Source organism: Agrobacterium bohemicum (assembly GCF_001562555.1).
Classification (GTDB): Bacteria; Pseudomonadota; Alphaproteobacteria; order Rhizobiales; family Rhizobiaceae; genus Agrobacterium; species Agrobacterium bohemicum.
This window is the reverse complement of record NZ_KQ961023.1, coordinates 1-56322: the sequence shown is the minus strand read 5'-3', so window position 1 is coordinate 56322 and position 56322 is coordinate 1. Positions and strand designations below refer to the sequence as shown.

Below are 56322 nucleotides of genomic sequence, written 5' to 3'. Positions count from 1 at the left end.
TCCGCTTCCGATTTCTCGGGAAAAGCGCGATCGAGATTATAGAGCATCAGCTTGTGGCGCGGCGTTTTAGGGCCGATCTTGCGGGCAAGCTTGTCCGCGTACCGGATGGCCGGGTCGGCAGGAAAAAGCTTCAAGAGGTTCAGAACACTGAACGCAATCGTCGCATTCAGCCACTGGCGGAAGTTTTCGAACGCCAGGACAATGCGCGTTATAAACATTTTCAAAAGTATCAATCCATCCGTAGGACGATTTTGCCGAAGACCTGACGGCTTTCCATCCGCTCCAGCGCCATCTCGATCGTGTCGAAGGTTACTTCGGTATCGATGACCGGATGCACAAGGCCTCGCGCCATTTTCTGCATGGCATTTGCCATGTTTTCCATACGGCAACCGAAGGAGCCCAGCAGCTTCAACTGCTGCTGGAACAGCATCATCAGGTTGATTTCCGCAGAAACGCCTGATGTGGAACCGCAGGTCACAAGGCGTCCACCGCGCTTCAGGCAGAACATCGACCCCGCCCATGTGTCCTTGCCGACATGCTCAAAAACGACATCGACGCCCTTCTTCTTCGTCAACTTGCGAACGACGCCTTCGAAGCGGTCGACGCGGTAGTTGATAACGTGATCGGCGCCCAGCGCCTTGGCTCGCTCGATCTTGTCATCGGAACCAACTGTGGTGATGACCGTGCAGCCCATTTTCTTGGCGAGCTGGATGGCGGCAGAACCAATGCCCGAACCGCCCGCATGAATGAGGATCGTTTCGCCGGGCTGAAGCTTGGCATTGTCGAACAGCATATGCTCCACGGTACCGAAGGTTACAGGGGCAAGAGCTGCCGCAACCGCGTCGATACCCGGCGGTGCGAGAACGAGCTGGCGAGCGGGAATATTGATCTTTTCCTGCGCAAAACCATCCAGATGGAAGCCGTGAACACCGCCCACATTTTCGCACAGGTTATCCCGGCCCGCCACGCAGTGGTGGCAACGGCCGCAGGTGCGCGCGCCGTAGATAGAAACGAGTTGACCCGGCAAGACGTTCGAGACACCGGGGCCGATGGCCTCGACCACGCCGGATGCTTCCGCACCGATGGTGAGCGGCATCTTGCGTTTGGCAAATGCCATGCCGCGCCAGCCCCAGACATCGATGTGGTTCAACGCCACGGCCTTGACCCGAAGTGTCACTTCACCGGGCGCTGGCGCCTCTGGTTCAGGCAGTTCCACTCTTTCAAGCTTACGGTCATCTACGAGTTGCAAGGCGCGCATAATGAAGTCCTTCGCCCGGAGGCGTTATTTTTGTTTTCGATTTCGAGAACCGATTAAGCCGGTTCCCGCGTCATGACAAGGCTTGCGTTCTGTCCGCCAAAGCCGAAGGAGTTGGAAAGCACGGCGGTGACATCCGCATCGCGTTTCACATTCGGCACCACGTCCAGCGCAATCGTCGGGTCGGGATTGGTGTAGTTGATGGTCGGCGGAACGGTGCCGGTCAGCATGGTCTGTAGCGAAAACACCGCTTCCACCGCACCGGCTGCCGTCAATGTGTGACCGATCATCGACTTGTTGGATGATACAGGAATGGACTTCAACCCTTCGCCAAACACGGCAAGCATCGAGCCATATTCCATTTTGTCGTTCTCAGGCGTCGATGTGCCGTGAGCATTGATGTAGTTGATATCGCCTTCCGCAACACCCGCATCGGCAAGGGCTGCACGAATGGTCGCAATCGCTGGACCGCCGTCCGGCGATGAGCGCGTGCGGTGAAAGCTGTCTGCCTTCTCGCCAGCGCCCTTGATGATGCCAAGGATTTTCGCGCCACGAGCAACCGCACTTTCAAGAGATTCCAGCACCAGCGTTGCAGCACCTTCGGCAATCACGAAACCATCGCGATCCTTGCTGAACGGCTTGGATGCCTTTTCCGGTGGTTCATTCTGCGTCGAAAGCGCCGATAGCAGCGAGAAGCGAATAAGCGCCTCGGCACTGACGGAGCCATCCGTCGCAACCGTCAGAGCACGGTCTGTGCGCCCCTGACGAATGGCCTCGACACCAAGCTGGATAGCCGTTGCACCTGAAGCACAGGCCGTGGACAGCGTAACAGGCAGACCCCGCGTACCGAAACGGTCAGCAAGACGCTCCGAAATCGCACCGAATAGTGCAGCCTCCTGAAACTCAGGATCTGGCCGCTCACGCAGCGCCGCCATGAAGCGGTCATAGGCATCGCCCGGCTTTGCGGCAGGGGGAGACCGGTCGCCCAGCTCGAAACGGGCGCTCCATTCCGGCTCTATCGGCGGTGCGGCCAAAAACAGCGGGCCGTTGAAATCACCCGAAATACCGGCCTGCGCCAATGCCTCAATGGTGGTTTCGCGGGCAAAGGCAAAGGAACGCTCGACAGAGTTGGGCTTGGGAATGTCGATGAAATCCACCGTGCCGCAAATCCTGGTGGAAAGATTGTCGGTGGGGAAACGGGTGATCTTGTGAATGCCCGACTTGCCGGATGTCAGCGCCGCCCAATTGTCTTCAAGCCCCTGACCAAGCGAGGTGAGAATGCCCATGCCGGTAACGGCAACAATGGGGCGACCGAGGTGATCCCTGAAACTGCTGGATGCCATGGTGTCTACTCCTCAAACGTCATTGGAAAGCACGGCGACACCTTCGCCACGCACATGGCCAACCGTCGTCACAACCGCTTGAACGGCGGCAGACGTCATTGGCGTTTCAGCAGAACTGTCGAATGCCGGAACCTTTGCATTGCCATTCAGCGCAAGTGCTGCCAAGGCGAGGCCCAGCGGAAACTGCGCCTCCAGCCCATGGCCGGTTACACCGCCAAAGCCGCGAAGAGCGGCCTTGGGCAGCGCCTTTTGAAGCACGTCTTTTTCACGACCGGTCACGGCATCATAACCGCTGGCACCAGAGAAGATGACGGTTTCAGCAGAATCATTGGCCGGGGCCAGAAGTCGCTCCAGTCTCTGCTCGAACTTGCCGTCTTCGCGTGCGCCGCGATCACCCTCGATGGCGTCGATACGCGCATAAATCTTTGCGCCACGCGTTTCAGCGCGCTTACGGGATTCAAGCACGAGGAATGCGCCGACCGATCCGGTGATCATGCCACCGCCCTCACCGTCTGCGCGTGACCATAGCGGCTGCCACTCGCCCTGCGCATGTGCGCCAATGGCTTCGAACAGCAACGTCATATCAGGCCGTTCAGCAGCAAACGCACCGCCGACCAGCGCGTGGCTCGATTCCCCGGAGCGGATGCGGTAAAACGCCGTCTCGACCGCAGAAATACCTGCCGCTTCTTCACCCATGAAGGTGCGCGAAGAACCCGTCACCTTGTGAACGATGGAAATATTGCCGGCCATCAGGTTGGAAAGCTGGGCAAGAAACAGCGTGGGGCGAAGCTCCGTGGTCAGCTTTTCATTGAGCATGACTTCGCGGTCGTTGCGTTTCAGCCCTTCATCCACGATCAGCGTGTCGACATTGATGTCGCGCTCGCCACCACCTGCAGCCACGATCATGTCCATGGTGCCGCAGGCGTCCGCGTCTTCCTTCAGACCGGCGTCATCCAGCGCGAGACCGGCGGCGAAAACACCGAGACGCTGCCAGTTTTCCATCTGGCGCTGATCCTTGCGGCCAATCTGGTTCGACCAGTCGATCTCCGGCAGCGGATGGATGGGATAGGGTGCGAACTTCTCCGTCTCGACAATGGCGTCAGGCGCAGCGCTTGCGGAAAGCAGGGCAATATGGGCGTCGATACCGACACCATGACAGGTCACGATACCGACCCCGGTAATCACCACATCATTGTCAGACTTCATAATCCGTCATCCTTCGTCGCTTGCCCATGATAAAGCAGGCCAGCTTTCAAAAAGCGGTCCAATGACCGTATGTGCCATGCGGAATAATGCTCACGATGCGGCTTTGCAATGGCGAAGGGCCAAACAGCCTGCGGAATGCATGGATTTTCAGAGGTCCATGGGGAAAAACGGGGCTTTTTGTATAGGGAGCCGACGGTGGGTGTGGCTTACCCCCCTCTGTCCTGCCGGACATCTCCCCCACAAGGAGGGAGATTGGCTGGGCGCTTACCCCCCCTTCCACACGCAACCTTAGAGATGCGCGAGAGGTCTCAACGAGTCGATCTCCCCACCTGTGGGGGAGATGTCCGGCAGGACAGAGGGGGGTAAACCACACCCACCGTCGCGCCCTTATGACTCTCTCAACTTTTTAAACCGATGTATCCGCAGCAATGGCCGCCATAAGGCCAACTTCTTCCGCACGCTTCTTGACGATAGGCCCAAGCGGGATTTCGCTAAACGGCATGGTCCGCAGCTTCAGTTGCGCATCGCACACCTTCTTGCCGTCACAGGTGATCTTCGCCTTGGTCACGGCAAAGCCCGAACCGTCATGCTCCAGATAGGCTTCGATATCCAGAACCGCATTCGGCTCCACGAAAGTGCGCATCTTCGCGCCATCGACGGTCATCAGGAACGGCATGGCCGCGAAATCGGTCATCGCCAGAACAAGCATACCCGACGCCTGTGCCATCGTCTCGATCAAGAGAACACCGGGAACAAGCGGCATACCGGGAAAATGCCCTTCGAACACCGGGCTTTTGTCAGGCACGACGGAGCGAGCCTTCAAAATGCGAGCGGACCTGTCGATGGACTCGATACGGTCCACCATCTGGAAATATTCTAGAAGCATGTTCCGTCCGTGAGAAGTTCGAGGATGCGGATGTGTTCGGTTGGGTTGCTTCACAGCAGCGCCAAAAAGCAGAAACCCGCCTCATCGGCGGGGGCAGATTGGTGAGAACGCCGTCTCCGTCATCCTCGGGCTTGTCCCGAGGATCCAATCACGTCGCAACAATCGGTCAGTTGCAGATGCCCGGGACAAGCCCGAGCATGACGGAGGGTTTGGTGCACCTCATAAGCTGATCGGTCCGCGTGTGAGCGGGCCATCGAAATCAGCCCTTGGCGGCCTTAAGTTCGTCAATCTTGGCGCAAAGGTTCTTCAGAACGAAATATTCCTCGGTAGAAACCTTGCCTTCGTTGACTTCCTGGGTCCACTGTTCCAGCGGAATCTTGATACCGAATTCCTTGTCGATCGCGAAAACGATGTCGAGGAAGTCGAGGCTGTCGATGCCCAGATCGTCAATCGTGTGGCTTTCCGGCGTAATGGTTTCGCGGTCGATTTCGCTAGTATCAGCGATAATGTCTGCAACCTTGTCGAATGTAGCTGTCACGCCCATAATCCTTCGTGTGTCCTGTGTATAACGCACCACATAGGCAACTTGGGCAAAAAAGCCAATGGTTTCGTGAAGTATCAGGGAATTTTCAGCGCAAAGTGTTGCCTAAACAGCAACCGAATGTCTGCCCCGCCCGGTCGAGAGATACGTATCGAAGGTCGCAGCAATGCTTCTTGCCAAGGGTTTTCCACGCTCCGTCAATGAAAATCGCCCGCCTCTGAGAGTGACGAGACCATCACGATCATCACTCGCAAACTGACGCGCCTGCGCAACAGCGCCTTTTGCCTTGCTGCCGAAAAGACTGTCGACTTCGGCCATATCAAGCACGAAATCGCACATGATCCGCTCGATTATGAAACCCCGCACGCGGTCCTCGTCCGTGAGTTCCAAACCGCGAGTGACGCAAAGCCCGCGACCCTCGGCCATTTTCTGATATTCACCCGTCGCAGGCATGTTCTGCACGTAGCCCTGCGGCAATTTTCCGATTGCCGATGCACCAAGCCCGATCAGCGCATCGGCGGTGTCATCGGTATAACCCTGGAAATTCCGCCTCAACGTCCCGTCTTTCAGCGCACGTGACAGCGTATCGGCAGGCTTGGCAAAATGGTCGATGCCGATTGCTTCATATCCGGCTGCTGCAAGCATCTCGGCTGCCATGGTCATCTGCCGGTAGCGCGCTGAAATATCGGGCAAATCACGTTCAGGGATGAGTGTCTGGTGTTTCTTCATCCACGGCACGTGGGCGTAACCGAACAGTGCGATCCTGTCGGGGTCGAGCGAGATGATCTGTTGCACGGTATTGCGCAACGTCTCCAGTGTCTGGTGCGGCAGGCCGTAGAGAATATCGCAGTTGACCGAGTGCACGCCCCTCGCCCGGACAGCGTCCACGACCGATTTCGTCTGCTCGAAACTCTGGATGCGATTGATCGACGCCTGCACTTTCGGGTCAAAATCCTGCACGCCGAGGCTTGCTCGCGTCATACCGATGGCAGCAAGGGCATCATAGCGTCCATCGTCAAGATCGTTCGGGTCCATCTCGACACTGATCTCCACAGACGAAAACGAGAAGACGGACCGCAGCCTAGCCATCAAAGCAATCATATCCTCTGGCTTGAGCATGGTCGGGGAACCGCCGCCAAAATGCACTGCCGTAACCCGGGCATTCCCGGAGACATGCCTGCCGACCTCTTCGATCTCAAGGTGCAGGGAGTGCAGGTAAGCCTTAACAGGCTCGTATTTCAGAGTGTGCTTGGTGTGGCAGGCGCAAAACCAGCACAGCCGGTCGCAATAGGGAATGTGCAGGTAGAGCGAAAGCCTGTTCTCCGCTCCCAGCTTTTGCAGCCACGACAGATAAACATCCGAATCGATACCCCCGTGAAAATGCGGCGCGGTCGGATAGCTGGTGTAACGCGGCACGGCGGCGGCGTATTTGCGGATGAGATGCTCGGTCACAACCTATTCCCTCTTAGCATGTATCAATTCTGCGACTAGGAGATACAGGCTGCGACAGTTTGCAACTTTGACTTTGATCAAATCGGGGCGTAAACATTTGATATCAAAAGCCGTGGGGGATTACGGCTTATCGGGGCTGCCCATACATATCGACATGGTGAGCGTTCGCCCTGATTTTGCGATCGGACAGACATCATGGATACGTTGCAGCGAAACATCCACAATTCGGATATTCCTGTGGTCTGTCGCGCCTGCGAGGCCCGGCATGGCGGCATTTGCGGCGTCCTGCAGCCAGACCAGCTTGCAGAGCTCAGCCGTCACTCGACCCGCAGGAAACTCGGCTCCGGCCACGAAATTCTCGGTCAGGGCGAGCAGGTGCCGTATTATGCCAACATCCTCAAAGGCGTGGTCAAACTGTCGAAGATGATGTCGGATGGACGCCAGCAAATCGTCGGTCTGCAATTTGCGCCGGACTTTCTCGGTCGCCCCTTCGTGTCGGAAAGCAGCATGACGGCTGAAGCCGCGACCGATGTGGAAATCTGTCTTTTCCCGCGCCGCATCGTGGACCGCATGGCGGGAGATCTGCCCGGCATGGAACGCAAGCTGCACAGCCAGTCACTGAAAGAGCTGGACGAGGCAAGGGACTGGATGCTGACGCTTGGGCGCAAGTCCGCTCAGGAAAAGGTCGCCAGCTTCCTCTACCTCATCGCCACGCATATCGACCCTGAAAACGATGACAAGTCCTGTTTCGATCTGCCGCTCTCGCGCGCCGATATCGCCGATTTCCTAGGCCTGACCATCGAAACCGTCAGCCGCCAGATGACCAAGCTGCGCAAGGACGGCATCATTCAGATCGAAAACAACCGCCACATCACCGTGGGTGATCTGCGTGCGCTGAACGACGCTGCGGGAAACGACTGATCAGCGCGTGTGGCTGGTATAGTTGCCAAGCACCGATGGTGCCTTGGCCTGCACGGGTTGGAAAAGCGATGCTGCAACGATCAAACAGATAAAGAGACACTTCATTTTACGCCCCCTGGCCTGCGACGTCTTCGGCGTCGCTTGGCTGAGACTATAGCGCTGAAACTGCCTATACGGGCTTAAGGAACGCGGTAATCGACCGATTTCGGGAATGCGTAAAAACGCAGTCCTGTAGCTCACACTATGTTAACCAGAAAGATTACTGCGAAGCCGCAGGTGTCGCGACGGGCTTCTGCTGATCGTAAAGGGCGCGCATCTCGGCGACCTTGCGCTTGTATTCGGTTTCGGAAATCTGGCCCCTGCGCCGGGCATTGCCAAGTCGCGTCATGCTCTCTTCCATGGTCCCGGCCTCGTCCTTCTCCATCTGCGGCAAGGCAGCCGTCATGGGTTTGGCGAAGGTAGGGTACGTCCCCGTGTCACGCTTTTGCGAGATCGGAGAATCATCGACCGGCTGCGGGCCAACGACCTGTGCTTTCGGGCGCTGCATGTAAGCTGGCGCGACAATCGGCTCGAGAGACTTGCATGCGGCAAGCAGCGGTAAAAGCATGCCGCAAACCGCCACGACAGTTGCAGCTCTTACGCTTTGCATATGCTCGCCCATTTCAATGTCCCGTCCATAAGGTATTATCAAATATCATACGCCACATCTGCGGCGTTCGCCCTGCTGGAACTTGTATTCGTTTTCATGCAGGATGTGCAAACCAAAAATGCGCTGGAGAATAATGGATGGCAGGCAGGCAAGGCGGAGTGAAAGACGAGGAGGAAAAGCCTGATGGTTTCGATCCCAAATCAACCGACGCCTACATTCTGCGTGATCCGCAAGCCTTTGCCATGAATGTTGCGAAGGCGCTGGAAAACCTCGGCAAGGCTGCGTCAGAATGGATCGCCCCACGGGAACGAGGCGAAGTCCCGCACAATAGCGCAAGCCCCATGAGCGACCTGTTCCAGACCTTGTCCGATGTCGCGGAATACTGGATGGCGGAGCCGAAACGCTCCGTGGAGGCCCAGACCCATCTTCTGTCCAGCTATTTCGACATCTGGCAGAAATCGATGGCACAATATTCCAGCGAGGCTGAAAAGACAGCGGAACAACCCGACACAGGGCGCAAGGACAAGCGCTTTGCCGATGCCGACTGGCAGGAGAACCCGTTCTTCGATTTTCTGCAAAAGGTCTATTTCGCCACCGCCGGCTGGGCCGACCGCATGGTCACGGAAGCGGACGGGCTGGACGAAAAGACGCGCCAGAAAGCCCGGTTCTATATGCGCCAGGTTACAGAGGCCATTTCGCCCGCGAATTTCGCCTTCACCAACCCGCAGGTCTTTCGCGAGACGGTCGCCACCAGCGGTGCCAATCTGGTGAAAGGCATGGCGCAGCTGGCCGAGGACATGGCGGCGGGCAACGGCAATATCAAACTGCGACAAACCGATTACAGCTCATTCGTGATCGGCCAGAATATTGCAGTCACCCCCGGCAAGGTCATTGCCCGCAGCGATCTGTGCGAGATCATTCAATATGCCCCCTCAACGGAAAAGGTGCTGAAGCGACCGCTTTTGATCATCCCGCCCTGGATCAACAGATTTTACATTCTCGATCTCAATGCCCGTAAATCCTTCGTCAAATGGTGTGTCGATCAGGGCCACAGCGTCTTCATGATCTCGTGGATCAACCCTGATACGCGCCATGCCGACACAAGCTGGGAAAATTATACGCGAGAGGGAATCGATTTCGCACTCGACGCCATCGAACAGGCAACTGGCGAAGCCAATGTAAACGCCATCGGTTATTGCATCGGCGGGACCTTGCTGGCCTCCACGCTCGCATTGCACGCGCAGGAAAAAAACCGCCGCATTCGTTCCGCCACGCTTCTTGCCGCACAGACGGATTTCACCCATGCGGGCGAGTTGAAAGTCTTCATAGACGCACAGCAGCTAGATGCGCTGGACAGGCATATGAAGGCGGTCGGGTATCTGGATGGCGCGGTCATGGCCAGCGTCTTCAACATGCTGCGCGCATCCGATCTTATCTGGCCTTACGTGGTGGATAATTATCTGCGCGGCGCCCAACCGCCGCCCTTCGACCTGCTCTACTGGAACTCCGATTCGACACGGGTCGCTGCCGCCAACCACTCGTTTTATCTGCGCAATTGTTATCTGGAGAACAATCTGTCAGAGGGTCGCATGAAGGTTGCGGGAAAAGTGCTGAACCTGAAGGACATTCAAATCCCGGTCTACGACCTCGCTGCCCGTGAAGACCACATCGCCCCTGCAAAATCGGTTTTCACCGGCGCGTCCTGTTTCGGCGGCCCGGTGGAATTCGTGCTCAGCGCTTCCGGCCATATCGCTGGCGTCGTCAACCCGCCAGACATGGAGAAATACCAGTACTGGACGGGCGCGTCACCGGAAGGTGACTTCGAGGAATGGCAAAAGGCGGCGACGGACCACAAGGGTTCCTGGTGGCCGCACTGGCAAAAATGGATCAAGGGCATCGACAAGCGCAAGGTCGCGGCCCGCATCCCCGGTGATGGCGCGCTCACTCCGCTTTGCGATGCGCCCGGAACCTACGTGCTTGAATAACATCACAGCGAACAGGACACTGCGCCATGCAGTTTGATTCGCCCCTCATCCCCGCCACGCTGATATCCCGCTACAAGCGTTTCCTGTTCGATGGCACGCTGGAAGACGGCACTGAAATCACCGGCTCCTGCCCCAACACCGGCTCCATGCGAGGATTGACCACGCCGGGTTCCCGCATCTGGCTTTCGCAGCACGACACCCCTACCCGCAAATATCGCCACATGCTGGAACTGGTAGAGGCGGATGGAACCGTCGTCGGCATCAATACAGGCATGCCGAACAAGCTGGCGGAAGAAGCGATACGCGCTGGCCGCATTCCATCCTTAGTCGGCTACACGACTATCACGCGTGAGCAGAAATACGGGATTAATTCCCGCATCGATTTTCTGCTCTCGGCCCCCGGCAGGCCCAATGCCTATGTCGAGGTCAAGAACGTCCACTTCATGCGGCAAAAGGGTCTTGCGGAATTTCCCGATACCGCCACCAAACGCGGTACCAAACATCTCGAAGAACTGGGCGATGCGGCCCAATCCGGGTACCGCGCCGTGATGCTTTACCTCATTCAGCGGGACGATTGTGACCGCTTTCGCATCTGCGCCGATCTCGATCCGGTCTATTTTGCCGCGTTTCAACGCGCCATGACGCGTGGAGTGGAGGCATATGCGATAAAATGCACTGTCTCTTCCCGGGAAATCGTCGCAAACGAGATGGTTGCAATAGACGACTGGCACCCTGCTGCTTTATGAACGAAAGCGTAAAAGGACAGAAAGCGATACTATGGTTACTTACGTCGACGCGGCAACGGCACCCACGAGAAATACCGGCGTCATTCGCCTCTATAATGCGCAGGACTTCGAAGGCATGCGCAAGGCCAGCCAGTTGACGGCGCGGTGCCTGGATGAGCTCGCAGACATCGTCAAGCCGGGCGTCACGACCAATACGATAGACCGCTTCGTCTTCGAGTTCGGCATGGACAACAACGCCCTGCCCGCCACTCTCAATTATCGTGGCTATACCAAGTCCGTCTGCACCTCCATCAACCACGTTGTCTGCCACGGCATTCCCGATGACAAGCCGTTGCGCGAAGGTGATATCGTCAACATCGACGTCACCTATCTGCTGGACGGCTGGTACGGTGATTCCAGCCGCATGTATCCCGTGGGTCAGATCAAGCGCGCCTCAGAGCGCCTGCTTGAAGTGACCTATGAATGCCTGATGCGCGGCATTGCCGCCGTCAGGCCCGGTGCCCGCACGGGTGCCATTGGTGCTGCCATTCAAGCCTACGCAGAAGCGGAGCGCTGCTCTGTCGTCACGGATTTCTGCGGCCACGGCGTCGGTCGGCTGTTTCACGATACGCCGAACATTCTTCACTATGGCAAGGTTTCGGACGGCCCGGAAATCCGCGAAGGCATGATCTTCACCATCGAGCCGATGATCAATCTCGGCAAGGCGAATGTGAAGGTTCTCTCGGATGGCTGGACAGCCGTGACGCGTGACCGCTCGCTGTCGGCTCAGTACGAACACGCCGTGGGCGTGACGGCAACAGGGTGCGAAGTCTTCACCCTATCACCCGGTGGCCTCCACCGCCCCGGCCTGCCACCGCTCTAATCGAGAGACGACGCCCGATGGCCAAACGCCCTGCCGACCAAACGACGATGTTCAGCACGAAGGACGGTGCTGACGACAAGATGGACGGCATGGCGGAAACCATGGACGAGCGTGGCTTCTTTGCCGAGCCGATGCAGGCCTCGAAAAAACTGAAGGCACAGCCGACGCCGTCACCGGATGGTGATGCAGCGCATTACCACGGTCACCGTGAGCGTCTGCGCGCCAAATATCGCGACAATGGCGATGCTGCTCTGGCCGACTATGAATTGCTGGAGCTTTTGATGTTCCGGCTCATTCCGCGCCGCGACACCAAGCCGATTGCCAAGGCGCTGATCGCCCGGTTCGGCACGTTGGGCGGCGTGCTGGGCGCTCCTGTCGGTCTGCTTCAGGAGGTCAAAGGCGTCGGCGAAGCCGTCGCGCTGGACCTCAAACTCATTGCATCCGTATCCCAGCGCATGCTGAAAAGCGAAATCCGCAACAAGCAGGTGCTCGGCTCCTGGTCATCGGTCATCGATTATTGCCACGCTGTCATGGCCCATGAAGCCCGCGAACAGTTCCGCATCCTGTTTCTCGACAAGCGCAATGTGCTGATTGCCGATGAGGTTCAGGGGCAAGGCACCGTTGATCATACGCCTGTCTACCCGCGTGAGGTGATACGCCGCGCGCTGGAACTGTCTTCCACGGCCATCATCCTCGTCCACAACCACCCCAGCGGCGACCCAACCCCTTCCCGCGCTGACATCGACATGACCAAGACGATCATCGATACCGCCAAGCCACTCGGCATCGCAGTGCATGATCACATCATCATCGGCAAGGATGGACATGTCAGCTTCAAGGGTTTGAGACTGATCTGACGTATTAAAGCCGTGTATTTTTACAATAAATACGCGCGTTAAATGCCGAATCCAAAAACGGCACAACCATAAATTCCCCCCTTAATAAAAAATCAATATCTCTAAATTAGAGTTTCCGAAAATAATAAGTTTCGGATCAGGGGGCGCCATGATGAATATGGCAGGTATAGTCCGCAATCGTTCAGGCTCAGCCGCTGTTGAGTTTGCCATCGTCGCACCGATTTTCATCCTCGTTCTTTTGACCATGATCGCCTACGGCATTTACCTGACCGCGGCTTACGCCGTGCAGCAGGTCGCAGCCGATGCTGCACGCACCGCAGTTGCAGGTATCAACAAAACCGAGCGAGAAACACTTGCAAAGAATTTCGTTGATAAAAGCGCGCTCAATTACGCCTTTCTGGACAAGAATCGCGTGAATGTCAGCGTCGGCAGCGACCCACTCAACATCAACCAGTTCACCGTCACTGTGGAATATGACGCAACCGAACTGCCGATCTGGAGTCTCTACAGCTTCGCGCTTCCAGACAAGACCATTCGTCGCTTTTCGACAATCCGGATCGGGGGTATCTGACATGCGCAAAATCACTTCGGTTTTCAACCGCCTTCACCGTGACCGCGCAGGCAATGTTGCCATCATGGCTGGCATCACCGCGCCGCTGATGATGGGCGTTCTGGCACTCGGCGTCGATTATGGCTCGCTGACATTGCAGAAGCGACAGTTGCAGCAGACAGCGGATCTCGCGGCCATCTCCGCCGCCTCGGCGACGGATACGGAACGCGCCGTTTTTGAGTATTTTCGGCTCAACAACAAGAACCTCGGCGTCAAAACAGCCTCCGGCATCTTGACCGAAACAGGCACGACCCCTTTTGATCCCAACACTGCCTTTTCCAGCCGTGATGGATATGCCGAGGTCGTCAAGGGGCGTTATGTTCCAGACGCAACCGTGGCGATTGGCGAGCGTTTCGTTGCAAACGCCACCCCGACCAACGCAGTGAAGGTCAACATCTTCGAAAAAGGCCACATCTATTTCGCCGGAAGCTTCACGACAGCACCCACCATTTCCGCAGTCGGCACGGCAGCCGGACAACGCATCGCCGCCTTCTCCGTGGGATCTCGTTTAGCTAGCCTCAATGGCGGCCTTCTGAACAGTTTGCTGGGTGGCCTACTCGGCACCACCGTCACCCTAAACCTGTCTGATTACCAGGCGCTGGTCGCAGCCGACGTAAACGCCTTGCAGATTATCGATGCACTCGCCACGGACCTCAACCTGACTGCTGGCACCTATCGCGACGTGTTGAAAACCGAAATCACCTACGGCAAGTTCATTTCCGCACTGACCGAAGCCACCGGCACCAAACCTACGGTTACGGCAGCGCTGAAAAACCTCGAAAAAACGCTCGCCAAAACCACCCTCAAGCTGCGTCTGGAAGAAATTCTCGCACTCGAACCTGTCCTCGACAAACCCATCGGCGCCACTGAAAATCTCAGCCTGACCGCCGGTGTGTTCGAACTCATCACTTCAGCCGCCACCGTCGCCAACTCCGGCAGACAGGTTTCGGTGAATGCGGGCCTAGCCGTCCCCGGCCTAGCCTCCACCACCATCACGCTTGCCATCGGCGAGCCTCCTGTAGGAACGCCTTCGCTCGCTGTCGGTGCACCCGGAACCATCGTCAGGACCGCGCAGACACGCCTCATGATCGAGACCAAAGTCGATGGATTGAAAGCGCTACTCGGTCTGTCGGTCCGCGTTCCCCTCTACGTCGAGGTGGCCAATGCCGAGGCCAAACTCGCGGATATCAGATGCACGGCCGGTGGAACCGGAACCGTCGATGTCGATGTCGTGCCCGGCATTGCCGAGATATCGCTGGGTAACGTGGACACCAGTGGTTTCAACAATTTCGGTCGCGACCCGCGTGTCACCAAGGCCGCGATCGTCGACTCCCTGCTGCTGAAAATCAGCGCCATGTCCCACATCGACAGCGCCAATATCAAGAAATCGACCCTGACATTCGTACCGTCGGATATCACTCAGGGTACGGTCAAGAACGTCTCGACCAAGGACGTGACGACATCGCTGATCAAATCTCTGCTCGGGCAACTCCAGGTCGATATCAATATCCTCGGCCTCACCATCGGTTCACCGACACTGGTTCAGGCGGCGCTGGCCGAAACGCTCTCGGTCGCAACTGTTCCCATCGATGGACTGCTCTATAACACGCTGATGTTGCTCGGCATCAAGATCGGCGAGGCCGACGTCAGGGTCACCGACGCACGCTGCGCCCACCCTGCCCTGGTGCAGTAACAAGCGCATATACAACAAAGCCGCCTGATCGCTCTGGCGGCTTTGTTGTGTCGTTCGAACGCCGTCATCAGCGATGATCCGCATATCTCAGATTTGATGACAGTCTAAAAAGACAGTCTATGCAAACCATCCAGAAACGAAAAACCCGCTGATGTCCTCAGCGGGTTTTCTATTAAAACGTCAAATCCTGTCAAATGCGTACGCATCCGCATACAGATGACTGCAAATTAATGCAGAATCTGGCTGAGGAACAGCTTGGTACGCTCGTGCTGCGGATTGTCGAAGAACTCGGCTGGAGAATTCTGCTCAACGATCTGGCCCTGGTCCATGAAGATCACGCGGTTGGCGACCTGGCGCGCAAAGCCCATTTCGTGGGTTACGCAGATCATGGTCATGCCGTCTTCGGCAAGGCCCACCATCGTATCGAGAACTTCCTTGACCATTTCAGGGTCGAGCGCCGAAGTCGGCTCATCGAACAGCATGATCTTCGGCTTCATGCACAGCGAGCGGGCAATCGCCACGCGCTGCTGCTGGCCACCAGAAAGCTGGCCCGGATATTTGTGAGCCTGCTCGGGAATCTTGACGCGCTTCAGATAGTGCATCGCGATCTCTTCAGCTTCCTTCTTGGGTGTCTTGCGAACCCAGATCGGAGCCAGCGTGCAGTTTTCCAGAATCGTCAGATGCGGGAAGAGGTTGAAGTGCTGGAACACCATGCCAACTTCGCGGCGCACTTCATCGATTTTCTTCAGGTCGTTGGTCAATTCGATGCCATCGACCTGAATGCTGCCCGACTGGTGCTCTTCCAGACGGTTGATGCAGCGGATCATTGTCGACTTGCCCGATCCCGAAGGACCGGCAACGACGATGCGCTCGCCCTTCATGACCTTGAGGTTGATGTCACGCAGCACGTGAAAATCGCCGTACCACTTGTTCATGCCGGTGATTTCAATCGCAACGTCGGTCGCGGAGACATCCAGCTTTTTGACTTGGGTTTCTGCCATTGTTTTCCCCTTATTTCTTATGTCCGGTGTCGAGATGCCGTTCCATGAACAGCGAATAACGCGACATGCCGAAGCAGAATATCCAGAATATGAAACCGGCGAAGATGTAACCGGTCATAGGTGTGACGGGTGTCGACCAGTTCGCATCCGACTGGTTGAGATTGACGATACCGAGGAGATCGAACATGCCAATGATATAAACCAGCGAGGTATCCTTGAACAGGCCGATGAAGGTGTTGACGATACCGGGAATGACGAGCTTCAGCGCCTGCGGCAGAACGATCAGACGTGTCTTCTGCCAGTAGTTGAGACCAAGCGAATCTGCGCCCTCATATTGCCCCTTCGGAATGGCCTGCAGCCCGCCGCGAATGACTTCTGCCATATAGGCAGAGGCAAACAGGGCGACGCCGACGAGCGCGCGCAGGAACTTGTCGAAGGTCCAGCCGTCAGGCAGGAACAACGGCAACATGATGCTGGCGAAGAACAGGATGGTGATCAGAGGAATGCCTCTGATAACCTCGATGAAGGTCGTGCACAGCATCTTGATGACAGGCATGTTCGAGCGACGGCCTAGCGCCAGCAGAATGCCGAACGGCAAGGAGACGACGATGCCGCAAAACGACAGGATCAGCGTCACCATCAATCCGCCCCACAGTGGCGTTTCGACATGTGACAGACCGAAATTGCCGCCAAGCAGCAGGAAGAAAGCCACCACAGGCAGGACGATGAACAGCAGAAGCGCGTTCAGACCCTTGAACGGAGCCTTCGGAATCAGCATCGGGATGAGCAGCGCGGTGAAGGCTGCCAGAACCAGAAGCGGACGCCAGTATTCCGATGACGGATAGCGGCCGAACATGAACTGCGCGAACTTCGCATTGACGAAGGCCCAACATGCGCCGGACTGTCCGTTCGGCAATGCGCCCCCCTGCTCCACGGTCAGGCAGGCCGTCCGGTCCGTGCCCGTCCATGTCGCATGGATGAACAGCCACTGCACGAGCGGCGGGATGATGTAGGCCAGGAATGCGATTGCCAGCACGGTAAAGACGATGTCTTTCGGCGTGGCAAACAGCTTGGTTCTCAGCCAGTGGGTCAGACCCACCTGGCTGGAAGGAGCGGGCTCCGGCTGAACCAGATTGGCGCGAACATAGGAGATTTGATTGGTTGTCATTGTTTATCTCTCCACCAGCGCCATTTTCGCGTTGAACCAGTTCATGACCAGCGCGGTTGTCAGCGACAATGAAAGGTAGACCACAAGCCAGATGGCGACGACCTCGACGGCCTGCCCTGTCTGGTTGAGGATGGTACCGCCGACCGCCACAAGATCCGAGAAGCCGACGGCGACCGCCAGCGAGGAGTTCTTGGTGAGGTTGAGATACTGGCTCGTCAGCGGCGGGATGATGATGCGCATGGCCTGCGGCACGACGATGAGACGCGTGATGTTGTTGCCACGCAGACCGAGTGCGCTTGCGGCTTCCGTCTGCCCCTTCGCAACGGCCTTGATACCACCGCGAACGATTTCGGCGATGAAGGATGCGGTGTAAAAGGACAGCGACAGATAGAGCGACAGGAACTCGGGCGCGATGACCGATCCGCCGCTGAGGTTGAAGCGTCCGGCAACCGGATAGTCGAAGGTCAGCGGAGAGCCAAGCACGAGGAACGCTAATAGCGGCAGGCCGATGATGATGGCGGTGCCGACGAGGCCGGTCCGGAACGGTTGACCCGTTTTCATCTGACGGGCTTTAGCCCAGCGGTAAACGAAATAGGTGATGACGATGCCGACGAGGAACGCCACCGGAATGAGCCACGACCCTTCGCCCCACACCTGCTTCGGATAGAAGAAGCCACGGTTGTTGAGAACGGTGCCGAGTGGCAGCTGAAGCGAATCGCGCGCCTGCGGCAGAATGGTGATGACGCCCTTGTACCAGAAGAAAATAACCAGCAGTGGCGGGATGTTACGGAAGATTTCGACATAGGCCTGAGCCAGCTTGGAGACGAGCCAATTGTTGGACAGTCGCGCGATGCCGACGATGAAGCCGATGATGGACGCCGTGATGATGCCAAGAAACGCCACCTGAAGCGTGTTCAGAATACCGACAACCAATGCCCGACCGAAGGTGCTGTCGTTGCTGTAGGCAATCAGTGACTGACCGATATCGAAGCCTGCTCTGCCATTGAGAAAGCCGAAGCCGGAAGAGATGTTGGACCGCTGAAGATTTTGAACTGTGTTGGATGCGATCATCCAGACAAACAGCACGAGAAGAACGACTGTAATGACTTGATAAAAAATTGCCCGCATTTGCGGATCATTGATAATGGACGTCGCGCTTTTTGCGCTCGACGGTTGCGATTGGAGCGCGTTGCCTGCCATCGGCACCCTTTCCCTCTAAATGCTCTTTGCGAGCTTATTTATAATTCCGGGAGGCAGAGCGTTGGCCCTGCCTCCCGCAAAAGCTGTCGTCAACGGCTATTAGCGAACTGGAGGAGCGTACTGAAGGCCGCCCTTGTTCCACAATGCGTTAATGCCGCGCTCGATCTTCAGCGGAGAACCAGCGCCAACGTTACGATCAAAGACTTCGCCGTAGTTACCGACGTTCTTGATGATGTTGTAAGCCCATTCGTTGGTCAGGCCGAGGTCGGTGCCGATCTTCGTGCCTTCTTCGCTGCCGAGAAGACGCTTGATGTCAGGGTTTGCAGCAGACTTCTGCTCATCAACGTTCTTCGACGTAATACCGAGTTCTTCGGCATTGATCATGGCATAGTGCGCCCAGCTTACAACGTCGAACCACTGGTCGTCGCCCTGACGAACGGCAGGTCCAAGCGGCTCCTTGGAGATGATTTCAGGCAGAACGATATTTTCGTCAGGAACCTTCATCTTCAAACGGATGGCATAGAGGCCGGACTGGTCGGTGGTGTAAACGTCGCAACGGCCGCTATCGTAAGCGGAAGTCGCGTCGGATTCCTTTTCGAACACAACAGGGTTGTACTGAAGGTTGTTGGTCTTGAAATAGTCAGCAAGGTTGAGTTCGGTGGTCGTACCCTGCTGAACGCAGACGGCAGCGCCCGAAAGCTCCAGAGCCGACTTGACGTTGAGAGCCTTCTTCACGACGAAGCCCTGGCCGTCATAGTAGTTTACGGTGCGGAAGTTGAAGCCGAGCGACGAGTCGCGGCTGACTGTCCATGTGGTGTTACGTGTGAGAACATCGACTTCACCGGACTGAAGCGCAGGAAAACGGTCCTTGGATGTGAGCGGAACGAACTTTGCCTTCGTTGCATCACCGAAAACGGCGGACGCGATAGCGCGGCAATAGTCAACGTCGATACCAGACCATTCACCCTTGTCGTCCGGGTTCGAGAAGCCTGGAATACCAGAGCTTACACCGCAGGTTACAAAACCCTTGGACTTCACGTCAGCGAGCGTGGCGGCAGATGCAGCCGATGCAGCTCCGAGAATTGCTGCGCCAATGGCGGCCGACAGAATTGCCTTTTTCATTTTTTTCCCAACCTTTGTTTCTTATTCGTCATCAGAAGAAAGCCGTATATCTTGTCGTATACGAGCAGGTCCCCGCTTCACCTCCCGGTGCGCTCATCTATCACAATCGCAATTGCGGTCACGGTCAAGTCTCGCCCTCAAGAATTGTGTCCAAAAAACGGAATTTTTCAAAAAACGTCCTTTTTATGGGCAATTGTCTAATAAATACGCGAAAAAAGATTAAAAACTGCTCAGGCTGTCAGGCAGGTAGACTGAATTTGCGTGCGCAAGCAACTCAACCGGGTGTTAAAACGTCCAGCGCGTTGTTTTTTCGATGATGCAATGCGACATCATGCACGAATCCAAGGCGTTTCACCGCCGACAAAGGTTGCGATAACGAAGTCTTGACCGCGACAGGCTTTCAGGACCATTTTCCATCCATCGATCAGTGAGAGACATTTCAGCATGAAATCCAAAGACGGCATCCTCAACGCCGCCGGCATCAACACGCGGCTGGCCCATCTCGGCAACGATCCGGCTGCCTATCACGGCTTCGTCAATCCACCCATTGCCCGCGGTTCGACCGTCCTGTTCCCAGATGCGCAGACGCTGGTTTCGGAGGATCAGAAATACACCTACGGCACCCACGGCACGCCGACGACCGATGCACTCCGCGACATGATCAATACGCTGGAAGGCTCGGCTGGCACCATTCTTCTGCCATCGGGTCTTGCCGCCGTGACCGTGCCGTTTCTTGCCTATCTATCAGCAGGCGACCACGCACTGATCGTCGATTCGGTTTATTTTCCAACCCGCCGGTTCTGCAACAGAATGCTGAAACAATACGGCATCGAGGTCGAATATTACGACCCGGCCATCGGCGCTGGCATCGAAGCGCTCATGCGTCCCAACACGCGCCTTCTTCATCTGGAAGCTCCCGGTTCCAACACCTTCGACATGCAGGATGTGGCGCTGGTGTCGTCCATCGCCCACGAGCATGACTGCGTCGTCACCATGGATAATACATGGTCCACCCCGCTCTATTTCAAGCCGCTGGACCATGGCGTCGATGTCTCCATTCACGCAGCGACGAAATATCCCGCAGGCCATTCGGACGTGCTGATGGGCTTCGTTTCTGCCAATGAAAAGCACTGGAAGAAACTCGATGAAGCCAACCGCGATATCGGCCTGTGCGTGACGTCAGACGATGCCTATCAGGTGTTGCGCGGCATGCGCACCATGGGTGTGCGGCTGGAGCACCATCGCAAAAGCGCGCTTGACATCGCGCAGTGGCTGGAAGGCCATGACGATGTCGCGCAGGTTCTGCACCCTGCTCTACCCAGCTTTCCAGGTCACGATATCTGGAAGCGGGATTTCAAAGGCTCCAGCGGCGTTTTCTCCTTTGTCTTGAAAGCAGAAGAAAACCGCTTCACGGAAAGGTCGCATGCCTTCCTCGACGCCCTGTCGATCTTCGGCCTCGGCTTTTCGTGGGGCGGCTACGAATCGTTGGCTGTTCCCGTGTCGCTACGTGACCGCACGATCGCCGAAGGCCCCACCGAAGGCCCGCTCATCCGCTTGCAAATCGGCCTTGAAGACGTGGCCGATCTCAAACGCGATCTGGAAGCTGGGTTTGCGGCGGCAGGCGCAGCGTAAAGACGAACAAAACATACTCCGTCATCCCCGGGCTTGACCCGAGGATCTAACGAACCCTGACGTCAAACGTGGGTAGATCCTCGGGTCAAGCCCGAGGATGACGTCGAGGGGAGGAAGAACCCTCTCCGGCGAAAAGCATCAAAGCCCCTCGGCACGATACCCATACAGCCAGTCGAAGTCCGCCAGAAACGCCTCTGGCGGCCTCAGCGACAACAGCATGTCCCGCCCCAGTCGCAACGGACCACGGGCATGATAGGCAAATTTGTTCAGCGCTGCCCGCTTGCGCGCCTTTTCTATGCGCGGGGTACGATGCGCTTCAAACGAAGCCAGCGCATCACCCAATAAAAGGTCGCGAGTAACAAAAGTGGCAAGCTCGAATGCATCCTCGATTGCCATCGCCGCACCTTGCGCTGCAAACGGCATCATCGCATGCGCGGCATCACCAATCAGAACCGTATCGCGCCCATTGTGCCACCTGCCCTCACCGGCCTGAAACAGCGGCCAGAATGTCGGCTTGGCAACATTTTCCAGCATCTTTGAAATGCCCGGGTTCCAGCGGCCGAACTGGCTCAGCAACAGCGCATGCTGCCTGCCCTGCGCTTGCGCCTCCCAGCTATCGCCGGGGTTCGTACCCGCCGCGATCGCCACGATGTTGAAACCACCGGTTTCCGCCAACGGATAAGCCACCAGATGCGCTGACGGCCCGAGAAAAGCAGTGACACTTTGCTGTTTCAGAAAGTCGGGAACAGTGCTCTGGGGAATGGTGAAACGCCAGGCAATATTGCCTGAAAACGTTGCGGATGGGCTTCCGGGTACCGCGTAACGCGCACTCGACCAGACCCCATCGGCACCGACAATCAGATCATGGTCCTGCGACGTCATGGCTGTGATGGTAGCCTTATCGACAACATCCAGCCTTTTACCAAGATACAGATGGCAAAGCGGGTTTTGCTTCACCGCCGCCATGAGCGCACCCTGCAGCGTTGCGCGATGCAGAACGCCATAAGGCGCACCCCAGCGCTGCCTTGCAACATCCCGCATGGGTAGCGAAACCAGCCTCTTCAACGAAAGGCCGGATGCCAGATCCACGGTCGCAGGCTCCAGCCATTGCGCTTCGATCTGCTTAAGCACATCCAGCGCACCAAGGATACGCGCGGCATTGGGCGAGATTTGCAGGCCTGCGCCGACCTCTTCCAACTGTTGCGCCTGCTCGATGATGTCGCTGCGGATGCCATGTCTGGAAAAAGAAAGAGCGGCGGTCAGACCGGCAATGCCGGCACCGATAATGGCTACGGATTTTACGGGCATGGAAAGCCCCGGTCTTGAGATAAGGTCAGGCGGCCTTCACATGGAAGACGCAGCCGGGAGGGTTGGTCTGCGTGGCCTTTATCGACGGATTGTAGCGATACAGCGTCGAGCAGTAGGAGCAGACCTTCTCGTTGTCGTCACCCATATCGATGAAGATATGCGGGTGGTCGAACGGCACGGATGCACCCGTGCACATGAATTCCTTGACGCCGATTTCGATCACGGCGTGTCCGCCATCGTTCTGGAAGTGGGGAATTGTATGCCCGGCCATAATCGTCTCCAAATGCAATTTCGTGGATGAGCGCGCGCTCAGCTTTTGCGGATATGTAACCTCAAATGCGTGTCACCTCCACAGAAAACATCGCGCAATATGTTCAACGCTTCGATTTCCTGACATATGGTGCGCCAAAAAGGATGTCCGTGATGAATCTCAATGTCCCGCAGTTTCTGTCTTACTCCCGCGATGGCCTGCAACTGGCTTATTTCGACGAGGGTGACCCGTCTGGCTTTCCGGTTCTTCTGATTCACGGCTTCGCCTCCAGTGCCTCGGTCAACTGGGTCCATCCCGGCTGGGTAAAGACGCTGGGCGATGCCGGCTACCGCGTGATTGCGCTGGACAATCGCGGCCATGGCGCAAGTGACAAGCCGCACGATGCGGACGCCTATTACCCCGCAACCATGGCAGAAGATTCAGTTGGACTGCTGAACCATCTAGGAATCGCTGAAGCCCACGTCATGGGTTACTCCATGGGCGCGCGCATTTCCGCCTTTGTCGCCATGGCCCACCCCGAGCGGGTGCGCTCGCTGGTGTTCGGCGGCCTTGGCATCGGCATGGTGGATGGAGTGGGTGATTGGGACCCGATTGCAGACGCCCTGCGCGCCCCGTCGCTCGATGTCGTCACCCATGAGCGTGGCCGCATGTTCCGTGCCTTCGCCGACCAGACGAAAAGCGACCGCATCGCTCTTGCCGCCTGTATCGAAACCTCCCGCGTTCTCGTGACCCGTGAAGAAGCAGCGAAAATCGATATTCCGACGCTGATCGCTGTCGGCACAAAGGATGATATTGCCGGTTCCGGCAAGGAGTTGGCGCAGCTCATGCCCCATGCCAAAGCCATCGATATTCCCGGCCGCGACCACATGCTGGCCGTCGGCGACCGCGTCTTCAAAGCCGCGGTGCTGGAGTTTTATCGAGAGATAGACGCCAGCGCCTGACCTGGAAGAACTATTTTCCAAAAAGCTGTCAGAAAAACTGATCCTTTCGCGTCTTTAACCGCGTTGGTAAATCACCATTTCTAGGCGAGACTTTTTTCTGTATAAATGAACGGCACCAATTTGAGGGAGACCAGTCATGGTCGCACGCACAGATGCTCGCCAGCAGGATCAGCTTTCCGTTGTTGATCCTATCTGGGGAAGTCTTCAGAACGAGGCACGCGCAGCGGCGGCGAAGGACCCGCTGCTTTCGGCCTTTTTCTACACCACGATTTTAAACCACCATTCGCTGGAAGCGTGCGTCGCCTATCGAATCTGCGAACTTCTCGACCACCCGGATATGCAGGCCGTTCTGCTGCGCCAGACCTTCGAGGAAATGCTTGAGGACTGGCCGGAATGGGGCTCCATTCTGCGCGTCGATATTCAGGCCGTCTACGACCGTGATCCGGCCTGCACTCGTTTCATGGAGCCCGTGCTGTATTTCAAGGGTTTCCAGGCCATTCAGACCCACCGTCTCGCCCACTGGCTGTGGCACAAGGGTCGTCGCGATTTCGCGCTCTACCTGCAAAGCCGCGCATCGAGTATTTTCCAGACGGACATCAATCCGGCCGCAAGCCTCGGCAAGGGCCTGTTCCTCGACCATGCAACCGGTCTCGTCGTTGGCGAAACCGCCGTTGTCGGTGACAACGTCTCCATTCTGCACGGCGTCACCCTCGGCGGCACCGGCAAGGAAGGCGCAGATCGCCACCCGAAAATTCGCAGCGGTGTGTTGATCGGCGCGGGCGCAAAAATCCTCGGCAATATCGAGATCGGCAGCTGCTCGCGCATAGCCGCAGGTTCCGTCGTTCTGAAGCCTGTACCACCGAACGCGACAGTCGCAGGTGTGCCAGCGCGTGTGGTGGGAGATGGCGGCTGCAACGAACCTTCGCGCATCATGGATCAGATCATCGGTGCCGATATCTGAGGCACCTAATTTGGGCGACGTCCGTGTGGATCACGCGGACGATTTACCTCTTTGACTTTACTTTCGCCTTTAAGCCATGCCAAAAGCGGCGCAACGTGAACCGCACAGGAGAAGACTGGTGAAAGCCGAGGAAATCAAAAAGCTCGACGCCTATTTCAAGCGCACCTTCAACGAAACGCTGGCCGTCAAGGCTCGCCCCCGCAAGGATGATTCGGCGGAAGTCTACGCTGGCGAAGAATTTCTTGGCGTCGTTTACATCGATGACGAAGACGGCGACCGCTCCTACAATTTCTCCATGGCGATCCTGGACGTCGACCTGTAATCACCGATCGGTGACATCGTGATTTCGAAACCGCCCGCGACACATGTCTGCGGGCGGTTTTGTTTTGGAGAGCGCATTTCGTAATTTTTCTAAAAGCCTCGGGAACCAGTTTAAAGGTGATCCGTTTATTCAGCGTCCCCCGATGAAGCGTGGGGTTTAAGACCAACGGGACGCCCCCTGATCCCGTCTTAAACTCCACGCTTCCCCCTCTCCCTACTACCGTTATGCCCCATGAATTTTTTAGTCTTTCGGCTTAAGCGGTCACGCTTTTCCACAGCACTCATGTGTGCTTGAATAAAAATGTCATGGAAATGAAAAAAAGTGGAAATAGGCGCTTGCGGAGAATCCGGTGCCTGACTATAAGGGCGCCACACAAGGTATGCGCCCTTCGTCTATCGGTTAGGACGACAGATTTTCATTCTGTAAAGAGGGGTTCGACTCCCCTAGGGCGTACCACTCTCCCAAATATATCATGGTGATGCGAGCGTTGGTTAAACCAGCTTGTAAGCACGCCTGCGCGTAACTTTTGTGATCTGACGAGTGCGTTACGGCGCTATGGCAGCGTCCAGAACGCGAAGCTGTACTCTTTTTTGACCTTGCCACTGATCAGCCCCCAGCGTGCCGGCGACGTGGATCTGGCGGCCCCGCGCATTCATCAGCATCTGGCCCAGAGGCGCGTCCGCGGCGCGAAATGCTATGCCATCCAGTCGGGAACCGTCCATTGCCTCCAGCGTGATCTTCACATGCGAGGTTCCGACAACGCGGACATCGCGCAGGCGGTGGGCTGGCACCGCGAAGATAGGCTGCGAGTGGCCAGAGCCATAGGGTCCCGCCTGTTCCATCTGCTCCACCAGCGCAAGCGTGGCACCGGATGCACCAATTGCGCCATCGATTTTCAACACGCTGTTTTCGACCAGTTGAAAAACAGTTTTATGGGCGGCCTCCTCAAAGAAGGTCCGCAAGCGCCCAAGATTGGCGCGCTCCACCGTCAGGCCAGCGGCCATGGCGTGTCCCCCGCCCTTGACCAGCAGACCGGCGTCGACTGCGTTTCGCACCATGCGGCCCATATCGAAACCATTGATCGAGCGCCCGGAGCCGGTTCCCTTGCCTTGCGAGTCGAAAGCGATGGCGAAGGCAGGGCGACGGAAGCGATCCTTCAGGCGCGAGGCGAGAAGACCGACAATGCCGGGGTGCCAGTTTTCCCGCGCCGTCACGATGACGCCCGCACCCGTGCCGTCACCATATTCAAACAGCGCCTCGGCTTCGGCTTCCGCCAGCATGGCGGCTTCCATCGCCTGGCGCTCTCGGTTCAATTCATCCAGTTTCTCGGCAATGACTTCAGCCTGGGACGCATCATCAAGCGTCAGCAGGCGACTGCCGAGAGCCGCATCGCCGATGCGACCGCCTGCATTGATGCGCGGCCCAACCAAAAATCCGAAATGGTAAGGCGTCACAGGGCCGCCAAGACCGGCCTTCTTGAACAGCGCGGCAAGCCCGACATTGTTCATATGGCGTGCGGCGATGAGACCCTTTACCACGTAGGCGCGGTTCAGCCCTTTGAGCGGTACGACATCGCATACCGTCGCAAGGGCGACGATATCGAGCAGCGACAGGAGGTCGAGCGTGTAGGCGCGGCTGTCACGCCGGTCCTTCAGGACACGCAGCGTGGCGACCAGCACGAGAAACACGACACCTGCCGCGCAAAGATGCCCCTGCCCCGACAGATCGTCCTCACGGTTGGGATTGACCAGCGCCACCGTTGGCGGCAGTTCTGTGCCGACCTGGTGGTGGTCGATGACGACGACATCCGTTTTGGCATCGCGGGCAGCGGCGAGCGATTCGTGGCTGGTCGAGCCGCAATCGACGGTAATGATCAGCGTCGCGCCATTGGCCGCAAGCTGTTGCATCGCGGCCGGATTGGGGCCGTAGCCTTCAAAGATACGGTCCGGAATATAGATTTCAGGCTCCAGCCCGAAGTGGTGCAGAAACCGATACATCAGCGCCGAAGACGACGCGCCATCCACATCATAGTCGCCAAAAATCGCGACCTTCTCGTTGCGCTTGATGGCGTCAGCAATGCGCTCTGCTGCCTTTTCGCAATCGGTGAGCGTCAACGGGTCCGGCATCAGGGAGCGGATGGTGGGGTCGAGGAAGGCCAGAGCATCATCGACGCCAACGCCACGGCCCGCCAGCACACGGGCGACCAGTTCAGGAATGCCATGGACCTGCGACATGGCCAGAGCACGGTTCTGCCCGGCCTGATCCAGCCGCGACATCCACTTCTGCTCCGTTGCAGACCGATCTACGCCGAGAAACGCTCTCGCCACAGTATCGACCGCCTCAATCATCGCCATACGTCAGCTTACCCATCCAGCCGGTTGTTTCGTAACGGGCTAAAGGCCGAGCCCGGCTTTTTCAAGGTAAATATGCACGGATGTCCGGCTTACCACAGCGGCATGAATATGAAGACGGCAAAACCACAGAAAGCGGCAGCGAAGAGACAAGGCACCAGCCAGTCGCGCTCCTCATCCTGCATCTCGAATTCAAGGCTGCGGAGATTATCGTTTGCACCCAACCGGCGCGGCTTTCGAATGGTCTCCGGCGGGACGAAATGGTCGTCTTTGAACAATATGGTCGCTTTCACGTCTGCGCCTCCCTTCGCTTTGGTGAACTCATATCAGGATACCATCATATTCCCGGCTTTTGCAAAGCTTTCGATTGTCAAATAGCCCGGCGACACCAAGGACAAGCTTTGCCGTTCACGCGGCGCGCTCACGCCCGTGCTATGTTCACTCGATCCGGAGAGCACACGCAAATGCGGTGATGTCTCTGGTATGGTTCGTTCTTTGGCTCCGCATTTGCGTGGCCTCTGGCATTTCAGTGTCATCATAAATCTCTCCACCGGCAGGCAGGCGTACCCGCTGGTGAAAAGTGAGGTTCAGCCGAGCCTTGAACGGCCCCGGCTTCGCCCCGTATGGTTCGTCTCCAAGTCCTGCCGCTGCTGTACCGAACCTTGAAGGGAATCGGACAGCAACGTAGGCCTGCCGTTTGGCAGCATTGACCGCTACCCGCACGTTCCGGGTGGATGCCAACGCTACCTGCGCCTTGCCTGCACTGTCTCGCGATACAGTGCGGTTAGGAGGCGGGTGAATTTTAGGCATGGGTTTAGGGAGCGTGGAGAAAAAAGTTTTTGCTTTTTTTGGGTTTTGTTTCTGGTGGAGTGAAGGTCTGCGGGTGGGGTTTCCCCCCTCTGCCCTGCCGGGCATCTCCCCCACAGGTGGGGAGATCGGCTAGACGCCTGCTCACTGGTCCATCCACAGCCGTCAAAATTGGCGAGAGCTCTCAGCGAACGACCTCCCCCCTTTGAGGGGGAGATAAAGCGCGGTGCCGTTACGGATTACCTCTCCCCTTGTGGGAGAGGTAACACACCGAACCGTCGCAGCTGAATACAGCTTACCACCACTTCGCAGGCGTAAACTTGCCCGCTGCCTGTTCAATCGCATAGACCGTCTTGAACAACGTCTCTTCATCGAACGGCTTGCCGATAAGCTGGAGGCCCAAAGGCAGGCCTTTGCCGTCTAGACCGGCGGGAACGGACATGGCTGGCAGGCCTGCCATGTTGACCGTGATGGTGAAGACGTCCTGGAGGTACATTTTGACTGGATCGGCTGCCAGTTCCTTGTCGCCGATTTCAAACGCCGACGATGGCGTGATCGGAGCGAGAACCGCGTCAACGCCGTCGTGGAAGACAGTCTCAAAATCGCGCTTGATCAGCGTGCGGACCTTCTGGGCCTTCAGGTAATAGGCGTCGTAATAACCGGCTGATAGCACGTAGGTGCCAACCATGATGCGTCGTTTGACTTCCGAGCCGAAACCGGCTGCGCGGGACTTCTCGTACATGTCGGCAATGTCCTTGCCGTCAACGCGCAGGCCGTAGCGAACGCCATCGTAACGGGCAAGGTTGGACGACGCTTCGGCTGGAGCGACGATGTAATAGGCTGGAAGCGCATATTTGGTGTGCGGCAGCGAGATATCAACAATCTCCGCACCAGCATCCTTCAACCATGCAATGCCCTGCGCCCAGAGCTTTTCGATCTCTTCCGGCATGCCTTCGACGCGGTATTCCTTGGGAATACCGATCTTGAGGCCCTTCAGCGACTGGCCGATGGCCTTTTCATAATCCGGCACCGGCAGATCGACGGATGTGGTGTCCTTGGCATCGACGCTGGCCATGGACTTCAGGAGAATGGCGGCATCGCGCACGTCGCGGGCGATAGGGCCAGCCTGATCCAGCGAGGAGGCATAAGCAGCGATACCCCAGCGCGAGCAGCGGCCATAGGTTGGCTTGATGCCGACGGTGCCAGTGAAGGCTGCGGGCTGGCGGATGGAGCCGCCTGTATCTGTTGCAGTGGCACCGGCGCACAGATGCGCGGCGACGGCGGCAGCGGAACCACCCGAGGAGCCGCCGGGTACGAGGTTCTTGTCGGAACCATTGGCGCGCCACGGGTTGATGACCGGGCCGTAATAGGAGCTTTCATTGGACGAGCCCATGGCGAACTCATCCATGTTGAGCTTGCCAAGCATGACGGCACCGGCATCCCACAGGTTCTGGGTGACTGTGGATTCGTATTCCGGCTTGAAACCATCCAGAACGTGAGAGCAGGCCTGCGTGTGAATGCCACGCGTGGCGAACAGGTCCTTCACGCCGAGAGGAATGCCTTCCAGCACACCGGCATTGCCAGAGGCAAGCTTCTCGTCGGAAGCCTTGGCCATCTCACGCGCCTTTTCAGGGGTAACGGCAACGTAGGTGTTCAGCTTTTCATTGGCGGCATTAACAGCCGAAAGATAGGCATCCGTCAGTTCGACGGCGGTGAATTCCTTTGCCTTCAGCTTCTCGCGCGCTTCGGCAATGGTCAGGCTTGTCAGGTCGGTCATATCGGCAACGGCTTTCAAAAACTTTTAGATCGGGCAAATGGGAACGGGCTGGTGCGGCCTATTCAACCACCTTCGGAACGAGGAAGAAATTGCGGTCGGTGGCGGGTGCATTGGCGACGATATCGTCAGCCTTGTTGCCATCCGTCACGGTGTCGCTGCGCTTCTTCATGGCAACCGGCGTCACTGACGTCATGGGCTCGACACCATCGACATTTACTTCCGAAAGCTGCTCCACGAAACCAAGAATGCCATTCAACTCGCCAAGCATTTTCTCGGCTTCGTCTTCGCTAACGGCAATACGGGCTAGGCGCGCAACGCGCTTCACGGTGGCAAGATCGACGGACATGGTTCTACTCCAGTCAAGAATTTTCCTATTCGCTATAATGACCGCGCCCGCAGTTCGCAACCGTCATCGGGCCATGAAACAATGCAGGAAATAATATTCTCTTTATGCGGGAACTTATTATTTAGACGCGAGTTTTCACGCGGGGCATATCGCCTCATTTTTTCTGAATAAGTCATTTGCAGCAGGAAGCGGGTGGGGCCTCTTCTTTTTAAGCCTTAACGCTTCTCGATCATGCTGTTTAACGGGGGTTAAATATGAATTTCGACATATCCAAAGTGCGCCATTCGAAAGAAAAGACGTACGGTTTTCTAACGCTGCTCATCGGCACGCTGGTTTGGCTGGGGATTGCGGCTGGCATCCTCTACATTGCGACAACGGAGAGCATCGGAATCCTCTTTGTTTTCCTGTTCTACATTCTCATCATCTGGTTTTTCTCGTACGTCGCGAGATCATTGGTCCGCGCCTATATGATGGGCCACTATGTTCTGGTGAGCGAACAACAGTTTCCCCACCTTCACAAGATGGTGGCAGAGGGCGCGCAGAAGCTAGGGTTGAGAGAAGCACCGCGGGCGTTCGTCTACAATTCCAGCGGCGTGATCAATGCAATGGCGCTGACGCTGGTTGGTCGCACACGCTACATCTGGCTGACATCGGCCCTGATCGATTCCGACGATGAAGAGCAGGTGAGATTCGTGATCGGCCACGAGTTGGGTCACCACGTTGCGGGCCATCTGGACGAGCCATGGAGCTTCCTGCGCCTGCCCGGCCTCATCATTCCGTTTCTGGGCCAGGCCTATTCCCGCGCACGCGAACTGACCTGCGACCGTGTTGGCCTCGTCGTTTCCGGCAACCTGAAGTCCTCTCGCACCGCCCTTCAGATGCTGGCCTGCGGCAGCGCCAAGCTGAACGCACAGATGAACCCGAATGCTTTTGAAGAGCAGGACAAGATGGTTCCGTCCATTGCCGGCTTCTTCCTCAACATCTTCTCGCTCTACCCGCGCCACACGCGGCGTGTGGCAGCGTTGAGCGAGTGGAGAAACGCACTGAGCGGCATTCCTTCCGCGCCATCCCGGCCGGTGCAGACGGGTCGCGCCGAACCACAGATCGCTTGAGACCATCAAAACCAAAAAAAGCCCGACAGGTGATGCCTGTCGGGCTTTTTGTTAAAACGTCAGGGTCTGACCAACGCTTGGCGCATCGACGCGCGTCTGTGAGCCGTCCATGCCGGTCTGGAATTTTTCCGGTGTCTGATCGATGATGCCGAAGGTGCCGTAGTGGCAGGGTATGACGTTGCGGAACTTGAAGAAGCGCTGGCAGGCAAGTGCCGCCACCGCGCCGCCCATGGTGAAGCGATCACCAATCGGGACAAGGCCGATCTCGGGTTCGTGCAACTCGTTGATCAGGGCCATATCCGAGAAAATATCGGTATCGCCCATATGATAGACCGTTGGGCCATCCTCGAAATGCAGCATCAGGCCGTTGGCGCTACCGAGGGAATGGGACACGCCATCTTCGGTGATTTGCGCGGAGGAGTGCAACGCATTGGTCAGGGTGGCAGAGAAGCCATCGAAGGTGACAGTGCCGCCGGTACCGGCCATCTCGATTTTCTGGACACCCCGGAAGCTCAACCATGCGGCAAGGTCGGCGTTGGCCAGCACGGTCGCGCCGGTGTCTTTCGCCAGCTGAATGGCATCGCCGACGTGGTCACCGTGGCCGTGGGTCAGCAGAATATGAGTAATGCCGCTTGCGACATCCTTGGCATCCTGATCAGCAAAGCTGGGATTTCCAGTGAAAAACGGGTCGATGAGGATTTTTGCTTTGCCGGTTTCAAGGCGAAATGCGGAATGGCCGAGCCAGTTGAGTTTCATGAAGTTCTCCTTTGTATTGCCGGTAGAGTGTGACATAGGACGGGCCATATCATGAGACGACCCACCTTTTTCGGATTGCGAAGATGACGACAGATAGTGACGAATATGTGTATGACGAGGCGACCGGTGAATGGCGCCCAGCCTCCGAAATCGCAGCACAGGCGGCGAAGGCCAACGAAGTGCGCGACGCTGCAGGCAACATTCTCGTTGATGGCGATTCCGTTTCTTTGATCAAGGATTTGAAGGTCAAGGGTGCCGGCACCACGTTGAAGCAGGGCACTGTCATCAAGTCTATCCGTCTCACAGATAATCCTGAAGAAATAGATTGCAGGCACGACGCGATCAAGGGTCTCGTGCTGCGCACTGAATTCGTCCGCAAACGCTGAGACATCATCATGGCGACGCTGACGATTGAGGAACTTGCAGGCTTTTTGCAGACAGGACAGGCCATTGCAGGTCTTGACCTCGGCACCAAGACAATCGGCCTTGCCATGTCGGATTTGTCACGCCGGTTCGCGACCCCTCGCCCTGTTCTAAAACGCGTAAAATTCACCGCCGACGCACAGGTGCTGCTCGATTTTGCCGCCAAGGAAAGAGTGGCCGCCTTCATCATCGGTCTACCCACGAATATGGATGGTTCCGCGGGACCGCGCGTTCAGGCAACGCGCGCCTTCGTACGGGCCATGAGCGACAAGACCGACCTGCCCTTCGTCTATTGGGATGAGCGCCTGTCCACTGTGGCTGCCGAGCGCGCGCTTCTGGAAATGGACGTATCCCGCGCCAAGCGGGCGCAACGTATCGATTCGGCTGCTGCCAGCTTTATCCTTCAAGGAGCACTAGACAGGCTGTCGGCTCTTGGCAGGGACGCTGCGGCTTTCGATGCCTGACGATTGCGCCACCACGCAGCAATGGCCTTGCGCTTGCGAAAACCGATAATGCTAAAAACAATTAGGCTATCGAACGCGATGGCACGTGCGACAAGCGGCGGTATGGTTTCCGGCGCAATGCCCAGCACGTTACCGTAAATCTGGAAGACCAGATCGTGGCTTTGCCGCGTGAGCATGAAGAAGCCGAAGCTCATGTCGTAATAGGATAGAAAGTACCACGCGCCTAGAAACGCCACAGGACCGGCCCACAGAATCAAAAACCACTTCATGCCGTTTGCCCTCGCAGAAAAAAGGTATCCGGTAGGGCCGCGATGACCGCCCAACGCAGGCACGCCATCAGGCACAGATTGACAGTCGGCGCATCGATGTCCAACGGCAGCATTGCAAAGAACGTCATCATGACGGTCAAGGATATCCAGCGGGGCACGGCGGTTCCTTTCACACGCCCACAGGCGCATGGTTAATAATTCCTTAATATAATGATCTTCACCTCTTGAGCGGGCAAATAAAAGTTTTGTTTATGGTTAACGGAAGACGAAGGGCTGTGGATAAAGTCGCCGCCTCACAGTAACAACGCGCGAGCGAGCGTTAAGGTCCAACCGGACGCTTTGGAACGGGTCGTTGGCTCTATCAACCGTAAACGCCGCGAACGATCCGCTTCACGGCTGTGCCGATCTTGTCCCAATCCCGAGCGGTTTTGAGCGCGACACCGGCGAACTGGCCGTTTGTGGCACCACTGATGACCAGATGCTGGATGGCGGCAAAAAGCACGGCGTTGACGGCAGCGGTATCGACACCCTTGGGTGCTGCAAGGGAACCACGCATTTTATCCAGCCATTTGGACAGCGCTTTTGCCCGCGCGTCCGCCAGTTGCTTGACCTGCGGCGTGTGTTCCGACACTTCCCAGGCAATGATCTTGCAAACCAGTGGATCGCAGCGCAACGCATCCAGATAGGATAGCGCAAGCCGCTCCATCAGGTCGCCATAGGTCAGCATAAACATGCCGCCTGTATCTTCGGGAATACGATCCTTCACCCAAGAACCAAGGTCCTCGCCGATCGCCGCGATCAGCCCCTCAAGGCCACCGAAATAACGATAGATAAGCTGCTTGTCGCACCCTGCCCGCCGCGCCACGGCATTGATGCCGAAGCCCTGAAACCCCTCCTGGGCCAACAGGGCCTTGGCAGCATTGAAGATAGCCTTCTCCGTCGCGGCGCGATCCTTGATGCGCTTTTCCGGGGCAGCCTCAGCAGCAGTATCGTCAATTGTCAGCATATTCCCGCAACTCTCCGCGTGGTGACTTTGTCAACGCAGTTAGCTAAGGGTTAATTGGAGGACAATGCGAGGGAGGTTGGGGAGGTGAAGGTTCTTGTTGATGAAGGGGGGCGAGACACAAAAGAAAGCCAATTTACAGAAACCTGTATTTTCTGTATTATACAGAAAAATTTCTGAGGAGAGCGATCATGTCCCCTAAATCGATATCGACAGCTGAATTCATGCGGCATTTCGGACGTTATCACGACGAAGCCCAGAAAGAACCAATCACTCTGACAAAACACGGCCGCCCTTCGGTGGTGGTTATCCCCATCGATCTTTTTGAAAAACTGGCGGGAAACCAAGATCTACGCAAGGCATATGCTGCCGACGAAATGCCTGAAGATTTAGTCTCGCTTTTTCGAGAGCAGCTAGAAAGTGACTCGAAAGAGTATCAGGCGGCGCGCGATGAGTGACAAGTTCCAACGCGGTGACATTGTACTTTATCCTTATCTGTGGCGATGGCAAAATAACATCCATCCACATCGCGATCACGGCGAAAAGGACCGCCCGGTCTGCATGATCCTTGCGATCAAGGATAAGGAAGGCCTAACGCACATCCTCCTGCTTCCCATATCTTCCAAGCCACCCAGTCATGACCAGAAAGCTATTGAGATCCCGGGACTTGAATTACGTCGGGCAAATCTAACGCGCTACAAGCGCGGCTGGATCACCGTCAGTGAATGCAATTACGATGTGATCGAAAAGTCTTACCATTTCGATGCGCGACGTGAAACGATCGGGCGTTTTAGCGAAGCCTTTCTCGAGGAAATACGTTTGGCCTTTGCACCATTTCTGGCGACCGGTTCCGCCAAGGTCAGCAGAACATAGTAAAGCGCTATCGTTTTTAAGCAGCAGGCGGATACAACAGATCAATAATATACGTCGGATCAAACCGGCTGTCCAGCATGCCGTAGGTGTGGCGCCAGCCGCCAGCCAGGCGTGTCTCGAGGAAGGCATCGGCGATACGACCGGCCCCTATGCGGCAGAGTTCTGCGGCGGCGGCGGCGAGAGCGAATTGTTCTACCAGCAGGCGGGCAGCACCTTCGTCACGTTCGCACAGAGCGATCGCGGCACGCAGGACCTCGGTGGTTTTCTTACCGGACGGGCCGAGATCGCGTTCAAGCGTCTCAAAGACGAGATCGAACAGATCCCTGCCGCGCTGGAGAACGCGCAAGACATCCAGCGCCATGACGTTGCCGGAACCTTCCCAGATGGCATTGACCGGGGCTTCACGGTAATGGCGGGCAATGGGGCGGTCCTCGACGTAACCGTTACCACCAAGGCTTTCCATGGCCTCATAGATCAAGGCAGGCGCGATCTTGCAGCACCAGTATTTGACAATCGGCGTCATGACGCGGGCATAGGCCGCTTCTGCTGGATTGTTTCTCGCTGCGTCGAACGCGGATGCCAACCTGAACGAAAGCGCCGTTGCCGCCGCCACATCCAGCGCCATGTCGCCAAGCACCCGCGTCATCACCGGCTGGCTGACCAGCGGCTTGCCGAAGACATTGCGGCCACGGGCGAAATGCACAGCTTCCGCCAGAGAGGCGCGCATCATGCCCGCAGAGCCAAGCGCGCAATCCAGCCGCGTCAATGTCACCATATCGAGAATGGTGCGGATACCGGCACCGGGTTCGCCCAGCAGGTAGCCGAAGGCATCGGTGAATTCGACTTCGGCAGAGGCATTGGAGCGATTGCCGAGCTTGTCCTTCAGTCGCTGGAAATGCAGGCCGTTGGCCGAACCGTCTTCCAGAAAACGCGGCACGAGGAAGCAGCCCATGCCATCGCCCATCTGCGCCAGCATGACGAAACCGTCGCTCATGGGTGCAGACAGGAACCATTTGTGGCCGGACAGGCGATAGATGCCCTCACCCACGCGCTCTGCCGTCGTGCGGTTGGCGCGCACATCCGTGCCGCCCTGCTTTTCCGTCATGCCCATGCCGATGGTGACGGCCGTCTTCTGCATGGCAGGCTTCTGCGACGAATCATATTTGCGCGACAGGATTTTCGGCGCCCACTCCTTCTGCACACGCGGCGAGCCCATAAAGGCGGCAACGGAGGCATGGGTCATGGTCAGCGGGCAGAGATGGCCTGCCTCGAGCTGCGCGGTGAGATAAAATTTCGTGGCGCGGGCCTTGTGCTCGTTGCCGCGTGTCTCGGGTGTATTTTCCCAAGCGCTGCTGTGCAGGCCCGAAGACATGGAACGGCGCATCAGCGCGTGCCATGCCGGATGAAACTCCACCTGGTCCAGCCGCTCGCCGCGAGGGCCGTGAGTGTGCAGCTTCGGCGCGCTGACATTGGCCATGCGGGCCAGTTCCTGCGCTTCCGCAGAGGTCACATAGCGTCCGATCTGGTCGAATTCGTCGCGCAGGGTGCGCGAAAGACCCGAGGTCAAATCCACGATCAACGGGTCTGAGCGATAGGCATTGATGCCGGACCAGAGGTTGGGCTGGTTCAAATCGGCAAGCTGTTCTTCGGTCCGGTTCATATTCGTCATCGCGTGGCTATATCGGGATTCGCATTTTATTGCATGTATTAGGTGGCCCCGGCTTATCGCATGCTTGCCGACAAAGCCACCTGTCTTTATAGACCCGTGGACTAAAGCGCGTAGCGCGGCGACAGGCCCTATTGCGACCCGGAGGACAGTTCCCATGGTCTATTTTCCCCACCGCCACCTTCTGGGCATAAAGGGGCTATCCCACGAGGATATCACCACTCTTCTCGACAAGGCCGATGAGGCGGTGCAGATCAGCCGCCAGCGCGAGAAGAAAACCTCGACCCTTCGCGGGCTGACACAGATCAATCTCTTTTTCGAGGCCTCTACCCGCACGCAATCGTCGTTCGAACTGGCCGGTAAACGCCTCGGTGCCGACGTGATGAATATGTCGGTCGGCAATTCATCCGTCAAAAAAGGCGAGACGCTGATCGACACGGCCATGACGTTGAACGCCATGCGCCCCGATGTGCTGGTGGTGCGCCACTCGTCGGCAGGGGCCGCTGCCCTTCTGGCACAAAAGGTCGCCTGCTCGGTGGTCAATGCCGGTGATGGACAACACGAGCACCCGACACAGGCGCTGCTCGACGCACTGACGATCCGCCGCACGATCGGCAGGCTTTCGGGCATTACCGTCGCGATCTGCGGTGACGTGCTGCATTCGCGTGTTGCGCGTTCCAACATCATTCTGTTGAACCAGATGGGTGCGCGGGTGCGCGTCGTTGCCCCACCGACACTGCTGCCAGCGGGCATCGCTGATATGAGCGTGGAAGTGTACCACGACATGAAAGAGGGTCTGAAAGGTGCCGATGTGGTGATGATGCTGCGTTTGCAGCGCGAGCGCATGTCCGGCTCCTTCGTGCCGTCGGTGCGTGAATATTTCCATTATTACGGTCTCGACGCTGAAAAGCTGAAGGCCGCCAAGGAAAATGCCATGGTCATGCACCCCGGCCCGATGAACCGCGGCGTCGAAATTGCCTCCGAAGTGGCAGACGGTCCGCAGAGCGTGATCGAAAGCCAGGTGGAAATGGGGGTTGCCGTGCGTATGGCCGTTATGGAAACCCTTCTTCTTTCGCAGAACCAGGGAGAGCGCGTATGAGCACCGCAACCGTTCTCAAAAATGTCCGCATCATCGATCCATCCCGCAACCTGGATGAGATCGGCACTGTTATCATCGATACCGATGGTAAAATCCTGGCTGCTGGCAAGGATGCGCAGAATCAGGGCGCGCCTGAAGGTGCTGTCGTGCGTGATGCCAAGGGGCTGATCGCAACGCCTGGTCTGGTCGACGCCCGCGTTTTCGTCGGCGAACCCGGTGCCGAACACCGCGAAACAATTGAATCCGCATCACGCGCGGCTGCCGCCGGCGGGGTCACCAGCATGATCGTGATGCCGGATACCGACCCCGTCATCGATGATATCGCGCTAGTAGAATTCGTGAAGAAGACCGCGCGCGACAAGGCGCTGGTCAATGTCTACCCGGCAGCGGCGCTGACCAAAGGTCTGCGCGGCGACGAGATGACCGAATTCGGCATGCTGAAAGAAGCAGGCGCCGTCGCCTTCACCAATGGTCGCAAAGCCTTGTCCGACACAGCCGTGCTGCGCCGCGCCATGACCTATGCCCGCGAGCTGGGAGCGGTGATTTCGCTGGAAACCCGCGACCAGTATATCGGCCATGGCGATATGAATGAAGGGCTGCTTGCCAGCTGGCTCGGCCTGTCGGGCATTCCAAAAGAAGCCGAAATCATTCCGCTGGAGCGCGACCTTCGCATCGCTGCCCTGACCCGTGCCAGCTACCACGCCGCCAAGATTTCCGTTAGGGAATCAGCCGACGCGATCAAGGCAGCCAAGGACAGAGGCGTGAAAGCAACCTGCGGCGTTTCCATCAACCATCTGACGCTGAACGAAAACGATATCGGCGAGTACCGCACCTTCTTCAAGCTTTCGCCCCCGCTGCGATCTGAAGACGACCGCATGTCGATGGTAGAAGCGCTGAAGGACGGCACGATCGATATCATCGTATCCTCGCATGACCCGCAGGATGTGGACACCAAGCGTCTGCCGTTCTCGGACGCGGCAAGCGGTGCCGTCGGGCTTGAGACCATGCTGTCGGCAGCGCTGCGTCTTTATCACAGCGACCATGTGCCGCTGATGCGCCTGATCGACGCCCTCTCCACCCGCCCCGCCCAAATCTTCGGACTGGATGCCGGGACGCTGAAACCGGGTGCAAAGGCCGATATCACGCTGATCGACCTCGACGAGCCATGGCTGGTGTCCGAGAAAAATCTGGTATCGAGATCCAAGAATACGCCATTCGAAGACGCCCGCTTTACCGGCCGCACGGTTGCGACCTATGTTGCGGGCAAGCTGGTTCATTCCATACAATAAGAACGACAGGATAGATCGAGGGGACATCGGAATGAACGCATTGACTGACTGGCAGACTGCGCCTGCGCTTCTCGCCCTTGCTGCCGTGATTGGCTATTTGCTGGGATCGATCCCGTTCGGGTTGATCCTGACCCGGGCAGCTGGGCTGGGGGATGTTCGCAATATCGGCTCCGGCAACATCGGCGCAACCAATGTTTTGCGCACCGGCAACAAGAAGCTGGCGGCTGCGACGTTGTTGCTGGATGCGCTGAAGGGTACGGCAGCAGTGCTGATTGCCAATGCGCTGTGGGGTTATGAGGCGTCGTTGGTTGCCGGTTTCTTTGCGTTTCTCGGGCACCTTTTCCCTGTCTGGCTGGGCTTCAAGGGTGGCAAGGGTGTTGCGGTCTACATTGGCGTGTTGCTGGGTGTCGCGCCAATCATGATGCTGGCGTTTGTCGTGATCTGGATCGCAACTGCCTTCATCACGAAATATTCCTCATTGTCCGCCTTGGTTGCAATGCTTGTCATTCCGGTTGCATTGTGGATATTAGGACCGGAGAAGACGGCTCTGCTGGTGACGCTGCTCAGCGTTATCTCCTGGTACATGCACCGGGAAAACATCAAGCGGTTGCTGGCGGGGACTGAAAGCAAGATCGGTAAAAAGGGCTGAGGCAATACGTCTCGCCCTGATGGGGGTGAGAGATGCCGCACGATGGCGATACAAAACGCGGCATTGCGCTGACCGACCGGCAACGCATTGCATGGTTGCGGCTGATCCGCAGCGACAATATCGGCCCCGTCACCTTTCGCGAACTCATCAATCATTTTGGCAGCGCTGAAAAAGCGCTGGACGCCCTGCCCGACCTGTCCCGCCGGGGCGGTTCGGCACGCAGTCCGCGCATTGCGACTATATCCGAAGCCGAACGGGAAATCGAAGCTGCGGAAAAATTCGGCGCCCGTTTCGTCGGTATTGGAGAGCCTGACTATCCACCGGCACTACGTGAAATAGACGGCGCACCGCCGATTATTTCCATGAAGGGTTCGGGCCGCACCGCCATTAGGCCATCCATAGGCATCGTCGGCTCCCGCAATTCCTCCATCAATGGTTCGAAGTTTGCGGCCATGCTGGCGCGCCAATGCGGACAGGCCGGATATACCATAGCGTCCGGTCTTGCGCGGGGTATCGACGCCGCCGCTCACGCCGCGAGCCTTTCCACGGGTACGGTGGCGATGCTGGCAGGGGGGTTGGATAAGCCCTACCCTCCGGAAAACCTGCGGCTGCTGGATGAAATCTATGGCAATGACGGCACCAGTATCAGTGAAATGCCATTTGGCTGGGAGCCGCGTGCGCGGGATTTTCCCCGTCGCAACCGGCTGATTGCGGGCGTTTCCATGGGTGTGCTGATCGTGGAAGCCGCTGACAGATCAGGCTCGTTGATTACCGCAAGGCTTGCGGGTGAATTCGGGCGTCTGGTTTTTGCCGTTCCCGGCTCTCCGCTGGATGCTCGTTGTCATGGCACGAACCGGCTGATCAAGGACGGCGCGATGCTGGTGACGGAAGCTGCCGACATACTGGATGCGTTGCGGCCTCTGATGGAGCCGATGCTGCCCATTCAGCATGTGGCGAATGAAAGCTCCGAGGATATCGACATATCACCACCGGGTGACGACGACCGCAGCATCATCGCGTCGGCGCTTGGACCATCACCCGTGGAGACGGATGACATTATTCGCCATACGGGCTTGCCAGCATCCACCGTCTATCTGGTGTTGCTGGAACTCGATATCGCCGGGCGGCTAAATCGGCATTCCGCGGGTCGTGTTTCGCTTGTCATGGCCGACTGAAAGTTCTCGCCGACCCGACTGAATGTCTCCCGCCTCAATATAAGCCATTTCTATGAGGTAACATAACATGTCGGCGCCCTCTCGCTCGCCAACTGCGCGCAGCTCAGCAAGCATCTGCCTTATATAAGCGAGATTTTCCGATGTCTGCTCCTGCCTGCTCTGGCTGCTGTTTTGTGCGCTAACGACCATATTGACCTCGATTAAACCAGGGGAAAGCGACGTTATGAAAAAGAGCGTCACTCAACTAGAGCAACCATAACTTGTTTATCTTTAATTGCAATCGAGAATTAAATCCCCAAAAAGTTGCATCGTGTTGTAATGGCAGAAAAACGCCCCTTGCCTCTTGACCCAAGCGCATTACCTGTCCATGTCGAAATAAAGGTAGCGTTGTTGCGGTTCAAAAGCGGCAAGGCATGTTAACGGGCAAGTTCCGAAAGAAGAAAATATGAATGTCGTCGTCGTAGAATCTCCGGCAAAAGCCAAGACGATCAACAAGTATCTTGGCCCAGGCTATAAGGTGCTCGCATCGTTTGGCCACGTTCGCGATCTTCCCGCAAAAGATGGCTCGGTGCTTCCCGATCAGGATTTCGAAATGCTCTGGGAGGTCGATCCGGCTTCGCAAAAGCGCATGAAGGAAATTGCCGACGCTGTGAAGGCCTCCGACGGATTGTTTCTCGCGACCGACCCGGATCGCGAAGGGGAAGCGATTTCCTGGCACGTTCTCGATCTGTTGAAAAAGAAGAAGGTGATCGGCGACAAGCCGGTCAAGCGCGTGGTCTTCAACGCCATCACCAAGAAGGCCGTGCTGGACGCGATGGCCGATCCGCGTGACATTGATATCCCGCTTGTGGATGCCTATCTCGCCCGCCGTGCGCTGGATTATCTCGTCGGCTTCAATCTCTCTCCGGTTCTGTGGCGCAAGCTGCCAGGTGCGCGTTCGGCTGGCCGTGTTCAGTCCGTGTCGCTACGCCTTGTCTGCGATAGGGAATCGGAAATAGAACGTTTCGTTTCCGAGGAATACTGGAACATCTCGGCGCTGTTGAAGACGCCGCGTGGCGACGACTTCGAGGCAAAGCTGGTGTCTGCCGATGGCAAGCGCCTGCAGGCCAGATCGGTCAAGACAGGCGATGACGCCAGCCGCCTGAAGACGTTGCTGGAAGGTGCGACCTACACCGTGGATACGGTCGAGGCCAAACCCGTCAAGCGCAACCCCGGCCCTCCGTTCACGACATCGACGCTCCAGCAGGCCGCATCGTCGCGCATGGGCTTTTCCGCCTCGCGCACCATGCAGGTTGCGCAGCGGCTTTATGAAGGTATCGACATCGGCGGCGAAACCGTTGGTCTCATCACCTATATGCGTACCGATGGTGTGCAGATGGCACCCGAAGCCATTGATGCCGCACGCAGCGCAATCGGCGAACAGTTCGGCGCCCGTTATGTGCCGGAAAAGGCGCGTATCTATTCCACCAAGGCCAAGAACGCTCAGGAAGCGCACGAAGCCATTCGCCCGACCGACTTCAGCCGCACGCCCGATCAAGTGAAAAAGTACCTCGATGCAGACCAGTTGCGTCTTTACGAACTGGTCTGGAAGCGCGGTATCGCCAGCCAGATGGCGTCTGCTGAAATAGAGCGGACCACGGTCGAGATTCTGGCCGACAACAAGGGCGAGACGGCTGGCCTTCGCGCAGTGGGTTCGGTCATCCGGTTCGACGGCTTCATTGCCGCCTATACCGACCAGAAGGAAGACGGCGAGCAAAGCGACGACGGTGACGACGATGGTCGTCTGCCGCAGATCAATGCGCGCGAAGGCCTCGCCAAGCAGAAGATCAATGCCAGCCAGCACTTTACCGAGCCGCCACCGCGCTACTCGGAAGCGTCGCTGATCAAGAAGATGGAAGAACTCGGCATCGGCCGCCCCTCCACCTATGCTGCGACACTGAAGACGCTGAGCGACCGTGAATATATCATCGTCGACAAGCGCAAGCTGGTGCCGCATTCGCGTGGACGGCTGGTGACGGCCTTCCTCGAAAGCTTTTTCACGAAATATGTGGAATACGACTTCACTGCCGATCTGGAAGAAAAGCTCGACCGGATCTCGGCAGGCGAACTGGATTGGAAGCAGGTTCTTCGTGATTTCTGGAAGGACTTCTTCGCCCAGATCGAGGACACCAAGGAACTGCGCGTGACCAACGTGCTGGATGCGCTGAACGAGGTTCTGGCACCGCTGGTGTTCCCGACCCGCGAAGACGGCTCCGATCCACGCATTTGCCAGGTCTGCGGCACGGGCAATCTGTCGCTGAAGCTCGGCAAATATGGCGCTTTCGTCGGCTGCTCGAACTATCCCGAGTGCAATTTCACCCGCCAGTTGAACTCGGATGGCGCGGAAGCCGATGCTGCCGCCGTCAACGAGCCGAAGGCGCTGGGCGCGGACCCGCACACCGGCGAAGAGCTGACACTGCGGTCCGGTCGTTTCGGACCTTACATTCAGCGTGGCGATGGCAAGGAAGCCAAGCGTTCGTCGCTGCCGAAGGGCTGGGCACCTGACGACATCGACCACGAGAAGGCGCTGGCGCTCATCAACCTGCCACGCGATATCGGCAAGCACCCGGAATCGGGCAAGATGATTTCGGCGGGACTTGGTCGTTATGGACCGTTCCTGCTGCATGATGGCGGCTACGCCAATCTCGAAAGCATCGAGGACGTGTTCTCCATCGGCCTCAACCGCGCCGTAACGGTGATCGCCGAAAAGAAGGCGTCGCCGGGCCGTGGACGTTCGTCCACGCCTGCGGCACTGAAAGAACTGGGCGACCACCCCGATGGCGGCGCGATTACCGTTCGGGATGGCAAGTATGGGCCTTACGTCAACTGGGGCAAGGTCAATGCGACCATTCCCAAAGCGCAGGCACCTGACACCGTGACGCTGGACGAAGCGCTGGTGCTGATTGCCGAGCGCATTGCCAAGACCGGCACGGGCAGCAATGGCAAGCCGGTGAAAGCCAAGAAGGCGGCAGCGCCGAAGAAGGCCACCAAGGCTGCCAGCGCCGATGGCGAGACCAAGGCCAAGCCCAAGGCGGCAGCGAAACCAAAAGCGGCTGCAAAGCCCAAAACAGCGGCCAAACCAAAGGCAGCACCAAAAGCGAAGAAGGCAGAATCTTGAGCAAGGCACCGCGTAAGACATCCGGCTCGGCGGGCGATGGCTTCGGCCGCACCGGTCGCGGGAAAAAAGTTCTCGAATCTGCAGGCATCATCCACGGCGAGGTTCCCCCGCGCGACGTGCTGCTGAAATTCATTGCCGAGCATCCAGATCAGGCCTCCAAGCGTGAAATCGCCAAGGCCTTCGGGCTGAAGGGTGAAACGCGCATCGTGCTCAAAGCTCTTTTGAAGGAGCTTGAGACCGATGGTATGGTGCACAAGAGCCGCAAGTCCCTGATGAAGCCAGGTGGGTTGCCGCCCGTGACGGTTCTCGACATCACCACCCGTGACAAGGATGGCGGTCTGATTGGTCGGCCTGCCGAATGGCCGGAAGAAAACGGGGCCGCTCCCGCCGTCATCATTCGCCAGTCTTCTGCCGACCGCCAGAAGGGCAAAGCCCCGGTGGGCGGACTTGGCGACCGTGTTCTGGCAAAGATATTCCCGTCCAAGGAAGTGGGTGGCCCCGCCTATACCGCGCGGATCATCAAGCTGATCGACAGACGTCAGGGCGGATCGCTGGGCGTGTTCAAGGAAACGCCGGGTGGCGGTGGCCGTCTGATGCCGATCGAGCGTCGCGGCGATGAGATGGTGATCGATCCCGATGGCGTCGGCGATGCCAAGGACGGCGATCTGGTGGAGGTGGAAACCTCGCGCAACAGCGGCCGTTACGGTCTGCCGCGCGCCAAGGTTCTCTCCGTCGTCGGTTCCGTGGCATCCGAAAAAGCGATCTCGATGATCGCCATTCATGCCCACGGCATTCCGCATATCTTCCCATCCGACGTACTGGCTGCTGCTGATGCCGCCAAGCCCGCAACGATGGCGCACCGTGAAGACTGGCGCAAACTGCCGCTCATCACCATCGACCCTGCCGATGCTAAGGACCATGACGACGCTGTCTATGCGGAGCTGGACCCCTCGCCCGACAACCCGGATGGCGTGATCGTCACCGTGGCGATTGCCGATGTCTCCTATTACATCCGTTCCGGCTCACCGCTGGACCGGGAAGCCTTGAAGCGCGGCAACTCGGTCTATTTCCCCGACCGCGTCGTACCGATGCTGCCGGAGCGTATCTCGAACGATCTCTGCTCGCTGAAGGAAGGCGTGGACCGCCCTGCCCTTGCTGTGCGCATGGTGTTTTCCAAGGAAGGCCGCAAGGCCAGCCACACCTTCCACCGCATCATGATGAAGAGCGCGGCCAAGCTCTCCTACCAGCAGGCCCAGGCCGCGATTGACGGCAACCCGGATGACAAGACCGGCCCGATGCTGGAGCCCATCCTGCGTCCCCTATGGCATGCCTATGAGGTGATGAAGATCGGTCGTGACCGCCGCCAGCCGCTTGAGCTGGATATGCCGGAGCGCAAGATCATTCTGAAAGCGGATGGCACCGTCGACCGGGTGCATGTTCCTGAACGTCTCGACGCGCACAAGCTGATCGAAGAGATGATGATCCAGGCCAATGTCTGCGCCGCCGAAACGCTGGAAGTGAAAAAGCAGCGTCTGGTCTACCGCGTTCATGATGCGCCGACGATTGCCAAGCAGGAAGTGCTGCGCGAGTTCCTGACCACCATCGGTTTTTCGCTGGTCAAGGGCGGGCAGGTTCGCGCCAATTCCTTCAACGGCATTCTGGCGCGTGCAGTCGATACGCCGCACCAGATCATGGTCAACGAAATGGTGCTGCGTTCGCAGAGCCAGGCGATCTACAGCCCCGACAATATCGGCCATTTCGGCCTGAACCTGATGAAATATGCGCATTTCACCTCGCCGATTCGCCGTTATGCCGACCTTATCGTGCACCGTGCGCTGGTGGGTTCGCTAGGCATGGGCGAAGGCGGCATCACGCCGCAGGAAGAGGCAACGCTTGCCGATGTCGCTGCCGAAATCTCGACTTTCGAGCGGCGCGCCATGGCGGCCGAGCGCGACACGGTCAACCGGCTGATTGCGCACCACCTTTCCAAACGCGTGGGTGAGGAATTCGAAGGTCGGGTCGGCGGTGTCACCAAGGCGGGACTATTTGTCGCGCTTCCGCAGTTTGGTGCTGACGGCTTTGTTCCTATATCTACGCTGGGTACGGACTATTACATCTATGACGAGGCGCATCAGGCTCTGACGGGTGAAAAGACCGGACTTGGCTATCAGCTGGGCGATACGGTTCAGGTTCGCCTTGCTGAGGCCGTGCCGCTTGCCGGTGCCTTGCGGTTTGAAATGTTGAGCGATGGCAAGAAACTGCCTGCGGCGACACGTTCCTTCCACAAGACGACGCGCCGCACCAGCGGCCCGACACCCGGCACGAGGCCACCACGCAGACGCAGATAACCAGTCCAGAGGACAAGCGCATGACGACGACCGAGACGCAGACAGTACAGTATGGTGGCACACCGGAAGACCGTCCGCTGGGCCGCTCCATCATGCGCGGCATGCTGAGCCGTTGCCCGGCATGCGGAGAGGGTCGTCTGTTTCGCGCCTGGTTGAAGCCTGTCGATGACTGCGCGTCCTGCGGTGAAGACATGCACCATCAGCGATCCGACGATCTGCCGCCTTATATCTCGATCATGATTCTCGGCCACGTTGCCGTCGGCGGCTTCATGATGACGGATACGGTGTTTCTGGTGCCGATGTGGGTCCACTTCGCCATCTGGGTGCCGATCACGGTTCTCGTCGCGCTGCTGACGATCCAGCCGATCAAAGGCGGCGTCATCGGCCTTCAATGGGCCTTGAAAATGCACGGCTTCAGCAATGAGCCGGAGAAAAAGCAGATCGACGGTTCGTCACATTGATCTGGCGCGGCACCTGTGCATCCCGAACCATTACCTAAGACCTGCCCCTATATGCGTCCGAAAGATGCAGCCTCCATTCTTCTTCTCGACAGGTCGAAGGACGGCATACGCGTGCTGGTCGGCAAGCGCAGTAGTGCGCATATCTTCATGCCTGACGTGTTCGTGTTTCCCGGCGGGCGGCGGGATGCCCGTGACTATGCCCTGCCCTATAGCGGCGATCTGCATCCAGCCGTCTGCGAAAGGCTGATCCGCGCCGCCTCCCGGCCATTGACGGTGTCAGGCGCGCGGGCACTGGCACTGGCTTCCATTCGCGAGTTGCATGAAGAAACGGGCCTGCGCTTCGGCAATATAGCAGGCGAGCCGCAGTCGCCCGACCTGTCGCGGCTGCGTTTCGTCGCACGCGCCATCACTCCGCCCGGCAGAATAAGACGTTACGATACGCGCTTCTTCTGTTGCTTTACCGATGAAGTTGGCGTCGATCCCTCTGCTATCAGCGATTCGGAAGAGCTGCTGGACCTGCAATGGCTTGACATTTATGACAATACCAGTCTGAACATGGCGCCGATTACGCGCATGGTTCTCGAAGATGTCACAAAGTTCATGATAGGTGATCATTCGTTACAATTCGAAAGCCCGGTGCGACAATATTTCGAGCGTCGCGGCATATTTATTCGTGGCTTTTTATAAAAGGTCTCCATGTCACATCCCAAATGCGACGCCGACGATATTCACTGGCCATCGCTTATTGCCGCCATATCCGCCATCAGTGCCGTTGGCATCGCCATCGGACTAGGACTGCCGCTTCTGAGCATCATTCTCGAAAAGCGCGGCATCTCATCCACGATGATTGGTCTCAACACCGCCATGGCAGGCGTAGCAGCGATGATGGCGGCTCCGGTGACCAGTCGGCTCGCGCATGAGTTCGGCGTGGCCCGTACCATGATGACGGCTGTCGTCATATCTGCCTTCAGTGCGCTGGGGTTTTATTTCGCAGATGCATTCTGGATGTGGTTTCCGCTGCGAATCGTCTTTCATGGCGCAACGACGATGCTGTTCATCCTCTCGGAGTTCTGGATCAACGCAGCAGCGCCACCCAAACGGCGCGGCTTTGTGCTGGGCATGTATGCCACCGGCATGGCCGTGGGCTTTGCCGGCGGGCCGTTGCTGTTCTCCGCGCTCGGCAGTGATGGAATAACCCCGTTCCTCGTCGGTTCCGCAATCATCTTGCTGGCCGCAATCCCGATCTATCTGGCGCGCCATGAAAGCCCGGACCTCGACGAAAAGCCGAACCACCATTTCGTTCGCTACATCTGGCTGGTGCCCATGGCGTCTGCAGCTGCCTTTGTCTACGGCTCGGTTCAGGCTGGCGGGCTTTCACTGTTTCCCGTCTATGCAACACGGGAAGGTTTCAGCGAATCGCAGGCTGCTCTGCTGCTGACTGTGATGGCCATTGGCAACATGGCGTTCCAGATCCCCATCGGCATGCTCTCCGACCGTATCAAGGACAGGCGCATACTCTTGGGGCTGATGGCGCTGACAGGCGTCATCGGCACGCTTGCGCTGCCTTTGCTGGTGGATAACTGGATCCTGCTGTCCTCGATGCTGCTGCTGTGGGGCGGCTGCGTATCTGGAATGTACACGGTGGGCCTGACCCATCTGGGTTCCCGCCTGACAGGCTCAGACCTTGTGGCGGCCAATGCTGCATTCATCTTCTGCTATGCCATCGGCACCATAGCGGGCCCGCAAACTGTCGGCATTTCCATGGATGTTGCCGGAACAGATGGTTTTGCATGGGCTTTGGCGACGTTTTTCGCTCTTTACGTGGTTCTTTCCATAGGCCGTTCGGTTTTCGGATCAAAACAGACTTGACTTTTCGGGCGCGATCCGTAGTTTCGCGCCAGATTTAGCCGGGGTCCAACAGGGCCGCGGACTCACTATTTGTTAAAGGCAGGACGACTATGGCGAAAGCTACAACAATCAAGATCAAGCTGCTGTCGACAGCCGACACCGGCACTTTCTACGTCACCACCAAGAACAGCCGTACGTTCACGGACAAGATGACAAAGACGAAGTACGATCCAGTCGTACGCAAGCACGTTGAATTCAAGGAAACGAAGATCAAGTAATTTCCTTCGCATAGCATGCAAAAAAACGCGCCCTTCGAGGCGCGTTTTTTGTTTGTATTCCATGTGCCGGGGCGCGTTGGAAATGCAACGTCAAGAACGCCTCCTGTAGAACGAGGTCGGGATGTTCAATACGAATTGAGCGGGAAACTAGAAAGTGGGTCGACCGGGACAGCACTGACAGTACGAGGAACCGTTCAATGCGTCGCCGATCGACCAGCCCCAAGACCCAGGAGATGCGGCGGACCTGAGCACCATGGGGTATTCAAACAGGTTGCTTTCCAAGACGGAAAGACATTACCCGAAGAACACCGCTTCCGCTTGCTTGCAACTGCCAAGGCACGCTGTAAGTGCAGAAGTTATCTTGTTGATGAAGTGTTGCGCAGCACCTGAATAAAATCAATAGACAGTTAATCGAATCAGTCTCAAAACTGCAAATATGGTTAAATATCCCGCGATGATACACAGATAGACATCAACCAGATCATAAAGATACATAATAGAGACTTGTAGAATTACTGGGAAAAGTAATTGGAATAAGAATTCATTTTATAAAACTCAGATAAACCCTAAAAAAAAAAACGAAATTCTGCACATCTTCGGTGCCTACGAAGATTTAAAATGCAAATTTATTCTATGATTCAGAAAGGACTGCCGCCACATAGTGATGAAAATTCAGGAATAACATTTGCCGATATCCACGCGAAAACATGTCATCCAAAACGCTATGGATAAACACCATTATTGTGAATAACTGTCAGGCAAACATAAGTCTCGGCAGAAGCCTATGCCGCTGAAGCGACGACGCGGTTGCGGCCAGCGCTTTTCGCTTCGTACATCGCCCGGTCTGCCTGTCGCATCAACTGCTCCGGCGTTTCAATCGAACTGGTGTTTGTGGCAATGCCGAGAGACGCCGTCAGGTGAAGTTCCCGGCCGGAGCGCAGAACGAACGGCTTGTCCTCGATGATAAAGCGCAGGCGCTCTGCGACGGATGCAGCCATCTCCATCGGGGTATCCGGCATGACGACGACGAACTCTTCACCACCGTAACGGCATGCGAGATCTGCACCACGTACGGTCGAGCGCAGCCGGGTCGCAAACTCGCGCAGGACCTCATCGCCAGCGTCATGGCCGTAGGTATCGTTGACGTGCTTGAACCGATCTATATCGGTGAGGCAGACGGACAAGGGCCGTTCACGCGTTGCGGCGCGGTTGAACAATATCTTCAGGTGATTATCGAGGTATCGCCGGTTGTTGAGGCCGGTCAGAGCGTCGATGACGGCCAGTTCCATCGTCTGATCGAGGTTTTCACGCAGCCTGTTGTTGAACCGCTTGCGTTTGATCTGCGTCAGCGTGCGCGCCACCAGCTCATTCGGGTCGACAGGACGAACGATGTAATCGTTGACGCCAAGCTCCAACGCACGAACAATCATCGCTTCATCGCCCTGCTCAGTGACCAGCAGCAAAGGCAGAAAACGCGTTCGCTCCAGTGAACGAAGCTGCGAGCAGAGCCGCAGGGGGTCGAAATTATCGAAGTTGGAGTTGACGATGACCATCTCATAGTCGTTTTCAGCGGCTTCGAACAAGGCCTCACTAGGCTCCGTCAACGCAAAGACCTCGGCAACCGGCTTCAGTGCCTTAATGATTCGCTCCTGCGAACTTGCACGACCATCGATCAGCAGCACACGACCCGGCTGCTCGATCTGGACGTCCTCGGAGATGGGATCGCCGACACCGATGGTTTTCGCGGTCTGCGCGCGCGTCCGCAACTCGTCGCTCATGGTTTTCAGCCGCACAAGACTTTTGACGCGGGAGATGAGTTGAAGGTCGTTGACGGGCTTGGTCAGAAAATCGTCAGCGCCAGCCTTCAATCCGCGCACGCGGTCTGCGGGCTGATCGAGCGCCGTGACCATTACAACGGGAATGTGTTCTGTCGCGGGATTGGCTTTCAGGCGTTCACACACCTCAAAGCCATCCATATCAGGCATCATGATATCTAGCAGGACGATATCGACCTGCTCGCTATTGCAAATGGCCAGAGCATTGGCACCATTGTCTGCGCAAAGAACGTCGAAGTATTCCGCCGACAACCGCGCCTCGAGCAGTTTCACATTCGTCGGGATATCATCAACGACCAGAATTCTCGCAGTCATTCGCCTAACCCTGCTTCACATGTCGCCAAGATAAGTTTTGATCGTCTCAATGAATTTCGGGACCGAAATAGGCTTGGAAACATAGGCTTCGCAACCGCCTTGACGGATCCGCTCCTCATCGCCCTTCATAGCAAACGCCGTGACCGCGATAACGGGAATAACATGAAGCTCGTCATCTTCCTTGAGCCACTTGGTCACTTCAAGGCCGGACACTTCCGGGAGCTGGATGTCCATGAGGATAAGATCGGGACGGTGTTTGCGCGCAAGTTCCAGCGCTTCCATGCCATTACGAGTCTGGATAGTGGTATAGCCAGACGCCTCGATCAGGTCGCGAAAGAGCTTCATATTCAGCTCATTGTCTTCAACTATCATGACCTGTTTGGGCATGGACCAGTCCTCGTTTCGCTTTGAAACCTATTCATGGACATATAGGGTGTCCGGGAACCGATTCCATTATCCCCTAGAACAGTACGCTAGTGAGATTTGGTTGAGAAATAGGTAACTTCAGTAAACAAATGTTGCACGATACGAAAAACAACAGGATTACCCCGAAAGATAGCCATGAAACGGCAATTGCCATACTTGGCTGGCTGGCAAGCGAGCCAGATATGCTTAGCCGTTTTCTGGCCCTGACAGGTCTTCAGCCCAACATGTTGCGACAGTCCGTCAACGACCCCGGTTTTCTAGCCGGCCTCACCGATTTCATCATGAGCCACGAACCGGACCTTATGGCATTTTGCGAAGCCACCGGCACAAAACCGGAAGACGTCGCCGCGGCATGGCACCACTTCTCCGGACCAGGGCTAGGTTCGGGCGAGTATTGACCCCAGATCTGCCCTTCGATCTATTGAGAGTAATTCAATAACATATTATGGTCGGAAACGTTCGCTTTTTGTTTCCGAGCCATGGCCCCTTCACTTTCGACCTATGATCCCGGTTTCTGCCGTGACTGTCTGGCTGGCCAGCCGGTTGGCTTAAGGCGTTGCCGCAAGTGTGGCAGCCCTCGCCTCGTCTACCATGACGAACTCTATGATCTTCCGATTGCCCATATCGATTGCGATGCGTTTTATGCTTCAGTCGAAAAACGAGACAATCCCGCGCTTGCCGACAAGCCGGTGATCATTGGGGGCGGCAAGCGAGGTGTTGTTTCGACCGCATGTTATATCGCCCGTATTCATGGCGTTCGCTCCGCTATGCCGATGTTCAAGGCCTTGGAGGCATGTCCGCAGGCGGTGGTCGTAAAGCCGGACATGGAGAAATACGTTCGTGTGGGGCGTGAAATTCGCACCATGATGCAGGATTTGACACCGCTGGTTCAGCCCATTTCGATCGATGAGGCATTTCTCGACCTGTCCGGGACGGAACGGCTGCACCACGACCCACCTGCCCGCGTTCTTGCCAGCTTCGCCCGGCGCGTAGAAAAGGAAATAGGCATTACCGTTTCGGTCGGGCTTTCCTATTGCAAGTTTCTGGCAAAGGTCGCTTCCGACCTGCAAAAGCCACGCGGGTTTTCCGTCATCGGCGAGAAGGAGGCGATGTCCTTTCTCGGCTCCCGCCCTGTCACGACCATATGGGGCGTGGGAAAAGCCTTTGCAGCGACGCTGGAAGCGGATGGCATTCGCACGATTTCACAGTTGCAGGAGATGCAGGAAAACGACCTGATGCGCCGCTACGGCTCCATGGGCCAGCGCCTGTTTCGGCTGTCGCGGGGCATAGACGACCGCGACGTCCACACAAATGATCCCGCCAAAAGCGTGTCTTCCGAAACGACTTTCTTCAACGATATATCTCGTTACGAAGACCTGGTGCCGATCCTGCGTTCGCTTTCGGAAAAGGTAGCCTGGCGGCTGAAGAAGAACATGGTTGCCGGTCATACCGTGGTTTTGAAGCTAAAAACTGCCGATTTCAAATCCCGAACCCGCAACAAGCGTCTGGAAGACCCGACCCAGTTGGCCGACAGAATATTCAGAAGTGGCATCTCGCTTCTGGAGAAAGAAACCGATGGCACGAAGTTCCGGCTGATCGGTATCGGCGTCACGGATCTGTGCGACCCCGGTCTCGCCGACCCACCTGACCTTGTCGACAAAAACGCAGGCCGCCGCGCCGCCGCGGAAGCCGCGATGGACAAGCTGCGCGACAAGTTCGGCAAGGGAGCGGTGGAAACCGGCTACACATTCGGCACAAAAAAATAAGCGCCTTACCAGCGTTGTGACCGATATTTAAAAGTTTCCTTAAATCCCACCAGCTATTGTCATGAAACTTGCCCTTAAGGCTCCCGTGCCTGCCGCTTCTGGAGGCATGTTTTGTATTGCGTTGGAGTGAACATGATGTTGCGCGCGTTTGTGGGAGCTTGCCTCCTTTCGACTTCCGTTCTGGTGCAGTCGGCCCTTGCTGGCGATGCGCGCAGCATGCAGATCATCGTTTCCAAGAGCGAACAAACGCTTAGCCTCTATGAGGATGGCGCATTGATTGCGACGTCCAAAGTCTCAACCGGTAAGCCGGGACACGAGACGCCGAGCGGCATTTTCTCCATTCTGGACAAGAAGAAATATCACGAATCCAACATCTATTCCGCCGCGCCCATGCCGTTCATGCAGCGGCTGACATGGTCCGGCATCGCACTGCACGAGGGGCGCGTCCCGAATTATCCAGCGTCGCACGGCTGTATTCGCCTGCCCGCGAAATTTGCGACATCGCTTTACGGCATGACGGCGCGTGGCGTGCATGTCATTGTTTCCAATGACGATGTGACCCTACAGACCATCAACCACCCGAACCTCCTGCAGCCCAGCGGTAAGCCCAAGGACGTCCTGATGCTGTCTGACGTCGAGCTCCGCCCCGCCAATTTCGATTCGTCGTTGAAGTTGGTGGAAGTCGCCGTCAACCAGACCACCAGTGCCATCAAGCCGAAGGTTGTGCGCGAAGCGGAGGGATCGCCTCTGCGTATCCTTATCACCCGTCGCGGCGACCGCGAAAAGATCATGGACGTGCAGCGTCTGTTGACGGCAATCGGATTCGATGCCGGTGTGCCGGATGGTCATGCCGGTGAGATGACCGTCAGCGCCATCAATGGTTTCAAGCGCTGGAAATCGCTCAAGACAACCGGACCGCTTCTAACGGACAGTTTTGTCGATGCTCTCTATGCGTCAGCAGGCGCAGACGCCGCACCGAACGGGCAGATCATGGTGCGGCAGGACTTCAAACCGCTGCTTGAAGCGCCGATTCATATCAAGGAGCCGCAAATCGCGCTCGGCACCCATTTCTTCGAAGTTATCGACATGGACCGCGAGCATGGCAAGGCGCAGTGGAACGGATTGACGCTGGACAACTATCTGCCGGCGTCTGCAAAAAAGCGCCTTGGCATTGAGACAGAAGACACAACTGGTGCCTACGACCAATTGAGCGCAGTTCTGGACCGTATCGAGATTCCGGCGGACGTGCGACGGCAATTGGAGGCGGCGCTGACAACCGGCAGCTCCATTACTGTTTCTGATCTCAGCCACGGGCAGGAAACCGGAGACGGGACAGATTTCATCACCATCACCCGCGACCGGTCCTGAATAACCTCATGCCGTGTAAGGACGTCTATTGAAGGTCTTGAGCATATCGATGAATGCGCGCAAGGGGGCTGGAACATGGCGGTTGCGCGGATAGTACAGCATCAATCCTGGGATTGGCGGACACCAATCTTCAAGGACCATGACAAGTCGACCTGATGCCAGAAACGTTTTTGCGAAACTTTCCGGGACATAGGCGATGCCCATACCATCCAGTGCGGCCTCGACGATGAGATCACTATCATCCAGCGTCAACATGCCGGGCACATCGACCGCAATTTCCTGTCCATGGCGTGCAAACTCCCAGCGGTAACGTTTTCCGCTGGGCAATCTCTGGCGAACGCACATGTGCTGACGAAGATCGTCTGGAGTGGTGAGCGATGGGCGGCCCTTTAGATAGTGTGGCGAAGCAACCGCCACGAAACGGATGTCCCCACCAATTCTGATGGCGACCATATCCTGCGGCACGGCCTCGCCTAGCCGGATACCTGCATCGAAGCCCTGCTCGACAATATCCACAAGCCGCCCTTCGGACACGAGATCGACCTCTATTTCCGGGTAGGCAGCCAGAAATTTCGGAATGATGGCGGTAAGCAAAAGTCTCACCGCGGCCTTGTTGGCGTTGATTCTCAAAACGCCGCTGGGTACGCCGCGTGCTTCGGCCAGTGACTCCAGCATCTTATCGAAATTTTCCAGAACGGGGCTCATCCGGGCGAGCAAATCTGCTCCAGCACTGGTGAGCGAGACACTACGTGTCGTTCTGTTCAGCAAACGAATGCCGAGATTTTGTTCGAGTGCGATCAGCGTGTGGCTGACTGCCGAGCGCGAAAGCCCAAGGTTTTCTGCCGCTTTACGAAAGCTGCGGTGTTCAGCAACGGCGGCAAACGCCGCAAGGTCATTCAGGCTTGGCCGGTACATTGGTGCAAAACTTTCACTGACGTATGCAACATTGGATAGCTTATAACACCTATGAATTCTGAATAGATAGGACGTGCAACAGAAGGAGCACTTCCATGACGAAAACCTGGTTCATCACTGGCGCATCATCCGGCCTCGGTCTGGATATGACAACGCGGCTACTGGCACGGGGCGACCGTGTTCTCGGCACGGCCCGAAACACGGCTGCGCTAGCAGATCTTCAACGGAAATACAGCGACGCACTTATCGTTAAAAAGCTGGAACTGACGGATGCCGTTGCTATCAAGACAACGATGGACGAAGCCTTCGCGACGCTTGGAACGATAGACGTGATCGTCAGCAATGCGGGTTACGGTCTTTTCGGTGCGGCGGAAGAGTTGACGGACACGCAGATCGAGCACCAGATCGCCACCAATCTCACCGGCTCCATCCACCTCATCCGCGCAGCGCTGCCACACCTGCGCCGTCAAGGGGGAGGCCGATTCATTCAGGTTTCATCCGAGGGAGGTCAGATTTCCTATCCCAATTTCAGCGCTTACGATCGTGTCCCAGGACGTGGTGTAGCTGGGTTTCATAGCCATCGGTGTTTTCCGGTAGGGTCGGGTTGCTTATAA

57 protein-coding genes and 1 tRNA gene (1 of these 58 only partly in view) are annotated in these 56322 nt (G+C 57.1%); 32 read left to right on the top strand and 26 right to left on the bottom strand.

Annotated features, from left to right (window positions below):
* The 7 genes from ATO67_RS00285 to hemN all read right to left on the bottom strand — a co-directional run.
* Positions 1-218, bottom strand: the start of a protein-coding gene (locus tag ATO67_RS00285) for a lipid A biosynthesis lauroyl acyltransferase (protein ID WP_067642693.1). 712 nt of this gene lie to the left of the window's left edge; only the first 218 of its 930 coding nucleotides appear in the window; it begins with the start codon at positions 216-218; its stop codon lies off the left edge, out of view.
* Positions 219-229: 11 nt separating this feature from the next.
* Complete coding sequence (locus tag ATO67_RS00280; RefSeq protein WP_067642690.1) at positions 230-1258, bottom strand: zinc-binding dehydrogenase; 1029 nt, start codon at positions 1256-1258, stop codon at positions 230-232.
* Between the two features lie 53 nt (positions 1259-1311).
* Positions 1312-2598 (bottom strand): beta-ketoacyl-ACP synthase, encoded by a 1287-nt coding sequence (locus tag ATO67_RS00275; RefSeq protein ID WP_067642686.1) that lies wholly within the window; start codon positions 2596-2598, stop codon positions 1312-1314.
* Positions 2599-2610: 12 nt separating this feature from the next.
* Positions 2611-3807 carry a beta-ketoacyl-ACP synthase gene (locus tag ATO67_RS00270; RefSeq protein WP_067642683.1) on the bottom strand — a complete coding sequence of 399 codons (1197 nt, stop codon included), beginning with the start codon at positions 3805-3807 and terminating at the stop codon, positions 2611-2613.
* 403 nt (positions 3808-4210) lie between these two features.
* Positions 4211-4690: a 3-hydroxyacyl-ACP dehydratase FabZ family protein gene (locus tag ATO67_RS00265; protein ID WP_067642680.1), complete on the bottom strand. Its 480-nt coding sequence runs from the start codon at positions 4688-4690 to the stop codon at positions 4211-4213.
* 259 nt (positions 4691-4949) lie between these two features.
* Entirely contained in the window at positions 4950-5234 is a 285-nt protein-coding gene (locus tag ATO67_RS00260) for an acyl carrier protein (protein ID WP_103088466.1), read from the bottom strand.
* 102 nt (positions 5235-5336) lie between these two features.
* A complete protein-coding gene (gene hemN / locus ATO67_RS00255) occupies positions 5337-6683 on the bottom strand; it encodes an oxygen-independent coproporphyrinogen III oxidase (protein WP_067642677.1) in 1347 nt (448 codons plus the stop codon).
* 195 nt (positions 6684-6878) lie between these two features.
* Between hemN and fnrN the strand changes: the two genes are divergently transcribed.
* A complete protein-coding gene (gene fnrN, locus ATO67_RS00250; RefSeq protein ID WP_067642674.1) occupies positions 6879-7604 on the top strand; it encodes a transcriptional regulator FnrN in 726 nt (241 codons plus the stop codon).
* Between the two features lie 259 nt (positions 7605-7863).
* On the opposite strand, the gene ATO67_RS00245 is transcribed toward fnrN, so the two are convergent.
* Positions 7864-8253, bottom strand: a complete 390-nt coding sequence (locus ATO67_RS00245; RefSeq protein ID WP_245303714.1) for a hypothetical protein — start codon at positions 8251-8253, stop codon at positions 7864-7866.
* Between the two features lie 137 nt (positions 8254-8390).
* Here ATO67_RS00245 and ATO67_RS00240 point away from each other — a divergent pair, with 137 nt between their 5' ends.
* From ATO67_RS00240 to ATO67_RS00215, 6 genes are all read left to right on the top strand, one after another.
* Complete coding sequence (locus ATO67_RS00240; protein WP_067642668.1) at positions 8391-10238, top strand: PHA/PHB synthase family protein; 1848 nt, start codon at positions 8391-8393, stop codon at positions 10236-10238.
* Positions 10239-10264: 26 nt separating this feature from the next.
* Positions 10265-10984 (top strand): DNA/RNA nuclease SfsA, encoded by a 720-nt coding sequence (gene sfsA, locus ATO67_RS00235; RefSeq protein ID WP_067642665.1) that lies wholly within the window; start codon positions 10265-10267, stop codon positions 10982-10984.
* Between the two features lie 31 nt (positions 10985-11015).
* Positions 11016-11846: a type I methionyl aminopeptidase gene (gene map, locus ATO67_RS00230; RefSeq protein ID WP_067642661.1), complete on the top strand. Its 831-nt coding sequence runs from the start codon at positions 11016-11018 to the stop codon at positions 11844-11846.
* 17 nt (positions 11847-11863) lie between these two features.
* Positions 11864-12703 carry a RadC family protein gene (gene radC / locus ATO67_RS00225; RefSeq protein WP_067642658.1) on the top strand — a complete coding sequence of 280 codons (840 nt, stop codon included), beginning with the start codon at positions 11864-11866 and terminating at the stop codon, positions 12701-12703.
* A 148-nt stretch (positions 12704-12851) separates the two neighbouring features.
* Positions 12852-13274 carry a TadE family protein gene (locus tag ATO67_RS00220; protein ID WP_067642655.1) on the top strand — a complete coding sequence of 141 codons (423 nt, stop codon included), beginning with the start codon at positions 12852-12854 and terminating at the stop codon, positions 13272-13274.
* Position 13275: 1 nt separating this feature from the next.
* Complete coding sequence (locus tag ATO67_RS00215) at positions 13276-15006, top strand: pilus assembly protein TadG-related protein (RefSeq protein ID WP_067642652.1); 1731 nt, start codon at positions 13276-13278, stop codon at positions 15004-15006.
* A 227-nt stretch (positions 15007-15233) separates the two neighbouring features.
* Here the strand turns inward: ATO67_RS00215 and ATO67_RS00210 are convergent, their stop codons facing one another.
* The 4 genes from ATO67_RS00210 to ATO67_RS00195 form a co-directional block, all read right to left on the bottom strand.
* The gene (locus ATO67_RS00210) at positions 15234-16007 is read right to left on the bottom strand and encodes an amino acid ABC transporter ATP-binding protein (protein ID WP_067642649.1); all 774 of its coding nucleotides are present in this window, start codon (positions 16005-16007) and stop codon (positions 15234-15236) included.
* 10 nt (positions 16008-16017) lie between these two features.
* A complete protein-coding gene (locus ATO67_RS00205) occupies positions 16018-17175 on the bottom strand; it encodes an amino acid ABC transporter permease (RefSeq protein ID WP_067642646.1) in 1158 nt (385 codons plus the stop codon).
* A 3-nt stretch (positions 17176-17178) separates the two neighbouring features.
* The gene (locus ATO67_RS00200; protein ID WP_067642642.1) at positions 17179-18375 is read right to left on the bottom strand and encodes an amino acid ABC transporter permease; all 1197 of its coding nucleotides are present in this window, start codon (positions 18373-18375) and stop codon (positions 17179-17181) included.
* Positions 18376-18474: 99 nt separating this feature from the next.
* Complete coding sequence (locus ATO67_RS00195; RefSeq protein ID WP_067642639.1) at positions 18475-19497, bottom strand: amino acid ABC transporter substrate-binding protein; 1023 nt, start codon at positions 19495-19497, stop codon at positions 18475-18477.
* Positions 19498-19941: 444 nt separating this feature from the next.
* Here ATO67_RS00195 and ATO67_RS00190 point away from each other — a divergent pair, with 444 nt between their 5' ends.
* Positions 19942-21129, top strand: coding sequence for a cystathionine beta-lyase (locus tag ATO67_RS00190; RefSeq protein ID WP_067642636.1), 1188 nt, complete (start codon positions 19942-19944; stop codon positions 21127-21129).
* Positions 21130-21267: 138 nt separating this feature from the next.
* On the opposite strand, the gene ATO67_RS00185 is transcribed toward ATO67_RS00190, so the two are convergent.
* Complete coding sequence (locus tag ATO67_RS00185) at positions 21268-22437, bottom strand: FAD-dependent monooxygenase (protein ID WP_067642633.1); 1170 nt, start codon at positions 22435-22437, stop codon at positions 21268-21270.
* Positions 22438-22462: 25 nt separating this feature from the next.
* Positions 22463-22708, bottom strand: coding sequence for a zinc-finger domain-containing protein (locus ATO67_RS00180; RefSeq protein WP_067642630.1), 246 nt, complete (start codon positions 22706-22708; stop codon positions 22463-22465).
* Positions 22709-22860: 152 nt separating this feature from the next.
* On the opposite strand from ATO67_RS00180, the gene ATO67_RS00175 reads away from it, so the two are divergent.
* The 4 genes from ATO67_RS00175 (at position 22861) to ATO67_RS00160 (ending at position 25388) form a co-directional block, all read left to right on the top strand.
* A complete protein-coding gene (locus ATO67_RS00175; protein ID WP_067644107.1) occupies positions 22861-23649 on the top strand; it encodes an alpha/beta fold hydrolase in 789 nt (262 codons plus the stop codon).
* A gap of 136 nt (positions 23650-23785) precedes the next feature.
* On the top strand, positions 23786-24610 hold the full coding sequence (cysE, locus tag ATO67_RS00170; protein WP_067642625.1) for a serine O-acetyltransferase: 825 nt from the start codon (positions 23786-23788) through the stop codon (positions 24608-24610).
* A gap of 118 nt (positions 24611-24728) precedes the next feature.
* Positions 24729-24932 (top strand): DUF3126 family protein, encoded by a 204-nt coding sequence (locus ATO67_RS00165; RefSeq protein WP_067642622.1) that lies wholly within the window; start codon positions 24729-24731, stop codon positions 24930-24932.
* A 381-nt stretch (positions 24933-25313) separates the two neighbouring features.
* Positions 25314-25388 (top strand) — tRNA-Glu (locus ATO67_RS00160).
* 89 nt (positions 25389-25477) lie between these two features.
* On the opposite strand, the gene recJ is transcribed toward ATO67_RS00160, so the two are convergent.
* From recJ to gatC, 4 genes are all read right to left on the bottom strand, one after another.
* On the bottom strand, positions 25478-27280 hold the full coding sequence (gene recJ / locus ATO67_RS00155; protein ID WP_067644104.1) for a single-stranded-DNA-specific exonuclease RecJ: 1803 nt from the start codon (positions 27278-27280) through the stop codon (positions 25478-25480).
* Between the two features lie 95 nt (positions 27281-27375).
* A complete protein-coding gene (locus ATO67_RS00150) occupies positions 27376-27576 on the bottom strand; it encodes a hypothetical protein (RefSeq protein WP_157940967.1) in 201 nt (66 codons plus the stop codon).
* 809 nt (positions 27577-28385) lie between these two features.
* Positions 28386-29867: an Asp-tRNA(Asn)/Glu-tRNA(Gln) amidotransferase subunit GatA gene (gatA, locus tag ATO67_RS00140; RefSeq protein WP_067642613.1), complete on the bottom strand. Its 1482-nt coding sequence runs from the start codon at positions 29865-29867 to the stop codon at positions 28386-28388.
* Between the two features lie 58 nt (positions 29868-29925).
* A complete protein-coding gene (gene gatC, locus ATO67_RS00135) occupies positions 29926-30213 on the bottom strand; it encodes an Asp-tRNA(Asn)/Glu-tRNA(Gln) amidotransferase subunit GatC (protein ID WP_067642610.1) in 288 nt (95 codons plus the stop codon).
* A 254-nt stretch (positions 30214-30467) separates the two neighbouring features.
* Here gatC and ATO67_RS00130 point away from each other — a divergent pair, with 254 nt between their 5' ends.
* The gene (locus ATO67_RS00130) at positions 30468-31325 is read left to right on the top strand and encodes a M48 family metallopeptidase (RefSeq protein WP_067642607.1); all 858 of its coding nucleotides are present in this window, start codon (positions 30468-30470) and stop codon (positions 31323-31325) included.
* Positions 31326-31376: 51 nt separating this feature from the next.
* Here ATO67_RS00130 and ATO67_RS00125 read toward each other — a convergent pair whose 3' ends face one another.
* A complete protein-coding gene (locus tag ATO67_RS00125; RefSeq protein ID WP_067642605.1) occupies positions 31377-32081 on the bottom strand; it encodes a metal-dependent hydrolase in 705 nt (234 codons plus the stop codon).
* Between the two features lie 83 nt (positions 32082-32164).
* Here ATO67_RS00125 and ATO67_RS00120 point away from each other — a divergent pair, with 83 nt between their 5' ends.
* A complete protein-coding gene (locus tag ATO67_RS00120) occupies positions 32165-32467 on the top strand; it encodes an alkylphosphonate utilization protein (RefSeq protein WP_067642602.1) in 303 nt (100 codons plus the stop codon).
* Positions 32468-32476: 9 nt separating this feature from the next.
* Positions 32477-32968: a Holliday junction resolvase RuvX gene (gene ruvX, locus ATO67_RS00115; protein ID WP_067642599.1), complete on the top strand. Its 492-nt coding sequence runs from the start codon at positions 32477-32479 to the stop codon at positions 32966-32968.
* On the opposite strand, the gene ATO67_RS00110 is transcribed toward ruvX, so the two are convergent.
* Complete coding sequence (locus ATO67_RS00110; RefSeq protein WP_067642596.1) at positions 32908-33237, bottom strand: DUF6105 family protein; 330 nt, start codon at positions 33235-33237, stop codon at positions 32908-32910. The genes ruvX and ATO67_RS00110 overlap by 61 nt on opposite strands.
* Before the next feature lie 42 nt (positions 33238-33279).
* Between ATO67_RS00110 and ATO67_RS23225 the strand changes: the two genes are divergently transcribed.
* Entirely contained in the window at positions 33280-33432 is a 153-nt protein-coding gene (locus tag ATO67_RS23225; protein ID WP_170063897.1) for a hypothetical protein, read from the top strand.
* 166 nt (positions 33433-33598) lie between these two features.
* On the opposite strand, the gene ATO67_RS00105 is transcribed toward ATO67_RS23225, so the two are convergent.
* On the bottom strand, positions 33599-34243 hold the full coding sequence (locus ATO67_RS00105) for a TetR/AcrR family transcriptional regulator (protein ID WP_067642593.1): 645 nt from the start codon (positions 34241-34243) through the stop codon (positions 33599-33601).
* A gap of 188 nt (positions 34244-34431) precedes the next feature.
* Between ATO67_RS00105 and ATO67_RS00100 the strand changes: the two genes are divergently transcribed.
* Both ATO67_RS00100 and ATO67_RS00095 read left to right on the top strand, forming a co-directional pair.
* The gene (locus ATO67_RS00100; protein ID WP_067642590.1) at positions 34432-34698 is read left to right on the top strand and encodes a type II toxin-antitoxin system prevent-host-death family antitoxin; all 267 of its coding nucleotides are present in this window, start codon (positions 34432-34434) and stop codon (positions 34696-34698) included.
* On the top strand, positions 34691-35113 hold the full coding sequence (locus ATO67_RS00095) for a hypothetical protein (protein ID WP_067642587.1): 423 nt from the start codon (positions 34691-34693) through the stop codon (positions 35111-35113). Before ATO67_RS00100 ends, ATO67_RS00095 begins: the two co-directional genes overlap by 8 nt.
* A gap of 16 nt (positions 35114-35129) precedes the next feature.
* Here the strand turns inward: ATO67_RS00095 and ATO67_RS00090 are convergent, their stop codons facing one another.
* Positions 35130-36782, bottom strand: coding sequence for an acyl-CoA dehydrogenase family protein (locus tag ATO67_RS00090; protein ID WP_067642585.1), 1653 nt, complete (start codon positions 36780-36782; stop codon positions 35130-35132).
* A gap of 154 nt (positions 36783-36936) precedes the next feature.
* Here ATO67_RS00090 and ATO67_RS00085 point away from each other — a divergent pair, with 154 nt between their 5' ends.
* The 4 genes from ATO67_RS00085 to dprA are packed head-to-tail and all read left to right on the top strand — an operon-like array spanning position 36937 to position 40991.
* Positions 36937-37878: an aspartate carbamoyltransferase catalytic subunit gene (locus tag ATO67_RS00085; protein WP_067642582.1), complete on the top strand. Its 942-nt coding sequence runs from the start codon at positions 36937-36939 to the stop codon at positions 37876-37878.
* Positions 37875-39167 carry a dihydroorotase gene (locus tag ATO67_RS00080; protein WP_067642579.1) on the top strand — a complete coding sequence of 431 codons (1293 nt, stop codon included), beginning with the start codon at positions 37875-37877 and terminating at the stop codon, positions 39165-39167. Before ATO67_RS00085 ends, ATO67_RS00080 begins: the two co-directional genes overlap by 4 nt.
* Before the next feature lie 31 nt (positions 39168-39198).
* On the top strand, positions 39199-39816 hold the full coding sequence (gene plsY, locus ATO67_RS00075; RefSeq protein WP_067642575.1) for a glycerol-3-phosphate 1-O-acyltransferase PlsY: 618 nt from the start codon (positions 39199-39201) through the stop codon (positions 39814-39816).
* A 32-nt stretch (positions 39817-39848) separates the two neighbouring features.
* Positions 39849-40991, top strand: coding sequence for a DNA-processing protein DprA (dprA, locus tag ATO67_RS00070; protein WP_067642572.1), 1143 nt, complete (start codon positions 39849-39851; stop codon positions 40989-40991).
* On the opposite strand, the gene ATO67_RS23420 is transcribed toward dprA, so the two are convergent.
* Positions 40944-41180 carry a hypothetical protein gene (locus tag ATO67_RS23420; protein ID WP_082760097.1) on the bottom strand — a complete coding sequence of 79 codons (237 nt, stop codon included), beginning with the start codon at positions 41178-41180 and terminating at the stop codon, positions 40944-40946. The two genes, dprA and ATO67_RS23420, sit on opposite strands and share 48 nt — an antisense overlap.
* A gap of 256 nt (positions 41181-41436) precedes the next feature.
* On the opposite strand from ATO67_RS23420, the gene topA reads away from it, so the two are divergent.
* From topA to rpmG, 6 genes are all read left to right on the top strand, one after another.
* Positions 41437-44148, top strand: coding sequence for a type I DNA topoisomerase (topA, locus tag ATO67_RS00065; RefSeq protein WP_067642569.1), 2712 nt, complete (start codon positions 41437-41439; stop codon positions 44146-44148).
* On the top strand, positions 44145-46496 hold the full coding sequence (rnr, locus tag ATO67_RS00060; RefSeq protein ID WP_067642567.1) for a ribonuclease R: 2352 nt from the start codon (positions 44145-44147) through the stop codon (positions 46494-46496). The genes topA and rnr overlap by 4 nt, the downstream gene beginning before the upstream one ends.
* A 20-nt stretch (positions 46497-46516) precedes the next feature.
* Positions 46517-46957, top strand: coding sequence for a DUF983 domain-containing protein (locus ATO67_RS00055; protein ID WP_067642565.1), 441 nt, complete (start codon positions 46517-46519; stop codon positions 46955-46957).
* A 51-nt stretch (positions 46958-47008) separates the two neighbouring features.
* Positions 47009-47644: an NUDIX hydrolase gene (locus ATO67_RS00050; protein WP_067642563.1), complete on the top strand. Its 636-nt coding sequence runs from the start codon at positions 47009-47011 to the stop codon at positions 47642-47644.
* A 9-nt stretch (positions 47645-47653) separates the two neighbouring features.
* On the top strand, positions 47654-48826 hold the full coding sequence (locus ATO67_RS00045) for an MFS transporter (protein WP_067642561.1): 1173 nt from the start codon (positions 47654-47656) through the stop codon (positions 48824-48826).
* A gap of 89 nt (positions 48827-48915) precedes the next feature.
* Complete coding sequence (gene rpmG / locus ATO67_RS00040; RefSeq protein ID WP_003496403.1) at positions 48916-49083, top strand: 50S ribosomal protein L33; 168 nt, start codon at positions 48916-48918, stop codon at positions 49081-49083.
* Between the two features lie 782 nt (positions 49084-49865).
* Here the strand turns inward: rpmG and ATO67_RS00035 are convergent.
* Complete coding sequence (locus ATO67_RS00035; RefSeq protein ID WP_067642548.1) at positions 49866-51233, bottom strand: PleD family two-component system response regulator; 1368 nt, start codon at positions 51231-51233, stop codon at positions 49866-49868.
* A 15-nt stretch (positions 51234-51248) separates the two neighbouring features.
* Complete coding sequence (locus ATO67_RS00030) at positions 51249-51620, bottom strand: response regulator (RefSeq protein WP_067642545.1); 372 nt, start codon at positions 51618-51620, stop codon at positions 51249-51251.
* Positions 51621-51748: 128 nt separating this feature from the next.
* Between ATO67_RS00030 and ATO67_RS00025 the strand changes: the two genes are divergently transcribed.
* The 3 genes from ATO67_RS00025 to ATO67_RS00015 all read left to right on the top strand — a co-directional run bounded on the left by ATO67_RS00025 (position 51749) and on the right by ATO67_RS00015 (position 54793).
* The gene (locus ATO67_RS00025; RefSeq protein WP_067642542.1) at positions 51749-52057 is read left to right on the top strand and encodes a DUF3572 domain-containing protein; all 309 of its coding nucleotides are present in this window, start codon (positions 51749-51751) and stop codon (positions 52055-52057) included.
* 81 nt (positions 52058-52138) lie between these two features.
* Positions 52139-53425 carry a DNA polymerase IV gene (locus ATO67_RS00020; RefSeq protein WP_067642533.1) on the top strand — a complete coding sequence of 429 codons (1287 nt, stop codon included), beginning with the start codon at positions 52139-52141 and terminating at the stop codon, positions 53423-53425.
* Between the two features lie 132 nt (positions 53426-53557).
* On the top strand, positions 53558-54793 hold the full coding sequence (locus ATO67_RS00015; protein WP_067642530.1) for a L,D-transpeptidase family protein: 1236 nt from the start codon (positions 53558-53560) through the stop codon (positions 54791-54793).
* 6 nt (positions 54794-54799) lie between these two features.
* Here ATO67_RS00015 and ATO67_RS00010 read toward each other — a convergent pair whose 3' ends face one another.
* Positions 54800-55708, bottom strand: a complete 909-nt coding sequence (locus tag ATO67_RS00010) for a LysR family transcriptional regulator (RefSeq protein ID WP_067642527.1) — start codon at positions 55706-55708, stop codon at positions 54800-54802.
* Positions 55709-55803: 95 nt separating this feature from the next.
* Here ATO67_RS00010 and ATO67_RS00005 point away from each other — a divergent pair, with 95 nt between their 5' ends.
* Positions 55804-56322, top strand: coding sequence for an SDR family NAD(P)-dependent oxidoreductase (locus tag ATO67_RS00005; RefSeq protein WP_082760096.1), 519 nt, complete (start codon positions 55804-55806; stop codon positions 56320-56322).

What these genes read in the sequence shown, in the direction of transcription:
- ATO67_RS00280 (WP_067642690.1), bottom strand. Translation starts at nt 1,258, where the DNA reads ATGCGCGCCTTGCAACTCGTAGATGACCGTAAGCTTGAAAGAGTGGAA.
- ATO67_RS00275 (WP_067642686.1), bottom strand. Translation starts at nt 2,598, where the DNA reads ATGGCATCCAGCAGTTTCAGGGATCACCTCGGTCGCCCCATTGTTGCC.
- ATO67_RS00265 (WP_067642680.1), bottom strand. Translation starts at nt 4,690, where the DNA reads ATGCTTCTAGAATATTTCCAGATGGTGGACCGTATCGAGTCCATCGAC.
- ATO67_RS00260 (WP_103088466.1), bottom strand. Translation starts at nt 5,234, where the DNA reads ATGGGCGTGACAGCTACATTCGACAAGGTTGCAGACATTATCGCTGAT.
- fnrN (WP_067642674.1), top strand. Translation starts at nt 6,879, where the DNA reads ATGGATACGTTGCAGCGAAACATCCACAATTCGGATATTCCTGTGGTC.
- ATO67_RS00245 (WP_245303714.1), bottom strand. Translation starts at nt 8,253, where the DNA reads ATGCAAAGCGTAAGAGCTGCAACTGTCGTGGCGGTTTGCGGCATGCTT.
- ATO67_RS00240 (WP_067642668.1), top strand. Translation starts at nt 8,391, where the DNA reads ATGGCAGGCAGGCAAGGCGGAGTGAAAGACGAGGAGGAAAAGCCTGAT.
- sfsA (WP_067642665.1), top strand. Translation starts at nt 10,265, where the DNA reads ATGCAGTTTGATTCGCCCCTCATCCCCGCCACGCTGATATCCCGCTAC.
- map (WP_067642661.1), top strand. Translation starts at nt 11,016, where the DNA reads ATGGTTACTTACGTCGACGCGGCAACGGCACCCACGAGAAATACCGGC.
- radC (WP_067642658.1), top strand. Translation starts at nt 11,864, where the DNA reads ATGGCCAAACGCCCTGCCGACCAAACGACGATGTTCAGCACGAAGGAC.
- ATO67_RS00220 (WP_067642655.1), top strand. Translation starts at nt 12,852, where the DNA reads ATGATGAATATGGCAGGTATAGTCCGCAATCGTTCAGGCTCAGCCGCT.
- ATO67_RS00215 (WP_067642652.1), top strand. Translation starts at nt 13,276, where the DNA reads ATGCGCAAAATCACTTCGGTTTTCAACCGCCTTCACCGTGACCGCGCA.
- ATO67_RS00210 (WP_067642649.1), bottom strand. Translation starts at nt 16,007, where the DNA reads ATGGCAGAAACCCAAGTCAAAAAGCTGGATGTCTCCGCGACCGACGTT.
- ATO67_RS00205 (WP_067642646.1), bottom strand. Translation starts at nt 17,175, where the DNA reads ATGACAACCAATCAAATCTCCTATGTTCGCGCCAATCTGGTTCAGCCG.
- ATO67_RS00200 (WP_067642642.1), bottom strand. Translation starts at nt 18,375, where the DNA reads ATGGCAGGCAACGCGCTCCAATCGCAACCGTCGAGCGCAAAAAGCGCG.
- ATO67_RS00195 (WP_067642639.1), bottom strand. Translation starts at nt 19,497, where the DNA reads ATGAAAAAGGCAATTCTGTCGGCCGCCATTGGCGCAGCAATTCTCGGA.
- ATO67_RS00190 (WP_067642636.1), top strand. Translation starts at nt 19,942, where the DNA reads ATGAAATCCAAAGACGGCATCCTCAACGCCGCCGGCATCAACACGCGG.
- ATO67_RS00185 (WP_067642633.1), bottom strand. Translation starts at nt 22,437, where the DNA reads ATGCCCGTAAAATCCGTAGCCATTATCGGTGCCGGCATTGCCGGTCTG.
- ATO67_RS00180 (WP_067642630.1), bottom strand. Translation starts at nt 22,708, where the DNA reads ATGGCCGGGCATACAATTCCCCACTTCCAGAACGATGGCGGACACGCC.
- ATO67_RS00175 (WP_067644107.1), top strand. Translation starts at nt 22,861, where the DNA reads ATGAATCTCAATGTCCCGCAGTTTCTGTCTTACTCCCGCGATGGCCTG.
- cysE (WP_067642625.1), top strand. Translation starts at nt 23,786, where the DNA reads ATGGTCGCACGCACAGATGCTCGCCAGCAGGATCAGCTTTCCGTTGTT.
- recJ (WP_067644104.1), bottom strand. Translation starts at nt 27,280, where the DNA reads ATGATTGAGGCGGTCGATACTGTGGCGAGAGCGTTTCTCGGCGTAGAT.
- gatA (WP_067642613.1), bottom strand. Translation starts at nt 29,867, where the DNA reads ATGACCGACCTGACAAGCCTGACCATTGCCGAAGCGCGCGAGAAGCTG.
- gatC (WP_067642610.1), bottom strand. Translation starts at nt 30,213, where the DNA reads ATGTCCGTCGATCTTGCCACCGTGAAGCGCGTTGCGCGCCTAGCCCGT.
- ATO67_RS00130 (WP_067642607.1), top strand. Translation starts at nt 30,468, where the DNA reads ATGAATTTCGACATATCCAAAGTGCGCCATTCGAAAGAAAAGACGTAC.
- ATO67_RS00125 (WP_067642605.1), bottom strand. Translation starts at nt 32,081, where the DNA reads ATGAAACTCAACTGGCTCGGCCATTCCGCATTTCGCCTTGAAACCGGC.
- ATO67_RS00120 (WP_067642602.1), top strand. Translation starts at nt 32,165, where the DNA reads ATGACGACAGATAGTGACGAATATGTGTATGACGAGGCGACCGGTGAA.
- ruvX (WP_067642599.1), top strand. Translation starts at nt 32,477, where the DNA reads ATGGCGACGCTGACGATTGAGGAACTTGCAGGCTTTTTGCAGACAGGA.
- ATO67_RS00110 (WP_067642596.1), bottom strand. Translation starts at nt 33,237, where the DNA reads ATGAAGTGGTTTTTGATTCTGTGGGCCGGTCCTGTGGCGTTTCTAGGC.
- ATO67_RS23225 (WP_170063897.1), top strand. Translation starts at nt 33,280, where the DNA reads ATGACCGCCCAACGCAGGCACGCCATCAGGCACAGATTGACAGTCGGC.
- ATO67_RS00105 (WP_067642593.1), bottom strand. Translation starts at nt 34,243, where the DNA reads ATGCTGACAATTGACGATACTGCTGCTGAGGCTGCCCCGGAAAAGCGC.
- ATO67_RS00100 (WP_067642590.1), top strand. Translation starts at nt 34,432, where the DNA reads ATGTCCCCTAAATCGATATCGACAGCTGAATTCATGCGGCATTTCGGA.
- ATO67_RS00095 (WP_067642587.1), top strand. Translation starts at nt 34,691, where the DNA reads ATGAGTGACAAGTTCCAACGCGGTGACATTGTACTTTATCCTTATCTG.
- ATO67_RS00090 (WP_067642585.1), bottom strand. Translation starts at nt 36,782, where the DNA reads ATGACGAATATGAACCGGACCGAAGAACAGCTTGCCGATTTGAACCAG.
- ATO67_RS00085 (WP_067642582.1), top strand. Translation starts at nt 36,937, where the DNA reads ATGGTCTATTTTCCCCACCGCCACCTTCTGGGCATAAAGGGGCTATCC.
- ATO67_RS00080 (WP_067642579.1), top strand. Translation starts at nt 37,875, where the DNA reads ATGAGCACCGCAACCGTTCTCAAAAATGTCCGCATCATCGATCCATCC.
- plsY (WP_067642575.1), top strand. Translation starts at nt 39,199, where the DNA reads ATGAACGCATTGACTGACTGGCAGACTGCGCCTGCGCTTCTCGCCCTT.
- dprA (WP_067642572.1), top strand. Translation starts at nt 39,849, where the DNA reads ATGCCGCACGATGGCGATACAAAACGCGGCATTGCGCTGACCGACCGG.
- ATO67_RS23420 (WP_082760097.1), bottom strand. Translation starts at nt 41,180, where the DNA reads ATGGTCGTTAGCGCACAAAACAGCAGCCAGAGCAGGCAGGAGCAGACA.
- topA (WP_067642569.1), top strand. Translation starts at nt 41,437, where the DNA reads ATGAATGTCGTCGTCGTAGAATCTCCGGCAAAAGCCAAGACGATCAAC.
- ATO67_RS00055 (WP_067642565.1), top strand. Translation starts at nt 46,517, where the DNA reads ATGACGACGACCGAGACGCAGACAGTACAGTATGGTGGCACACCGGAA.
- ATO67_RS00050 (WP_067642563.1), top strand. Translation starts at nt 47,009, where the DNA reads ATGCGTCCGAAAGATGCAGCCTCCATTCTTCTTCTCGACAGGTCGAAG.
- ATO67_RS00045 (WP_067642561.1), top strand. Translation starts at nt 47,654, where the DNA reads ATGTCACATCCCAAATGCGACGCCGACGATATTCACTGGCCATCGCTT.
- rpmG (WP_003496403.1), top strand. Translation starts at nt 48,916, where the DNA reads ATGGCGAAAGCTACAACAATCAAGATCAAGCTGCTGTCGACAGCCGAC.
- ATO67_RS00035 (WP_067642548.1), bottom strand. Translation starts at nt 51,233, where the DNA reads ATGACTGCGAGAATTCTGGTCGTTGATGATATCCCGACGAATGTGAAA.
- ATO67_RS00030 (WP_067642545.1), bottom strand. Translation starts at nt 51,620, where the DNA reads ATGCCCAAACAGGTCATGATAGTTGAAGACAATGAGCTGAATATGAAG.
- ATO67_RS00025 (WP_067642542.1), top strand. Translation starts at nt 51,749, where the DNA reads ATGTTGCACGATACGAAAAACAACAGGATTACCCCGAAAGATAGCCAT.
- ATO67_RS00020 (WP_067642533.1), top strand. Translation starts at nt 52,139, where the DNA reads ATGGCCCCTTCACTTTCGACCTATGATCCCGGTTTCTGCCGTGACTGT.
- ATO67_RS00015 (WP_067642530.1), top strand. Translation starts at nt 53,558, where the DNA reads ATGATGTTGCGCGCGTTTGTGGGAGCTTGCCTCCTTTCGACTTCCGTT.
- ATO67_RS00010 (WP_067642527.1), bottom strand. Translation starts at nt 55,708, where the DNA reads ATGTACCGGCCAAGCCTGAATGACCTTGCGGCGTTTGCCGCCGTTGCT.
- ATO67_RS00005 (WP_082760096.1), top strand. Translation starts at nt 55,804, where the DNA reads ATGACGAAAACCTGGTTCATCACTGGCGCATCATCCGGCCTCGGTCTG.